Consider the following 57,671-nt stretch of genomic DNA (forward strand, 5'->3'; position numbering starts at 1 on the left):
CCGGCGGTCTTTAACGCGACATCGTGTTAAAACCAACCCGACACGCCTACTGTCACAAGGCCAAACCCCGGTCATAAACACCACGTTTGGTTCCTATAGCCCCCTGTCGCCCGTCGCCTATGTCGCCCGTCGTCCCGCGTCTACGTCGCCCCGCGTCTACGTCGCCCCGCGCCTATGTCGCCCCGCACCTACTTCCCCTACTTCGCCGGACAGGCGAGCTGATAAAGCGCCCAGTCCTTGGCGTGCGGGCCGTATGTGGTGAGGTCGAGCCCCGAAACCGGCTTCAACGCCCCCGCCTTCACGTAGGCGTCGATCAGCTTCTCGTCATGGAACTGGTAGAACTGCGCGCGGTACGTGAACATCTGCAGGCTCGGCGCCTGCGGGCCCATCGTGAGGAAGTACACGGGTTTGCCGGGCGTCACCGAGCATGGCGAGGCGAGCATCGTCGCCGGGGCGCCGGACGCAAAGTCGAGCTCCACCTGCTTGAAGATCGCGCCGTTGAGCGTGTCCTGCGGGTTGTAGACCGGGTACAGCATGTTCGCGTCGAGCAGCGCCGTACCGTACATCGAACCGTTGAGCGGGTCGGAGATGATGAGCGCGTCGGTGCCGACCTTGTCCACCACGCGGGTGAGCGCGTCGAGCTTGTCGCCGGTCAGCTGTTCGGTCGGGTCGACCTTGTCGAGCCGGGCCGCGTCGGTCAGCGCCGCGCGCATCTCCGTCTTGACCGGGCTGTCCGCCTGGGCGGCGACCATCGCGACGGCCAGCAGCACGGCGCCCGCCGCCGCGACGCCGCGCGTCAGGCGGTTCCGGCGTCGCGTCTTCGCCGCGCCGGAACCGGCCTCGCGCGCGTCGGCGGCCTCGTCTTGCGTACCGGCGTCGGTCGCGGTCGTGTCCGTCGTTTCGGTTTCGGTTCCGGCGCCTGCCGCCGCTCCGTCCGACCCGTCGATTGTGGTCGTATCGGCATCCGGCGCGATGATCGCGGCGGCCACCTTGGCTTCGGCATCGTCCGCATCGTCCGCGCCGATCCGCGCGTCGAGCCGCGCGGCGGCGAACGCGATGAGCGGGAGGATGACGTAGGGCAGGAACGTCATCGTGCGCACTTCGTTGCGGTACCAGACCGCGGTGACGATGTTCGGGATCGCGCCGGTGAACGTCGCGCTGCATTCGAAGACGAACAGGACGAACAGGAACGACAGGATCAGCGACAACGCGATCGTGCCGGTACGACAGTCGTCGTCGACGATGTGCCCGTGCCCGCGTCCGCGACCGTGCCCGCGCCACCAGCGCGCCACCGCGACGCCCGCGACCGCGATCGATCCGATGAGCAGGATCATCATCGCCCAGCCGGCCACGGTCGGGATGTTGAACGAGATCAGCCCGTTCGCCGGGTCGCCGGAGACCATGCCGTCGGTGAACGCGTAGGTGAGCGACGTGCGCAGCGACATGTCCGGCTTGTGCGTGTGGAACCAGCGTTCCGGATGGAAGTATTTGTCCGATTTGATGAACGTGAACGCGTAGACGAAGAACGCGACCGCGCCCACGGCGAGCGCCGCGAACACGCCGGCGATCAGCCTCCACGGCATGCGCACCAGCACGAACGGCAGCATGATGAGGATGTACGTGAAGATCAGCTTCGGCTGCGTGGCCGCCACGAGGAATCCGGCCAGCGCGGTCAGGGCGAGCGTGCGCAGCAGCCGCGCGCGCAGCGCCGCCGGCAGCCGCCGCTTCGCGCCCTTGCCCGCGTTGCCCAGGCCGGCGCCGCCCGCCGCGCGCGCATCCGCCCGCGCCGCGAACACGTCCACCAGCGCGTCCAGCAGGTGCAGCGTGGCGAGCAGCAGGAACGGCAGCAGGTTGCTGCCCAATCCGTAGGCGAGCAGCGGCCCCGCGTACAGCATCTGGTACGGGTTCGTGCCCGACGAGACCGCGAGGATCGGCATGACGAGGTTCAACGCGCATCGTGTGCCGAGCGACGCGTCGCGCAGGAAATAGCCGCACAGCAGCGTCATGCCGAGCGGCCACAGGAGCCCGGCGCCGAGGATCCACACGCAGTTCACCGCGACGACGACCGCCAGGTTCCCGGTGAGCGCGGGGATGCCGAGCGCCCCGCCGACCTTCACGATCAGCGCGGCGAGCGTGTGGAACAGCGGCGGGTAGAAGCCGTCATGCGGCTGCAGTGTGAGCAGCACGCTCGGCCCGCGGTTGAGCAGTTTGCGGATGAAGTAGTAGTGCGACGGCGCGTCGATGCCCTGGATCGGCTTGTCCCACACGGCCGTCGGGAACCACGCGAGCACGATGCAGAACGCGGCGACCACGCCCAGCAGTCCCGCCACGGCCGGCGCCCATCGGATGATGCGGTCGCGCCGTTGAATCCGCTGGTGAATCATCGAAATCTGAGCCATGGAAACCAATCCCCGATCGTCGTCGGAACCGTCGTTCAACCGCGCAACAGTCTATCGCAGCAACCGCATCACACGCAGCAGCGGCTGGCGCGTGAACCGGTCCACCATCGTCACCACGAGCACGAACGCCGCCGAGAACGCGACGCCGAACGCGATTGCGCCGGCGACGCCCGCGCCGCCGTGCGCGGCGAGCGACGTCATGAACGCCGTGCACGCGTCATGCCACAGGCCGTTCATCAGCGACTGCGCGATGTAGAAGCCGAGGATGCCGGACGCGAGGCTGGCCGCGAAACGCACGGCCGGACGCGGCCGCGCCGGACCGTCGCCGTCCGCGCGACCGGCGTCGCGACGCGCGTCGCCGCCGGTCGCCGCCGCCATCAGCGCGAACCATGCGGCAAGGAACGAGACGAGCGACGTCGATTTGAACGACATCGCCATCAGCAGCCCGCGCGCGCCGGTCACGGCGAACGCGGCCTCGAGCGCCGCCGTCACGGTGACGACCACGACGAGCGCGCGCCGCCAGAACCGCGGCGACGGCGCGCGGCCCGCACGCACGTCCATGCCGAGGATGCCGGCGAACAGGAACGTCGCCAGATACGTGACGGCGCTCATCAGCTTGCGCCAGTCGGTCAGTCCGCGGCCGCCCTCCGGCGCGCTGAACGCGATGTACGCGTTCAGCGCGAACACGGCCACGAGCGCGAGCGCGGCCAGCGCGTGGCGGGTTCGCGCGTCCATGCGCGCGAACAGCCACGCCGCGGCCGGCGCGACGACGACGAACACGAGATACAGCCAGACAAATTCGAGACCCATGCCCCACCATCCCGCGGTGCCGAAGCCGGCGACCGGCGTGAACAGGTTGATCACGGCGCATACGGCGACGTAGAACAGCACGGACAGGACGATGATCGCGGCACGTCGCGCCGTCGCCGCGGCCTGCGCGCGCAGCGGCTTCGTCGCCGCGGACGGGACGAGATAGAACCCGGAGATCATGTAGAAGATATGGTTGCCGCATGCGCCGAGCAGCGCGGTCATGCCGAGCACCCACATCGCCGCCGGACTCGCCGCGACCGGCTGCAGTTCCGCCGGCAGCCGGTCGATCGGCGTGGACGCGGCGACCACGGTGAACCACGGCTGGAACGTGTGGAACACGGCGATGCCGACGATTGCGGCGACGCGCAGCATCTCCACGCGCATGTTGCGCGCGCGGCGAGGGCGCGGGGATGCGGAGGATTGCGAGATCCCCCGCGTGGTCATCTGGACGGATTCGTCATCGGTCATTCACACGATTCTACGGTCGGCCGCCCACCGGGTCAGCTCGGTGCGGTTCGACAGCTGGAGCTTGCGCAGCACGGCGCTCATATGCGTCTCCACGGTCTTCACGGAGATGAACAGCTCGGCGGCGACCTCCTTGTACGTGTAGCCGCGCGCGATCAGGCGCATCACGTCCTGTTCGCGGCGGGAGAGCCGGTCGAGCTCCTCGTCGTGCGGCGGGTAGCCGGCGGCGTTCGCACCGAAGCCCGACCCCGCGGCATCCGTTCCGGCCGCGCCGGCACCCGCACCGCCGCCGAACCCGCCGGCCGGCCCCGCGCCCTGGAACGCGGACAGCACGAATCCGGCGAGCTTCGGCGAGAACACCGCGTAGCCCTCGTGCACCTGCTTGATCGACGAGATGAGGTCCGCGCCGGTGATCGTCTTGGTCACGTAGCCGCGCGCGCCGGCGCGGATCACCGCGCCCACGTCCTGCGGCGCGTCGGACACCGACAGCGCGAGGAATGCCGAATCGGGGGAGTACGCCTTCGACTTGAGCAGGATCTCCGCGCCTCCGCCGCCCGCGCCGCCCGGCACATGCACGTCGAGCAGCACCACGTCCGGCTTGGTCCGCGCGATCATCGCGATCGAACCGTCCACGTCCGCGCCCTGGCCGACGATGTCGAATTCGGTGCGCAGCGTGGCGGTCACGCCCGCGCGGAACATCTCATGGTCGTCGACCACCGCCACGCGGATCCGCGCGTCTCCGCCCGCGGTCGTCGTGCCCGTCGTCGCGTCGTCCTGTCCGGTCATCGTTCCTCCTTCTCCGTCGCGTGCGCGCCGCCGGTCGCGCCGTCGCCTCCCGGCACGGCCGCGACCGGCATGCGCATGCGCACTTCCGTGCCCCACCCGGGCCGCGACACGATCTCCACTGTACCGCCGCGGCGACGCACGCGGCCGACGATCGACTCGCGGATGCCGAGACGGTCCGGTGGGATCGCGTCCACGTCGAAACCGTCGCCGTGGTCGCGCACGTACACCTCGACCGCCCGCGCGCCCGCCTCGCAGTAGACGGACACCGGCTCGCCGCCGTGCGTGACCGCGTTGACGAGCGCCTGCCGCGTCGCGTCGAGCAGCGCGTCCGTCGTGGCGCTTGGACGCGCGTCGCCGACGGTCACGACGTCGATCGGACGGCCGTGACCGTCCTCCACCTCGGCGGCGATCGCCTTCACACCGGCGCTCACCGAACGATCCGACGTGACGCGCTCCTGGTACAGCCACGCGCGCAGCTCGCGCTCCTGCGCGCGGGCGAGCGTGAACACCATGTCCGGTTCCGCGCTGTGCAGCTGGATGAGGGCGAGCGTCTGCAGCACGCCGTCATGCAGGTGGGCGGTCATGTCGGCGCGCTCTTCCTCGCGCTCCTTCATCGCGCGCTCGGCGGTCAGCGTGCGCAGCGTCGCGCCCGCCCACGGCAGGATCGCGAGCACGACGCCGACGAGCATGAGAAAACCGGCGACGATGATGCGGCGGGGGAACGGTGTGCCCGAATACATGACGGTCGTCACGTACGCCACATAGGCGAGGAAGATGAGGATAAGGCCGGCGACCATCGTCGGGATGCGTCCCTGCTTCGCATCGAACCGCGACCACGCGGCGATGAGCCCGCACGCGGCGAGCAGCAGCGGCATGATGAGGTCGGCATGGTCCGTACCGCCCAACGCGACGCTCATCGCGACGAGCGCGAGACCGACGCACGCGACGAGCGTCGGCAGCGGGATGCGGCGGATCGCGGCGGCCACGTTCTCCGTCGAACCATGCATCGCCTCGGCGGCCGATTCGGCGCGCGTGCGGCCGGTTGCCGTGTCGCGGTTGCCGGCGGCGAGCGGTGCGCTCGCGACCGGCGTGGCCTGCGCCTGGGCGGCCGCCGCGGCCGCGGCGAACGGATCGCCCACGGGAACGAACATCCACAGGAACAGGTAGGCGGCGACGCCCGCGCCCCACAGGAACGTGAGCGCGACGAACGCGAGCCGCACCCAGACGACGGGCACGCCCAGATGCAGGGCGACGCCCCGGCAGACGCCGGCGAGCATGCGGCCGCGGGTCGGGCGCATGAGTGGGAGCTTCGCCGGGCGCAGCGGCGGGAGATTCGGTGAGGTCATGCTTCCATTGTGCCCGCTTCGGGGTGCGGAATCAGGATTCCTAGCCGGGGTTCAGGGAAGAATCAGGGGTTTCCCCGACGGCTGTGCAAGCGCACGGCTGCTGTAATGGAGGCATGAACGAAAACAACAAGATTCTTCCCAAGGTGTTCGCCTGGTTCCGCGCCTCCGGCGTGGTGCGCGGCGACGACCGTTGGATCGGCGGCGTGTGCAGCGGCATCGCCGCCCGCCTCGGATGGAGCCCGACGCTCGTGCGGGCCCTGATGATCGTCTTCACCTTCCTGTTCGGCTTCGGTATGGCCCTGTACGCGTTCGCGTGGCTGATGCTGCCGGATGCGCGCGACGGGCGCATCCTCGCCGAGGAGCTCGTCGCCGGCAGGTGGGATTGGAACTGTCTGGGCGCGTTCGTGATGCTCGGCGTCACCGTGCTCATCGTCGGCACCGGATGGGTGGCGATCGCCGTCGCCGCCGTCGCGTTGTGGGCCATCTGCCAGAGCGGCATGCGCCAGCAGCACGGCTACGGGTACGGCTATCGCAAGGAAGGGCCGAACGGGCCGTACACGCCGGTGCCGCCGCGCGGGTATCCGGGCGGACCTGCGGCCGGTGGCGCGTACCCGGGCGGGCCTGGACCCGCGTATCCGGGAGGATATGCGTACCCCGGCGGTCCCGCGGCCGGTCCCGCGGCTGGTCCCGTCCCCGGTACGGTGAACGGCCAGGTGCCTCCCCAAGGCGCGTCGCACGCCCCCTTTCCGGCGGACTCCGGTAGGCCGGTGAATCCGGGGCCGGTGCCGGCGGGTACCGGTCCGGTCTATGCCGCGCCGGCGATGGCCGCTCCCGTCGCACCTGTCGCGCCTCCCGCTCCCGTCGCTCCTGCGCCGCGCCGCGTGCGCCGCAAGCCGGCCGGGCCGCTGCTCGTCCTGCTCGTCATGGGATTGTCGCTCGTCTCCGGCGCGGCCGTGATGCTCGCCATGGAGCACGGGTATGCCGACAGCCACACCGGCGAAAGCATCGTCAACGCGGTCACGATGATGACCGTGTGGATCTCCGCCGTGTGCATCGCGATGGGCGTGCTGCTTGTCATCCTCGGTGCTGTGGGGCGCCGCTCCGGCGGACTTATCCCGCTCGCGCTCATCGCCGGATTCGTCGCCTGCTGCATGATCGTCGCGACCGGCGTCGCCGGCTACTCGACCTACGACATCAACAACGTCCGCAACGGCTACACCGAGGTGCGACTGGGAGCCGGATCGAGCGCCGGATCCGAGAACGCATACGGGATGGTCGCCGTGCAGGCGCGTCTCGACGAGAACGCCGAGCACGACTACTGGTCCGCCACCAGCGGCCTCAACGCGAACATGAACTACTGGGTCGCCGATTCCAGTCCGCAGAACTTCCGCCGGCTCGAGCAAGGCGTCCACTTCCAAGGCGTCGACTACGACCTGAGCGTCGCGAACATCGACCTGAGCGAATACGGCAACTGGAACTACGGCGGCAATCAGGTGAACAAGTACAAGGTCGGCTGCCCGGCCGGGCAGATCGACCTGTCCGTGCGCAACGCGCACGTGTACGTGACGCTGCCCGACGGGTGCCCGTACGCGTTCGGCTCCGGCGGATTCGTCTTCATGCAGTCCGATTCGATGGGCGGCTACAGCCAGGTCGTGCGCAACAACGGCGCGACGACGCTGGAGGTCCCGTTCCTCGAGCGCATGGCCGGAGTCCGCGACAACCACGACGACAGCATGATGAACTCGGACGGCTACCAGCCGGACAACTACGACTGGCAGGGCAACGGCAAGACCGACGAAAGCTCGTTCCTCATCAACTTCACCTCCGGCGTCTCCGGCAAGGTGACCGTGCGCTACGCCTCCGAGACCGTGCTGCCCGGCTACGCCGACTTCGTCAAGCAGATCTCGAAGGGCGACGTCGCCTCGCTCGACCTCACGACCCGCGAACACTACGCCGTGCAGAACGGCACCACGACCGCCTCCAGCGATAACGGTTCCGGTGCGGCCGGCAAGAAGGAGCATTCCGATGACTGACGACAAGACTCTGGACACGACCACGAACATCCGGACGATGGACACGCAGGCCATGCCCGCGGGGCAGGCTGCCGAGCAGGCCGAGGAACAGGCCGCCGCGGACAAGGGATTCGACGACTCGCGCAACCACTCCCTGCAGGACATCGTCGACACGCAGGCCATGCCCGCGCCCGCCGGCGCCAAGCCGGACGTCGCCCCGCCCACCGAACAGGTCCTCGACAAGCCGATCCCCGCCGCCGACCAGACCGCCGACACCGCCGTCCTCGCCGAGACTGAGGCGACGGACGAGATCGCAGCGACGGCTGAGACTGCGGCGACGGCGAAATCCGATGCGACGGCGAAGGACGACTCGGCCGCGAAGGATGACGCCACGCAGCCGGTCTCCACGCCGTTCGTCGACCTCAACACCCCGCTCACCCGCCTGATGGGCGTCTCCGACGACGAGCCGGAACCCGAAACGAAGCCCGGATCGACACCTGAACCGACACCGTCGGATTCCACGGTGCCGTCGGCTCCTACGCAGCCTGCGGCCCCCGCGCAACCCACAGCCGCCGCGCCCGCGACGATCACCCCGACCGGGCCGAGCGTGCCGACCATCCTGTTCGGCGTGATCGGCATCCTTGTCGGCGCGTTCGGAGTGCTGCTCGGCCTGCGGCTGCCCGACGTCACCACTTGGATGGTTGCCATCGACCCGCAGACCTTGACCGCCCTGTTCTTCGGTGGCGTCGGCGTGGTCCTCATCCTCGTCGCCATCATCTGGGCCATCGCCAAAGCCGTAACCGGTCGCAACAAGCAGTAGCGCTGGTTTGGCCCCCCTCAGCCGCGCTTCGCGCGCCAGCTCCCCCTCAAGGGGGCGCAGGATAGCGAAACGACCCATGGCGCTCGGCTCCTTGCGCCCCCTTCAGGGGGAGCTGTCAGCCGTAGGCTGACTGAGGGGGTATATCCCCGCTCCATGAAGGCGTGTCCTGCGGGGGAGGGAACTAGAGTGACGCACAGTGAAACCGGTGCAATCCGCGCCGGTGCAACCATGAGGTATCGCGGAGCAGCCAGTAGAGGATCAGAGGAAAGGAGCGGGCGATGGACGCGTGGCGCACGGTGTGGAGGATCGCCGGCACCGCTGTCGTCCTGATCGCCGTCCTCGCCGCGCTCGGCATGCTGATGATGCCGCAGTGGCGGCCCGAACCCTACACCGACCACATCACGGTCGCATCCGCGGACACATCCATCATCGCGAATCCTTCCGCCATCCCCGCCGACAACGTCACCGCCGCCGCGAACCCTGCCGCACCCAATCCATCCCCGTCATCCTTCCTCGCCGACCACCAGGGCGCCTACCGCACGCGCACACGCGAACTCACCATCCACCTGGATGACGGCGACAGCGTGCCCGCCATCCTGCGCGAACCGGTCGACGCGTCCGGCAGGCGGCCCGCGTGCCTGTTCATCCACGGCTCCGGCACCGGCACGGCCGACGACTTCGGCGACATCGCCAACGCGATGGCCTCCGCCGGCATCGTCACACTCGTCCCCGCCAAACGCACCGCCGACTACACGCCGCTCCACCGCGACTACCCACGGTTCGCGCGCGACTATACGACCGCGCTCGACCTGCTCGAACTCATCCCCGGCGTCGACGCCGCGAAAACCGGACTGTACGCCGAATCCGAAGGCACGTGGATCTCCATGCTCATGACGTCGCAACGCCGCGACATCGCCTTCAGCATCCTCGCCTCCGCACCTGTCTACAAAGGCCGCGAACAGATGGCGATGGCCGTGAGCGCCTACGCGCGGCAGGCCGGCGCGCCACAGCCGATCGTCAAGGACGTCGCCAAACTCCTCTCCCTCGACTTCGCGCCGTTTGACCTGCGCTACGCCGACTTCGACGCCGACGCGGTGCGCGGCTCGCTCACCATGCCCGTGCTCGTCGACTACGGCGTCTACGACACCGCCATGCCGATCGAACAGGGCGCGCGCACCATCATCCACGACGCCGCGCGCCACGGCAACCGCAACGTGACCGTCCGCTACTACGCCGCCAACCATCAGATGCGCGCCGGCCGAGGCCTCTTCACCGCCGGCCTCCCGCTCGCCGACGGCTACACGCGCGACCTCGCCGACTGGGTGAACGGCGTCGCGGCGGGAACGCCGGCCGACGGCTGGACCACGCCGCGGATCGCCGGCGCGACACCGCACCAGCAGTACGTCGCGCCGCGCGACACATCGTCCGGCATCATCGGCTCGCTCGGCGTGCTCGTCGCGCTTACCGCCGCCTCGGTGCTCTGCTTCGCGGCCGTCATCGTCATGACGATCGGCTTCGGCTGCTTCGAGATCGCGCGTCGCCGCCGGCTCGCCGCACTGCGCGCGCAAGGCGCGGCGAACGTGGCCGGCGGCCTGCGAGGCAGGTTCCCCGCAATCGGACGGCGACGGGCGAACGAATCGCGCGCGCGTGACGGACGCGACTGGCGTGACGGACGTGACGGCCGCGGAATCCGGGACGGCCGCAGGACGGACGCCGCGCGGTCGTGGCCCGGCACGAGCCGTGCGTACGTGCGCAACGTCGGGTACTCGCGCGCATTGCGGCGGATCCTCGGCTGGGGAATCGCCGCGACGACGCTGACGCTCGTCGTGCTCGCCGCATATCTCTCCTACGTGGGCGTGAGCGCGCTGACCGTGAGCCGCGACTCGACGCTCATGGAGGCCGGATTCATCGCGCTGCGGGTCGGCGGCGTGATCTGCGCCGTGATGTGCGCATGGCTCATCGTGCGGCTGTGGGACGCGTGGCGCGTCCGCCGCGCCTACCTCGCGCACGGCCTCTACCCGACGGCAGGACTCCACTCCACGTGGCTCGTCGGCCGCTGGCACTGGCTCGCCGCGTTCCTCGCGCTCGCCGGCATGCTGCTCGCATTGGTCGTCATGGCGTTCTGGGGGCTGTTCACCCCGTGACGCCGGCGGGGCGTCCTTCGGTGCCTCTCGCGTCGCCCCGATTCGGGACGGCTGGCTTGTCTTTGGGGCCGATTGGACGGGATGGACCTGTTTGGACGCGTTCAGGCCGGCTCGGATGCGGCTATCTTCATCGAGAGGGGTACATCTCGCTCCGTCACGAAGGGCAACTGGCTTGAGAGGGGTACCGAGTGTGGTTGTTACGGGGTATTCGTGGCGGAACGACGTTGGTTATTGCCCGGATACGCCATTCGAGATACCCCTCGTAACGCGGATAGGTGTCTGCGGTAGGACGCGTGTACCCCCTGCAACGCAGATAGACCTTTGCGGGGTGATGCCTGGACGCACTGCCGCGCGCTCGCGATGGGTCGGGGCCAGCTGGCTCGCGGTGGGTGATTCATGCCGAGGCCTGCGCGGCCTCCGCCTCGTCGAGGCCCGAGAATCCGCCGAGCCGCACGGTGTGCAGCAGCGTCTCCTCGGTGATGTTCGCGATATGTTCGCCGCCGTCCGCCGCACTGGCCCCCTCTGACGAGGGGGCTGTCGGCGAAGCCGACTGGGGGAGAGACCCCGCCAGGGGCCAGTCACGGCCGCTGTCCGCCGCGCGTCCCGCGATCATCGCCTCGTACAGCGCGAACGTGCGGTCCGAATATGTGCCGAGCTCGCCGCGCAGATACGTCTCGAACGAAGTCGCCATGGGCGTGTCCTCGCTGGTAGTGAGCACGCGCATCGCCTCGCCGAGCTTCGGGTAGCGTGCGCGGAAGTCGCGCGCCCACGCGACCTGCGTCGCGATGACCCGCTCCTGCCGCGCGACGCGTCCCCCGGATAGCCGCGGAATGTACGGTTCGATGTTCCGCGCGTACTCGTCCGGTGCGGTCGAGACCATCATGCGCCCGTATTTCTCGGTGACGAGATTGCGTCCGATGCGGTCCGCCTCGACGAGGTCGTCCGCATAGGATTCGAGCAGCGGCCGGTCCCACGTGAGGAACTGGGCGAGGCGCATCTGGTGGAACACCGGCCAGTTGCCTTGGCATGCGGCGCGTCCGCCCTCGTTGTTCGTGCGTTGGAACTGGTCCCACTCCAATCGCACGATCCGCTCGCGCAGCACGGTGGTTTCGGTGGTGTCGGTTTCGGTGGTGTCGTTCGATTCGCTCATCGCTGATGCTCCTTACAGACCTTACAGACTATGCAGGCATGCGGCGCTGGATTCGATATGCTCCTCGACGTACGGCCGTTGCCATTCGAGGAAGGTCTCATCCGAGCGGGTGAGCCCGTCGCGTCTGAGCTCCTTGACGATGGATGCCGCCACCTCCTCGACGAGGCGTTCGATGGACTCGGCCGCCGGCGCGGAGCCCTTGCCGCCTTCGCCGAAGCCCGCGCCGCCGTAGCAGGCGGCGGAAGCGAGACGCATCACCGATTCCAGATTGCCGCACACGTCGCCGAGGCGTGCGAACATGCCGCCGGACAGTTTGCGCAGCGCGGCGAACCGCCACTTGTAGTACGGCAGGTAGCCGGCGACCATCGGCTTGTTGACGAGGAACACGAGCGAAGCGGCCGCATCCACGAACTCGGCGATCGCAAGCCAGGCGGCCGCGCCGTCGCCGCGCTTGAGATTGCGCGGCAGATTGTATTGCCCCGCCTGCGCGATCATGCCGAGCCGCTTGGAAATCAGCGCGAGACGCACGTCCTCCGGCATGTCCTTGAACCCCTGACGTGCCTGCGAGAACGCGCCGATCGGGTCGGCGAACACCTGGCCGTTCGTCGCGGCGGCGAGCGTCGCCTCGTCGAGCATCAGCCACTCGTGCGGCGCATCGGCCGCCGGGGCCTCGCGGTATCCGGTGATCGACTCGAAGAAATCGCCGATGCGGAACACGCCGTCACGCCGGAACGCGCCCTGCGCGCGCGGCGTGAGCGGCGAGGATTCGGCCGGATTGACCGTCGCGTCGGTGGTGGTGGCATCGTCGATGGTGGCGTTTGCCGTGTCCGTCGGCTCGTCCGCGGCGGCGGACGGACGCACGTAGCCACGGAAGTCGCGGGGGAGCGCATCGTAGTCGGCCTGCAATCGCGCGCCGATCGCCGCGTAGTCGTCGTCGGTGAGCCACAGGCAGAATCGCGGGCCGAAATCGTGGTCGTGCGAATACGTGTCGTCGAAGCCGTAACATTCCGATCCGTGCCCGACGAGACCGGCGGCGATGCGGTCCGCATACTCCGGGTATTTCGCCCGCACCATCGGACGCCCGATCTCCTCCCAGTACGCTTTCGCGAGTTTGAGGCCGGAGATGGGTGATTGCGACTCAGTATGTGGTGTGGTCGACGTTGCGGTTTGCGCCGTGATTGGCGTTGCGGTCGGCGTTGCGGTGGCTGCGTGGTCTCTTCCCCAGTCGCCTCCGGCGACAGCCCCCTCGTCAGAGGGGGCCACATCCCCGCTCCCGCCGGCGGAAGGCAGGGAAGAGGCTCCGTCTTGTTCCGCCTTGGCCCCCTCTGACGAGGGGGCTCCCGGCGTAGCCGGGTGGGGGAGAGACTCCGCCCCCGCCTTCGCCGCGGCCTCGTTGAGGTTCGCTTCGGTGATCCGGTAGTAGTCCGTGTCCGTGCCGTAACATTCCGCGATCACGGCGAGTGCGTGACGGTAGTACGCGACCGCGTCCGCGTACCGTTCCTGCGTGTACCGTACCTGCGCGAGTCCGGCCAGCGCGGACGCGTAGTGCGCCGAATGTTCGAGATGCCCGGCCGCGTAGATCTCCAGCGCCTTCGACGCGTGCCGGTCCGCCTCCTCCAGTTTGTGCTCCTCCAGCAGCACGAGCGCGAGATTCGTGTGTGACGAGGCCACGTCGATGTCCGCGTCCGGGTTCACGCTCGACGATTCGATGATGCGCAGCGCCTCGCGCAGTTCGGCTTCCGCCTTGTCGATGCGGCCGGTCTCGCTGTACAGCATCGACAGATTGTTGTGCAGCGCGGCGAGCCGCCGGTCGGTCGGATCGTAGTTGCGTTCCGCGCATGCCAGCGCCTGCCGGTACAGGTCCTCCGACTGGTCGTAATGTTTCGCGGCGCGCATCGCGGTCGCGCAGTTGATGAGCGTCGTCGCCCACGCTTCGGTGCCTTCGAGCCCCATGTGCAGGGCGAGCTCGATGGCCCGCTGCACAATCCACTGGTTCTCCTCGTGCCGGCCCTGCGACCGGTAGAAGCCCATCGTCTCGTTGAGCACGGTGAGCAGTCCCGCCTCGTCGCCCGCGTTCTCCGCGTCGATTGCCGCCTGTTCGAGGTACGGCCCGGCCTTCTCCGCCGCGTCGTGCGCCGCGAAGATCGCGTCCAGACCCTTGAGGAACCCGTTCACGTCGAACGGGCGGGCGGCGGTGTCCTCGTCGCGCGCGTCATCGGATGCGTTGCCGCCTTCGTTCTGTGTGTTCTGCGTGTTCTGTGTGTTCTGCGTGTTGTCCTGCGGTGCGTCGAAATCGTGCGCGTGCTTCGCCGCCATCTGCTCCAGCGCCGCCTCCAGATCCGTGTTCATCGCGGCATTGTCTGCAAACGATTCCATCCCGTCGATCGCGTCGGCGTCCACTGCATCATCGGCCATCGATTTGTTCCCTCCATCGCGAATGTCGTCCATCACTGACTTCCAGCGTACTGTGACCGTTCCCGCCGCACGCTGTGAGTGTCGTTACACCGGGAGATTCCGGGCGGTCTTGCCATCCTACGGCGATACCGTTGCCGTCCTACCGCGATACCGTTGCCGTCTTGCCATGATGCGCCGCCGTGGTGTCCCGTTGTCGGGAAACAAGGCCATTGCTCCCGAATCGGGGACGCAAGAACGGGAAGAGCCCCGTATCTGCGGGGCTCTCCGGGAGATCGTGGTCCGGGCCTTGGAAGGTCCCGGCCAGCGGATTCGATTTCCGATTCAGTTTCGATGGAAACCGAATCACCGAAACCAGTGTCAGCGCTGCTGACGGCGACGCGCGGCGACGGTCACGCCGCCGGCGGTGGCCAGCAGCACGACCACCGCGGCGACGACCGCCACGGACGCGCCGGTGTTGGACAGGCCATTGCCCTTGGCGGTGTTGCCCTTGGCGGCGCCGTTCGCGCCGGTGCCGCCGTTGCCCTTGCCGGGCGTCGGGTTCTGCGGCGTATTGTCGCCTTGGCCGCCTTGGCCGCCTTGGCCGCCCTGGCCACCGGGCTGGCCGCCTTGGCCACCGTTGGCGTGCGCCTTCTTGGCGGCGTCGATCTCGTCCTGCGTGTAGAGCAGCTGCGGGTTCACCGAAGCGACCGCGGTGCCGAACTTCGCCTGCTCATCGGCGGTCAGCGTCTTCGTCACCGTGAACTCGGAGGGCTTCGCCGAGCCGAGCTCGTTGACGCCGAAGTCCACGCCGTTGACGTACAGGCCGAGTGCGAGCGGCTTCGGGCCGTTCGCGTACACCGGCAGGGCGAACGTGAGCTTCGCGGTGTTCCCTTCGACGGACGAGGCCGTCAGCTCCACGCCGGCGGGCGACTCGTCGCCCTTGACGCCCGGATGGGCGCCCAGGTAGTCGATGAGCCCCTGCACGTCGACCGTGCCGGTCAGGCGCGGCGCGCCCTGCGCGGTGAATCCGGTGAACCCGTCGCCGCCGGAAAGCAGGAACGAGTTGGCGGCCACGGTGACCGTGTCGTCGTCCTTGATCGGCTTGCCGTCGACGAACACGTCGGTGACGGTCGCGACCGGCGCCTTGGTGTTCGCGTCGGGCGCGAGCGTGTAGACGAACGTCACGTTCGACGAGATGCCGAGGCGCGTCACGCTGGACTTGCCGTCCTTGATCTGCCACTGCTGGGCGAGCACCGTCTTGAGCTGCTTGCCGGTCAGGTCGACCACGCTGTTGTCGTTGCCGAACGGGAGCATGCTGTACGCCTCCTTGACGGTGATCTGCTTGTTGCCGTCAAGATCGAGGTTGTCGGTGCGCAGGCCGCCCGGGTTAATGAAGCCGATGGTCGCGTTCTTGCCGACTTCCGTCTTCTTCGCGGATTCGAGCGCCGCATCCGCGTTCAGCGTGCCGAGCTGGGTCTCGGCCGACCAGTCGCCCTTCGCGAAGTCCGCGGACTTGTCGATGGTGCCGATGACCTGCTCGCCGGCCGCGGCGGAATCCGCCTGGGCCTGCTTGTAGACCTTCGCGGCCGGACCGTTGTCGTCGCCCTCGAAGCCCTTGGACGGCGCGGTGCCGTCCTTGTTCGTCACGTACGTGACGGCGTACTGCGAGGCGTTCTGCACGGTGACCTTCGCATCCTTGCCGGAGCCGTCGATGTAGAGGTCCTGCGCGGCCGCGTCACGGCCGTAGCTGCCGGCCTCGATGATCGGCGCGCCGGACTTCGTGGTGGCGCCGGACTCGTTGCGATGGCTGTGGCCCGCGTAGACGAGGTCCACGTTCGCGTCGAACCCGTCGCCGTCGGAGGCGAGCGTGTCGCCGTCCTCGTGGACGAGCGCCACGACCGCGTCCGCCTCGCCGTTGGACTCGTCGCCGTCGGACAGCTGGTCGGCGACCTTGTTGACCGCCTGGACCGGGTCGGTCACGGTCACGCCCTGCATGACGCTGGGGGAGACCACGTTCTTGAGGTCGGCGGTGATGGCGCCGACGAACGCGACCTTCTTGCCGTTGATCGTCTTGATCGTGTACGGCTTGAGACGATCGGAGGTGAGCTTGCCGCCGGAGATGTTCGCGGCCACCCAGTCGACGCCGTACTGCGGGGCGGCGATGCGGTCGTTGAAGTCGCCCGTGCCCTTGTCGAGCTCGTGGTTGCCCAGCGCGCTCACGCTCAGACCCCACGCCTTCGCCATCTCAAGGGTCGGCTTGTCCTGGAAGTAGGAGGATTCGAATGGGGAGGCGCCCACGAGGTCGCCGCTGGAGACGAACACGCTGTTGCCCGGGTTGTGGTCGACGGCGAGCTTCTTGTACGCCGCCTCGATCCACTGGCCGGTCTCGATGTGGCCGTGGAAGTCGGTGATGTCGAACACGGTCACCTGCTTGGCGTCCTTGCCCGGCTGGTCGGGCTTGTCGGAACCGGAGCCGCCGTTGCCGTCGGAATCCGGGTGGCCGCCGTTGTCGGCGTACTGTTCGCCGATCACGCTCGGCGCGCTCGCGCCCGGCTCGACCTTGACGACGTCGCCGTTCTCGTTCAGCGTGACCTTCGCGCTCAGTGCGGCGGCCAGGTTGAGGCGCTGCCAGCCGTCGGACGTGGAGTCGAGCGGGTAGCCGCCGTCGATCGCGGTCTTCGTGAGGATCGCCTCACGCTGGTCGCGGTGCAGCTTCGGGTACGCGATCTTCAGCAGGTCGGCGGAGCCTTCCGGTGCCTTGAACTCGGTGCCGGCGGTGGTCTTCGCGAAGCCGTAGGTCAGTCGGTTCGTGTAGACACGCAGCGCGGAGGCGCGGTCGGTGACCGGCTCCTTGCTCACCACGTCGACGAACGCGTTCGTGTAGCCGTTCGAGGCGTTCGCGCCGAGGTTGCCGACGCACTCACTCACGGTCGCGTAGTCGGAGTCCTGCTTGGTGGCGTGTCCGTCCGCCACGCACTTGGCGGCGAGATACGACTGCAGCTGGTCGGAGGCCGGCTTCACGTACTTGTCGTAGTAGGTGCTCCAGTAGTAGCCGTTCGCGACCTCGCCGTCGATGCGGCCGCCCATGATGTCGAGCGGGTAGTGCACGCCGAGCACGATGCGGTTGTTGCCCGCCTCGGACGTGCGGGCGAGGATCTCAGGCGCGAGCTGCGGGAACATGCCGGCCAGCGCGACGCCCCACGAGTAGGCGCCGGTCGTGTGGCCGGACGGGAACGAGCCGGATCCGGCGAGGCCGTCGTATTCGGCGGAGTGCGTGTCGCCCTGCGCGTCGGTCCAGTCGGGCACGCGCTTGATGCCGGCGGAGATGTCGGTGATCTCGTTCCTGCCGCCGTCGGTGCGGTCCTCGAACGGACGCGGGTGCTGGAAATGCTTCTTCGCGGTCGAGGTGGAGATCGTGTCGTACTTGAAGATGTCGGACACCTTGTTCAGGCTGCCGTCGGCGAGTCCGTCGGAGAAGTACTTGCCGAGGACCGGTCCGAGCGAGTCGGGCAGCGTCTCGGCGGCGCTCATGTCGGCGTCGACGAGCGCGCGCTGCTGCTGCGGCGTAGCGGTCTTGCCGTCGCCGCCTTCCGCCGCCGCGTTGTTGATCTTCTGGACGAAATCGTCGTCGTGGTCGAGCACGGTCTTGTTCAGGACCTTGCCGCCGGCGTTTTCGGTGGCCGGCTGCCAGTATGCATCGTATTCGCCGAGCAGCTGGACGAGATTCGGCTTGACGGCGGCGCGCGTGGCACCGTCGGAGTAGACGGTCGCGTCGTCGCCGGCTGCGGCGGCGTCGTAGCGGCCTTCGCTGGTGGCCGCGTACTTCGCGGCGTCGAACGCGGCCGTCGCGCCGGCGACGTCGCTCGCGTTCGTCGCGGTCTCGCCCGCGGCGGCGGTCGCGACGCCGACGCCGGACAGCGTCGCCGCGGCGACCATCGCGGCGAACAGTCTCGTCGCGATATGCGTGTTCCTCTTCACTTGCTTCACTATGATGATTCCCTTCGTCATGTCCGTCGGGTTCCGTGCGGTCATGGAGCCCGATTCATCCGGACACGGCCCACGCTACGGCCGCGACATGGCCGGGGTGGGCGACGGGGAAGAACGGGAGGTGAACTTCCGTGAAGTGTGAGCAAGCGCACGCCGTCCACGCGCGGTGCGCGGGCGGCGTGACGTGTGTGAGTGGCGTGCGCGACGGCCGCTCTCACACGTGGACTTCGCGCAGACGGTGGATGGCGTCGGTGTCGGTCTCGTAGCGCCACGAGTAGATGGCGAGCAGGGCGACGCCGAGGATGCCGAGCTGCAGGCCGGCGAGACCGGTGAACCGGTAGTTCATCGCCAACGCGTTGAGCGTCATGCCGCCGACCGCGGAACCGACGGCGTTGCCGAAGTTGAACGCGATCTGCGCGGCGGCGCCGGCGATGAGCTCGCCGCCGCCCTGACCGGCTTCGGCCATGAGCAGCAGCTGGGGCGCGTTGACGAAGAACAGGCCGAACGCGATCCAGAAGGTGAGGATGGTGGTCGAGACGTGGTTGCCCGGCACGACGAGCACCATGAGCAGACCGAGGCAGGAGACCGACTGGCCGAGCGCGGCGGTGCCGGCGTGACGCCAGTGGTCGGTGACCCATCCGCCGGCCAGTCCGCCGAGGACCATGCCGAAACCGGCGAGCATCATGAACATCGGGACCAGGGAGGACTGCCAGCCGCCGGACTTCTGCAGCCACGGGGAGACATAGCTCCACCAGCAGAACACGCCCGCGTTGCCGGTGAAGATGGCCGCGATGATGAACCACGGGCCGGGCTTGGCGAGGAAGCGGAACTGCCCCTTGATGCCGGTGTCCTTGACCGGTGCGACGGCCGGGACCCAGGCGGCCACGAGGACGACCGTCATCGCGGCCCATGCGGCGAGGAAGCCGAACGTGAGACGCCACGAGAGGAATTCGGCCAGCAGCGTGCCGGCTGGCACGCCGAGCATGTTCGCGATGGTCTGTCCGGCCACCATCAGCGAGACGGATTGCGCCTCCTTGCCCTTGTCGGCCAGCGTCTTGGCGACGAATGTGGCGGTGCCGAAGAACGCGCCGTGCGGGAGCCCTGCGATGAAGCGCGTGACGAGCAGCATGGGCGCGTTGACGGCGAACGCGGAGAGCAGGTTGCCGGCGAACGCGATGACCATGAACAGGATGATGAGCCGCTTCGGCGGGGTCTTGCGGCCGACGACGAGCATCAGCGTGCCGAAGCACACGCCGAGCGCGTAGGAGGAGATGTAGTGGCCGGCGGTCGGGATATCCACGTTGGTGGCGGCCGCGGCCTGCGGCAGGATGCCCATCATCACGAATTCGGCGGCGCCGAGGATGAACGACCCGGCTGCCAGCGCGAGCAGACTTCTCTTCATGATTCCCCTTGGTGTACGAATAAGTTTGATAAACACGTTTTCTGAATACGTTTGCATCAAACGTTATACGCAACGCTACTCCTCACCCCATACCGGATTTGCGTATTTGGAGCGGCGGGCCTTCGGGGGCAGTGACAGTCAGGGAGGGAACCATGGCCAAAGAGAATAAAAAAGGAACCGCTGATTTCTCAGCGGTTCCTCAGTTGTCGGGCTGGCGGGATTTGAACCCGCGGCCTCTTCGTCCCGAACGAAGCGCGCTACCAAGCTGCGCTACAGCCCGTTTGGCAACGGGTGATATATTACATGTTTGGGCGAGCGATGCAAACGTCGGCGTGTCGCGCCGTTTTCCGCGCTTTTCCCTGCGCCCCCTTCGGGGGAGCTGGCGCGCGGAGTGCGACTGAGGGGGTGTTGCGTACGGATTGCCCCGCTCCCATCCCTGCGCCCCCTTCAGGGGGAGCTGGCGCGCGGAGCGCGACTGAGGGGGTGATTCCGTGCGACCCCGTCGCTCCCAATCCGTTCATTCCCCTCCCTATTTCCCGCCGTGTATCGCCTTCTCGCTAGACTGTGTGCCTATGTGTGAAACCCAAGAATCCCAAGCGAACGAGGACGAGAACGTCGAGAACGCCGTCCCCCAGATGACCACGGTGGAACGTGCGGAGATGCTGCTCAAGCAGGATGAGACCATCCGCGAGAAGATCAAGGGCGGCGCCACCCTGGACGAGGCCGTCGACCCGTCCAACAAGGAGTTCGGCCCGCTGGCCCACCCCGAGCAGGTGCAGATGCGCGTCGCCAAGCGCGCGATGATGCTCGAGTCCGGCGTCAACCCGTACCCGGTCCACCTCGATGTGACCGACACCATCGAATCCGTGCGCGCCAAGTACGACGGCAAGCTCGAGCCCGGCCAGGAGACCGAGGACATGGTGGGCATCGCCGGCCGCGTCCTGTTCATCCGCAACGCGGGCGGCCTCAACTTCGTGCAGCTCTCCGCCGGCGACGGCACGAAGATCCAGGGCATGATCTCCAAGAAGGAGATCGGCGCCGACTCCCTCAAGCAGTTCAAGCAGCTCGTCGACCTCGGCGACCACCTGTACTTGAAGGGCCGCGTCATCTCCTCGAAGACCGGCGAGCTCTCCGTCTTCGCCACCGAGTGGGCGATCGCCGCCAAGGCGCTCCAGCCGCTGCCCGCCCTCCACAAGGAGCTCAACGAGGACACCCGCACCCGCAAGCCGTACATCGGCATGATCGCGGACGAGAAGATCCGCAACATGGTGCGCAACCGTTCCAAGGCGGTCGCCTCGCTGCGCCACACGTTCGCGAACCACGACTTCATCGAGGTCGAGACTCCGATGCTGCAGACCGTGCACGGCGGCGCCGCGGCCCGCCCGTTCACCACGCACATGAACGCGTTCGACCTGGACCTCTACCTGCGCATCGCGCCGGAACTGTTCCTCAAGCGCTGCCTCGTCGGCGGCATCGACCGCGTGTTCGAGATCAACCGCGACTTCCGCAACGAGGGCGTCGACGCCACGCACGCCCCCGAGTTCACGATGGTCGAGGCCTACCAGGCGTACGGCACGTACAACACGATCGGCCAGCTCGTCAAGGAGCTCGTGCAGAAGACCGCGATGGACGTGTACGGCTCGCACAAGGTGACGCTGCTCGACGGCACCGAATACGACTTCGGCGGCGAATGGCGCACGATCAGCATGTACGACTCCCTGTCCGAGGCGCTCGGCGAGGAGATCGTCCCGAACGGCGGTCCCGAGCATCCGGGCACCTCCGTCGAACATCTCGGCGCCATCGCCGACAAGCTCGGCGTCGAGCGCGACGAGGTCGAGAACCACGGCAAGCTCGTCGAGCACCTGTGGGAGCACTTCTACGAGGACAAGCTCTACGAGCCGACCTTCGTGCGCGATTTCCCGGTCGAGACCTCCCCGCTCGTCAAGGGCCACCGCTCCAAGCCGGGCGTGGTCGAGAAGTGGGACCTCTACGTGCGCGGCTTCGAGCTGGCCACCGGCTACTCCGAGCTCAACGACCCGATCGTGCAGCGCGAGCGTTTCGTCGCCCAGGCGAAGGACGCGCTCGCCGGCGACGAGGAGGCGTGCGACATCGACGAGGACTTCCTCGAGGCGCTCGGCGTCGGCATGCCGCCGGCCGGCGGCATGGGCATGGGCATCGACCGACTGCTCATCGCCCTGACCGGCGCGACGATCCGCGAGACGATCACCTTCCCGCTCGTCAAGCCCCTCGTCGCCTGATAGCATCACTTTCGGCCCCCTCGTCAGAGGGGGCCAATTCATAGATGGGGGAAACATCATGAATCGGGAATCATCGAACAGCGCGCACGCATCACTGCGCCTCTGGCTGTCCGGCATCCGTCCGAAGACGCTGCCCGCGTCGATCGCGCCGGTGCTGGTCGGCGCGGCCTGCGCGTGGCAGATGCTCGGTTCGTCCGCCCGCAGCTGCATTTCGACCGACGAGGGCGTCTGGGCCGATATGGAGATGGCCAAAGGCCCGTGCTTCGACCCTTGGTACGCCTACGACGATGCGCTCGTCCGGTTCATCGGCATGACGCTGCTGTGCGTCGGCGTCGCCCTGTTCCTCCAGATCGCCGTCAACTTCGCGAACGACTACTCCGACGGCGTCCGCGGCACGGACGCGTCGCGCGGCGGCAGCGAGGCGGCGAGCGGCAAGCCGCGCCGCCTCGTCGCGTCCGGTCTGGTGCCGCCGAAACGCGTGCTCGCCGCGGCCGGCTGCGCCGCAGCGCTCGCCTGCGTGTGCGGTCTCGCCGTCGCCGTGCTGTCCGGGCAGTACTGGCTGATCGGCGTCGGCGCGTTGTGCGTCATCGCCGGGTGGTTCTATACCGGCGGCCGTCACCCCTACGGGTACGCGGGACTCGGCGAGCCGTTCGTGTTCGTGTTCTTCGGCCTCGTCGCCACGCTCGGCACGCAATTCGCGGTCGCGTGGAGTTTCGACGGTTTCGGCATGCCCGGCACGTGGCGGATCGCGTTCGAGACGCCGCTCACGGTGCCCGGTCCGATGGCCGCCGCCGGTTGGACCGTGGGTGCGATGCTGTGGACCGGCGACTACGGCGTCGACGGGACGGGGATCACCGCCGCCGTCTGCTGCGGCGTCAACGCGATGATGTTGCTCATGGTCAACAATCTGCGTGACATCGACGATGACCGCGTGCACGGCAAACGCACGTTGGCCGTGCGATTGGGTGCGAGGGGCGCGAGGATTCTGCTCGTCGTATGCGCGGCGGGGGAGTGGATCCTGTCGATGATCCTGTATCTGGGCCCGTGCATCGGCGCCTCCGACTGGGTGTCGTACGTTGCGACCGGGCATATCGGGCGTATGCGGGGGTTGGGATTGCTGTTCCTGACGGTCGTGGCCGTACTGGGGGCGGCGTTCCTCGCCGGCGTGGTGACGAACGTGTTCCGTGGCCGGTACGGCGCCGCGCTGCGGTTCGCCGGCATCAACGCGCTCTGGTTCGCCGTCGCGTTCGCCCTGCTCATGTTCCCCGCCGCCATCGCTCCCGACGGGAGCATCACCGCCGTCACCTGATCGGTGGGCCTTCGTATCCGTTACCCCCTCAGTCCGGCAAAGCCGGACAGCTCCCCCTGAAAGGGGGAGCAGAAAAAGGTCCGCGTTCGCGGGGTCCTCTCTCTTGCGCCCCCTTCAGGGGGAGCTGGCGGCCGGAGGCCGACTGAGGGGGTGTCCGCCCGACCATCCGCGCGATTGTTTACCCAAACGTTGCCGAGAAACGTGGGATTATTGTTCGTGTCTGGGCCGGACTGGCGGTAGACTGGCCGTATGTCTTACAAACTGGTACTGCTCCGTCACGGACAGAGCGCATGGAACAAAACCAATCAGTTCACCGGCTGGGTCGACGTCCCGCTGACCGAGCAGGGTGAAGCCGAAGCCAAGCGTGGCGGCGAGCTGCTCAAGGAGAAGAACGTCCTCCCGGACATCGTGTTCACCTCCCTGCTGCGTCGCGCCATCAACACCGCCAACATCGCGCTGGACGCCGCGGATCGCCTGTGGATCCCGGTCGAGCGCAACTGGCGTCTCAACGAGCGTCACTACGGCGCTCTGCAGGGCAAGAACAAGACGGAGATCCGTCAGGAGTACGGCGACGAGAAGTTCATGCTGTGGCGCCGCTCCTACGCGACCCCGCCGCCCGAGATCGATCCGAACGACGAGTACGCGCAGAACCACGATCCGCGCTACACCGGCGATCCGGTTCCGGAAGCCGAGTGCCTGGCCGATGTCGTCAAGCGCGTCGAGCCGTACTTCAAGTCCGCCATCGAGCCTGAGCTCAAGGCCGGCAAGACCGTCCTGATCGCCGCCCACGGCAACTCGCTGCGTGCCATCGTCAAGATGCTCGACAACCTGTCCGAGGAGGAGATCGCCAAGGTCAACATCCCGACCGCCATCCCGCTGCTGTACGAGCTGGACGAGGACTTCAAGCCGATCAAGCCGCGTGGCGAGTACCTGGACCCGGAGGCCGCCGCCGCCGGTGCCGCCGCCGTCGCCGCCCAGGGCCAGAAGTGAGCCCGACGATTCGTCACTGAATCACGGTAACGAGAGGGGACGCTCCGAGAAGGAGCGTCCCCTTTTCGTGTATGGCGATACCCCCTCAGTCGCGCTTCGCGCGCCAGTTCCCCCTGAAAGGGGGCGCATATGACGTGGCCTGCGCCCCCTTTCAGGGGGAACTGTCCGGCTTCGCCGGACTGAGGGGGTGCTGAACCAGCCATCCGCATATAACAAAACGACGCAAGACCAATCAAGGCCATTGCGCCGTTCCGGGTCCTCCCTAGGGAGGAAATTCGTTATCCGTCCGGACAGCCGGACGGAACCTTACTCGATTGAGCCTTCCTCGTCACGGCTTGGCTCCTTCGACGGATCGAAACCGGAGACGATGAACACGACGCGACGCGCGGCGGAGACCGCGTGGTCGCCGAGGCGCTCGAGGAAGCGGCCGAGCAGCACGACGTCGATGAGCTGCTGACGGCTGATTTCCACGCTTTCGTCAAGCGCGAACTCGAAAGTCTTGTGGTGCAGGGCGTCGAGCTTGTCATCGTTGGCGATGATGCGCTCGGCGGTCTTGGCGTCGCGGTCGGCGAGCATGCTCACCACGTCGTCGGAGGTCTCGTCCAGGAAGTCCTGCATCTGCTGGAACGTCTCCTTCGCGCCTTCCGGCAGCGCGGAGGCGGGGTAGGCGCGGCGCGCGGTCTCGGCCACGTGCTTGGCGAGATCGCCCATGCGCTCGAACGTGGTGGCCAGACGCATCGTGGAGACCACGACGCGCAGATCGGTGGCGACCGGGTTCTGCTTGGCCAGCAGTTTCACGCACTGGTCGACGACGCTCTCCTCGAGGGCGTCCAGCTCGATGTCACCGTCGATCACGGTCTGGGCGGCCTCCACGTCCTGCTTGAGCAGGGCGTCGCCGGCGCCGCGGATGGACTTGCGCACACCCTGCGCCATGCGGTCAAGGTCGTCGGCCACGGCCTTGAGCTCTTCATTAAAGATAACGCGCATTGTCTTCAGCCTTTCATCTTTCTTCGGCCATGGACGGGCGACGGTCAGGCGTAGCCCGTACCTCACGGCAACCTCTCCCATTTTATGCGAGTACTCCCGCTTTCGCGACAACGTAGCGCAATCGCCATCTGCTGTTGGCTGCATGTTCACCACTACGTTCACCGGATATTCAACTACACGGCATGTCGCCGCTTCCGACACGCCCGGTGTGGGAGAATGGAGCGCATGTATGATTCCCCGGTGCCGTCGATCATCGTGTCGTCGGTCTTCGGCGTGATGGGTCTCGCCATCGCGCTCGCCGTCCTGTTGTTCATCATCGACCATGTCGAACCGATCGTGGAGCGTCTGCTGGGAGGTGCGTCGTTCACGGAATGGCTCGGCAACCTCATCGGGCGCAAGACGCGCGGTCTGCGCAAACGCCGCGACGCCGCGGACGGCGACGACGATCTCGACGCGTCGACGGAGGCGCTGCTGTCGATTCTGCCGAGCGCGTCGCTGATCGTCGACCGCGACGGCGACGTGGTGCGCGCGAACCCGCAATCGTACCGTCTCGGCATCGTCCAGGACGACAGCATCGTCAACGAGAAGGTGGTGGAGACGGTGCGCGAGGTGTTCGCCACCGGCGGCAGGCGCCGTTTCGACCTGGAGACGGAAACGCCGGAACGGTTCGTCGCGTCGGGCGACGACGACGCGACGAACCGCTCCGGTGCGGGCGTCGCGCCGGGCGCGCGGCCCGGCGTGCGGCGCCCGAACTGGCTGAAGGTGACGGTCGGGCGCGTGGGGGAGCGATACGTCGTCGTCCTCATCGACGACGTGAGCGAGACGGTGCGGTTCGCGCAGATCCGCGACTCGTTCATCATCAACGTGTCCGAGCAGCTGCTCGGGCCGACCGAGGCGCTGTCGCGTCTCGCCGACGATCTCGAGCACGACGGCGAGGACGGGAAGGGGCTCGACCGCGCCCGCATCGAGGCGGACGCGCGCGAGGTGCGCACGACCAGCAACCATCTCAACCACATGGTCTCCGACCTGCTGCTGCTCATCAAGGCGCAGGAGCCGATCGTGCCGTCCGCCGCGAACCGTCTCAACGTGATGGACGAGGTGCGTGCGGTGAAGGCGTCGCTCGCGCGTGAAATCGCCGATTTCGGCGTGGACGTGAACGTGGAGGGCGACGATTCGCTCGTCGTCAACGGCGATTCCGGACAGATCCGCACGGCCCTGACCAAGCTCGTCGAGAACGCGATCGAGTATTCGCCGTCAGGCGGGTACGTGGGCGTGTCCGTGGAGGCGGACGAAATGCGCCGCCACGCGGTGATCCGCGTGATCGACCAGGGCAAGGGCATTCCGAAGCGGGAGCAGTCGCGCATCTTCGAACGGTTCTACCGCGGCGCCGACCAGAGCGCGCGCACCGCCGACGGCGTGGGATTGGGATTGTCGATCGTCAAGCATGTGGCGCTCACCCACCACGGCACCGTCGCCGTATGGTCCGCGCCCGGCCAGGGCAGCACGTTCACCCTCACCCTGCCCGTCGCCCGCTGAGGCGTTATTGGCCGAGACGCCGGTAGTCCCAGCGGTCGAAATGCTCCCAGATGAGCATGAGCACGCCGACGACGACGCCAGCCGCGCAGATGATCAGCGGCGTGGCGACGTCGAATCCGAGCGCGTCGAGGACGAAGCATGCGATCAACGCCACGGACCACAGGCCGGTGCCGATGAGGAACACGGTGCGCAGATCCACGCGCACCGGCTTGGGCGCCGGCCTGCGCACCGCGGGGTCGAGTATCGGGGCGAATCGCAATTTCACAGCGACCACCTTACCGCACGCCGCCGAGCATGCGCCGCGTGCGGTTCCGCCCCGGGTTCCGCCCCGGTCGCGCGGTTCCGGCCCGATCCGGCTACAGGTGTTCGACAACGTAGTCGATGCATCCGGTGAGCGCGGCGACGTCCGACGGTTCGACCGACGGGAACACGCCGACGCGCAGCTGGTTGCGTCCCAGCTTGCGGTATCCGGACGTGTCGACGATGCCGTTCTCGCGCAGCGCGGCCACGACGTCGGAGGCGGCGATCGCGTCGTCCAGGTCGATGGTGACGACCGAGTGGGAGCGTGCGCCCTCGTCGGAGACGAACGGCTTCGCGTAGTCGGAGCGTTCCGCCCAGGAGTACAGCAGCGACGCGGACTTGGCGCAGCGCGCGGCCGCCCAGTCCATGCCGCCGTTGTCGTTGAGCCAGCGCACCTGGTTCTCCATCATGATGAGCGTGGCGACGGCGGGCGTGTTGAGCGTTTGGTCCTTGCGCGAGTTCTTCAGCGCCTTCGTGAGCGACAGGAACGGCGGCACCCAGCGGCTCGCGCCGGGAAGACTCACGTTCGCCTCGACGCGTGCGGCGCGTTCGACGGCGGCGGGGGAGAGGACCGCGACCCACAGGCCGCCGTCCGAGCCGAACGCCTTCTGCGGGGAGAAGTAGTAGGCGTCGGTCTGGCTGACGTCGACGGGCAGCGCGCCGGCGGCCGACGTGCCGTCGACCAGCGTGATCGCGCCCTGCTCGACGCTGCCTTCGACGCGGCGCACCGGGGCGGCGACGCCGGTGGAGGTCTCGTTGTGCGCCCAGCAGTAGGCGTCCACGTCCTCGGTGGGCTCCGGCAGACGGTACGTGCCCGGCTCTCCCTTATAGATGACCGGATCCTCGAGGAACGGCGCGGCCGCGGCGGAGGCGGCGAATTTCGCGCTGAACGATCCGTACGTGCCGAACGCGGCCTGGCGGGTGATGAGCGAGGCGCAGGCGATCTCCCAGAAGCAGCTGGCGCCGCCGTTGCCGAGCGCGATCTCGTAGCCGTCCGGCACGTGGAAGAAGGATTCGAGGCCTTCGCGAATCGAGCCGACGAGCTGGCGCACCGGGGTCTGACGGTGGGAGGTGCCCAGCAGCGTGGTGGCGCCGGCGTCGAGCGCGGCGACCTGTTCGGGGCGGATCTTGCTGGGCCCGGAGCCGAATCGGCCGTCCTCGGGCAGCATGTCGGAGGGGATGTTCACTGTATTGGCCATGCGCACCACCCTAGCCAATCCTTCGGTGCTCAGGTCGCGTGCTCCATATATCGACCGCGCGGCGGCCGATGGGCGGACGCGCGGAAGATGAGGGGGAGGCGAGGGAGGGAAGGACTCGAACCGGTTCGACACCCCTAGGGGATTTGCCTGAGGGTGGGGGTCGTTGTAGGGTGGCGAATTGTGACGGTGAAGGGTGCCGTCTGCAGAGGTGCCCTCCCAACCCACCAAGGAGCTGATACTGTATGAGGCATGCGGCACATAAGGCGGCCGGAACTTCCGCCAAGGGCAACGGATCGAACAGCCTGATGGGTCTGTTCTCCGGTTCCCGCGGCACCCACACGCGTGGCACCGTGATCGCCATGCAGATGGCGGGGAACAACGGCGCCGTGCTCGGTCTCGACGAAGCGGTGGCCGATAAGCTCAACGAACTCGCGCCGATGTCGCGCCGCGCCATCCGCGAGGCGGCCCGTGCGGCCGAACGTCGCAACTTCATCGTCGGCTCCGCGTCCCTCGCGGCCCTGGCCGGCACCGCGGCCACTGCGGTCGCCTTCGCCAGCCCCGCCGACGAAGGCCTGTCCGTCGCCGAGGACGCCGCGACGACCACCACGCAGATTCAGGCGGTCAAGGGCGCGGCCTCCCGTTCCGACGTGCGCACCCCGCTCACCGGCACCGGCGACACGGTCTCCAGCACCGTGGCCGGCAGCGACGCCACGCAGCAGTCCGACGCCGACGCGCAGACCCAGCAGACCTCCAACGAGGGCACCTGGTCGCTCGGCGACGCCAGCACCTCGATCGACCTCAAGCAGATGTCCAAGTCCCTCGCGAACAACGAGAACGTCGCCAAGCTCATGGACGAGGATTCCAACCTGCTGCCCGCCGGCTTCGACCCGAACCACGCCACCGGCGACGTCGGCAACGCCTATGAATTCAGCCAGTGCACCTGGTGGGTGTACGTGCGCCGCCATGAGCTCGGCCTGCCGGTCGGCTCGCACATGGGCAACGGCAACATGTGGGCAAACTCCGCGCGCGCCCTCGGCTACTGGGTCGACAACACGCCGCGCCACGTGGGCGACATCATGGTCTTCCGCGCCGGCCAGGAGGGCACCGACTCCACGTACGGCCACGTCGCCATCGTCGAGAAGATCAACGCCGACGGCTCCATCGTCACGTCCGAGTGCGGCTCCGTGATGAACGGCAAGACCTACTCGAAGACCTACACGAACGTCTCCGACTTCGAGTACATCCACTACTGATACGTCTGACTACTACTGATACGTCTGACCACTGATACGTCCGGTCTCCGATGCATCCGATGCATCGCCGGAGATTCCGCTTACCGATTCGCTTTCCGCTCCCCGGGCACCCCGGGTGCTACCGTAAGGTTCCGATGAAGAATTTGAAGCAAACCGTAATCGCATTCACCGCGGCCGTCGCAGCCTGCGCGACGTTCATCGCCGTCGCTCCGGCCGCCACCGCCGCCGACCAGACCTCCGGTGTGGTCACCTCCGAGCGCTCGTTCCCGAAGACCACGACCGCCCGCAAGAACCTGCTCAAGGAATCCACCTCCACCGATGTGGAGTCCGATTCCAACTGGGGCGGCATCGAGTCCCTGAACGTGCCGCAGACCAAGTCCCAGGCCGAAAAGGACGCCGAGGCCAAGGCCGAAGCCGAGAAGAAGGCCGCCGAAGAGGCCGCCCAGGCCGCGGCCACCGCGCAGGCCCAGGCCGCCAGCCGTTCCGCCAGCCGCGACGCCTCCGTCGACACCTCCAGCCTGCCGACGCCGACCGGCAACGCGCAGGGTGTCATCTCGCTCGCCCTGGCCATCGCCGCCGACGACCGTTATGTCTACGGCGGATGCAACCCGCCGTACAACATGGACTGCTCCTGCTTCGTGCAGTACGTCTTCGCCCAGAACGGCATCTCTCTGCCGCGCACTTCCGGCGCGCAGGCCACCGTCGGCACCCCTGTGGCGAGCCTCGCCGAAGCCCAGCCGGGCGATATCCTCGCCAACGCGAACCACTCCGGCATCTACCTCGGCAACGGCATGATCGTCGACGCCGAGACCTATGCGGACGGCATCCGCACCAACGCCGTCGCCTACGTGTTCGCCGGTGCCAGCTACTCCATCCGCCGAGTCCTGTAATACCGACACCCGGCGGTTCGGTTACGGATCGCTTCCCGTTCTTGAGACAACGCGCCTCCCCTTTCCGGGGACGGCGCGTTTTCCGTTTTCCGGTCCGTTTCCACGCGACACGAGTGAACTATTTCACGAAGATGAGCCACGATATGCGTCCATGACGGGGTATTGTGGAACGCACAGGGGGCGATGTCGCCACGGCATGACGGCATCGCGTATAACTCAAGGAGGTCGTCATGATCAACGACAAGGCCATACTCGTCGGCGTTGACGGGTCGAATGCCAGCTACAAGGCCGCCTGGTGGGCGGCGAACTATGCCAAGCATGCGGGACTGACGCTGCAGATCGTCTGCGCATACTCCCTGCCCAGCTATGCGGCCGTCAGCTTCGACGCCACGTACACCGCGATGGGCGACGACAACGCGGCCCATTCCGACGCGCAGGAGATTCTGTCCAAGGCGAAGGCCATCGCCGACGAGCAGGGCGTCCAGGCGGCCACACTGATCGTGACCGGCGACCCGGCGTCCGTGTTCGTCGAACTGTCGCGCAACTACAACCTCATCGTCATCGGCAACCGCGGCAAGGGCGGCCTCGCCGAGCGCCTGCTCGGCACCACGTCCTCCTCGCTGCCCGCCTACGCGTACTGCCCGATCGTCGTCGTGCCCTACACCGACGACGACGGCAACCTCATGCACCTCAACAACACGATCACCAAGGTGGCGGTCGGCTCCGACGAATCCAAGTGGGGTCTGAAGGCGCTCGACATCGCCGCCTCCTTCGCGCACGCGTGGGGTGCCGAGCTCGACGTCATCTCCGCGGCGGCGCAGGTCAAGGGCGCCGACGACGAGGTGTACGCCTCCTTCATGGACGATCTGGAGACGCGCGTCAAGCCGCTCGAGGAGCAGTACCCGGATTTGAAGATCGAGAAGCGCATCGTGCCCGGCTCCGCCGTGGACGCGCTCACCAAGGCCAGCTACGACCATGACGTCGTCGTCGTGGGCTCCCGCGGACGCGGCGGCTTCACCGGCCTGCTGCTCGGCTCCACCAGCCAGGGCCTGCTGCAGCACTCGGTCGGCCCCGTCTACGTCGTGCCGCGCAAGTACGTGGAGGCCGCCGAAAGCCGCCTCGACACCGTGCCGAGCTCGCCGGCCGAAGTGCCGACGAAGCCGCTCGACGACATCAGCGGCGTCAAGGAGGTCCCGGTCGAGCCGGCCAAGCCCGAGGTCGTCCAGCAGATCGAAAAGACCATCGACCCCGAACACTGATCCGATTGAGGTCGGCCGTAGGCCGTCCGTGATTGCGGCCGGGCTGTCCGCTCCTTCTTTGGCCCCCTCTGACGAGGGGGCTGTCCGCGTAAGCGGACTGGGGGAGAGATACCGGGAACCGTTACGTTCCAGCTATCTCTCCCCCAGTCTCATTGCGTTCGACAGCCCCCTCGTCAGAGGGGGCCGATTGCGTGCGATTGGTTTACTTCTTGATCGTCACTTCCATGCGGACGGGGGTCTCCTGCACGTAGGTGTGCTTGACCGTGCAGCCCTTGTCGATGTGACGGGTGATGCGCTCCTTGAGCTTGGCCGCGTCCTCGTCGCTCAGATCGGAGCCGGTGGCGTCCACGACGACCTGCTCGTCGAAGTTGATGTACGCGTCGTTGTCCGCGTCATAGGTGCCGCCGACGACGATCTTCGCGCCCTTGCCCTCGCCCAGCGTATGCTCGATCGCGAACTGGCTGGACAGCGCCGCGCAGCCCGCCAGCGCGATCTTCATCAGATCGCCCGGCGTGAACTGGCCGCGGTCCTTGCCGAACTTGATGTGCGCGCCGTCTTCGCTGAACGCGTCCCACGAACCGTCCTTGTTGCGTTCCACCCACAGTCGCTTGGCCATGATGACTCCTCGTCTATCCGTGCGGCGCGCCTGTCGCGTCGCGACCATCTCCAATCTAGCCGAAAACCGCCGCCTTCGCCGCAAATCGCCATCCGCCGAAGCGAACCCCCCTCAGCCGGCTTCGCCGCCAGCTCCCCCTAAAGGGGGAGCAAAGAGATGATATGCGCCCTTTCCGGGGAGCAGGAAGACGGCATGCGCCCCCTTCAGGGGGAGCTGGCCGGCCGGAGGCCGGACTGAGGGGGGCACGGGCTGACCGAGGGGGTCACGCTACACTGGTGCCCATGGCTTTGACCCCGGAACAACTCGCTGACATCCGCACCCGCATTCCCGCCCGTCCCGAGACGGACGTGCCCACCCCGTACGAGGATCTCGTGCGCACGATCCTCACCGAGGGCACGCTCAAGTCGGACCGCACCGGTACGGGCACGATCTCCCTGTTCGGCCGCCAGATCCGCTTCGACCTGTCCGACGGCACGTTCCCGCTGCTCACCACGAAGACAGTGTTCTTCAAGGGCCTCGCCTACGAGCTGCTGTGGTTCCTCAAAGGCTCCTCGAACGTGCGCTGGCTGCAGGAGCGCGGCGTGCACATCTGGGACGAGTGGGCGGACGAGAACGGCGACCTCGGTCCGGTCTACGGCGTGCAGTGGCGCAGCTGGCCGGCCCCGACCCCGGACGACCCGAACCGCACGATCGACCAGATCGCCAACGTGATGGACCTCATCAAGCATCACCCGGATTCGCGCCGCATGATCGTCTCCGCGTGGAACCCGGCCGAGGTCGAGCACATGGCCCTGCCGCCCTGCCACGCCCTCTTCCAGTTCTACGTGGCCGACGGCAAGCTCAGCTGCCAGCTCTACCAGCGCAGCTGCGACATGTTCCTCGGCGTGCCGTTCAACATCGCCTCCTACTCGCTGCTCACCCTGATGATGGCGCAGCAGGCGGGCCTCGAGCCCGGCGAGTTCGTGTGGACCGGCGGCGACTGCCACGTGTACGACAACCACATCGAGCAGGTCCTCGAACAGCTGTCGCGCGAGCCTTACCCGTACCCGAAGATCGCGATCGACAAGGCCGACTCGATCTTCGACTACGAATACGAGGACTTCCATATCCTCGACTACCGTCACCACCCCACCATCAAGGCGCCCGTCGCCGTCTGACATTACACTTCTGTTCCAGTCCAATCCCACTCAAGGAGTCCGAAATGGAGCATGACAGTAGCCGAAGCGGCTATCACGAACCCGAGCCCGGGGATGCCGGGCTCGACGAGACCGAGGACTGGGGCGACGATTTCCCCAAGACGTTCTCGGTGAACCTCATCTGGGCCGAAGCCCGCGACAAGGAAGGTCGTACGGGGGCCATCGGTCTGGAGGGCGGCATGCCGTGGCATCTCGCCGAGGATATGAAGCATTTCAAGGAGCTCACCGTCTCGCACCCGGTGATCATGGGTCGTCGCACTTGGGAGTCGCTGGACCTGCGTTACAGGCCCCTGCCCAACCGCGACAACATCGTCGTCTCCCATGACCACCAGTACCGTGCACCCGGCGCGACCGTGGTCGACAGTCTGGAGGACGCGCTCGACCTGGCCCGCCAGGAGGCGATTCCGGACGACGGTCTCGACCGTTCCGAGATCTGGGTGATCGGCGGTGCGCAGCTGTTCGAGGAGGCCCTGCCGCAGGCGAACAAGGTGTTCGTCACCCTGCTCGACGCGGCCGTGGACGCCGACACGTACGCGCCCGACATCGCCGCGCTCGCGGACGACGACCACGCCGGCTGGCAGGTCGCCGACCGTTCGCCGTGGCTGAAGCCGAAGAAGCCGGAATCCGGTATCGCCCGGTACCGTTTCATCAAGTATGTGCGTTCCCGTTAGCCGAAAGAGAAGTATGACCGACGAGAAGAAGTACACCGTCATGACCGTGTGCACCGGCAACATCTGCCGGTCGCCGATGGGCGAGATCATCCTGCGCCACTATTTCGACGAGCGCGGCCTGTCCGGTCGCGTGGACGTCGAGTCCAGCGGCGTCTCCGATGAGGAGTGGAGCCACCCGATCGACCCGCGCGCCGTGCATGTGCTGCGCGAGCGCGGCTATGGCGACGAGATCCCGCGCGACCATTTCGCGCATCGGATCAGCCGTGACGAGATCAACCGCACCGACCTGTTCCTGCCGATGACCGCCTCGCACATGCGCGCCCTGCTGCGCATGCTGCCGCCGGCGAAGCGCGCCGAGGTGCACATGTACCGCAGCTTCGACCCGAATCTGCCGAAGCCGCCGGCCGGCCGTGAAAGCGAGATCGACCTGGTCGATCCGTGGTACGGCGGTCCCCACGAGTTCGAGGTCGCCATCGACCAGATCGAGGAAGTCGCCCCCTACATCGTCGACTGGGTGGCCCAGCGCCTCACCGCCGCCGAACACTAACCCCCGTTCCCGCGCATATCCCGCGCACTCTCCCATGGTGCGGTAACACACAATCTCCATAACGGCGGAATCAAGCCGTTTTCGGCGACCGCACCATGGGGGTTTTACCGCACCATGGGATGGAGTGCGTGAGTGCGAGGGGGTGAGGTGTGGTGATACACCGGTTGACCAAGAGTCGGTTTCCATGCTATCCTGCGATGTTGTATGGTACACAGCTGTACCACTTGACGAGGGAGAGAGCCCGTCAGGTGTCGTAGAAGGATCGACAGGCCAATGAACGGAACACACCAGCAGAATCGTCCCGATGCCGGGCATCACGGTATCGGGCATCACAGTACCGGGCAACATGGTACCGGGCAGCACGCGCAACCGCGCACGGGGCATCGTGTCGCCAACATCGTCGGCATCACCCATCGCATCGTCGCCGGCATCGTCGCCCGCGTCACCCGCCGTGCGCGCGCCGCGGTGGCCGGCGTCGCCGCCGCGGCCATCGCGCTCGCGATGATCGCGACCGGCACGGCGGTCACCGCCACCGCCGACGTGACCAACACCTCGGCCGACGCGACCGTCCGCCCGGTGAGCAACATGGGCTTCGAATCGGGGCTGGACGGCTGGACCGCCAAAGGCGACGTCGCGACCGTCACCGGCGGCGCCTCGGAAGGCGACCGGTACGCGGACCTGCCCGCGGGCGCATCCATCACCTGAACCATCACCGGCATCCCGCAGGGCAGCTACTCGCTCAACCTGAACGTGAAGGGCGCGGCTGGCGGCAACACCGCCAACCTCACCGTCTCCGGCACGGGCGGCCCCGACTCCGTGCTGAAGCTCGACGCCTATCTCAAGACGGGCCAGTGGACCGCCACATCGCACCGCAACGTGCTCGTCTACAACGGGCGGATGACCGTCACCATCACCGCCGGAACGAACGCCCTCGCCGTCGACGGCCTCAACCTCCAACTCGACTCCGACGACGCCAACGCGCTCGCCAACTGGGACTTCGAACAGGGGACGGACGGCTGGACCACCACCGGCGACGTCGCCGTGGACGGCGCCAACGCCGACACCGGATCCAAGGCGCTCCGCCTCGCCGCCGGAGCCGCCGTGGCGCAGACCGTCACGGTCAAGCCGAACACGAAATACGTGCTCACCGCGCGCACTAAGGTCGACCGCCAGGACACGTTCTCCACCGAGACGCACAACAACTGGCGCGGTCAGGACGGTCTGCTCGTCAACCGCGAATCGACCGGCGACCGCATCAATATCGGCGTCAGGGGCGCCGACGGCACGGTGCTGCGGCAGGCGCCGTCCGGCACCACCGGATACTCGCTCGTCAGCGTCGTGTTCACCACCGGCGCGACCGGCGAGATCACCGTATACGCGAACACCGTGCACGACGAGGCCTATACGAAATCCGTCACGCTGCACCGGACCGACGGGACGTATGTGGAGGACCCGTGGACCGGCAACGGCCAGGACCACGCGTGGGTGGACGACGTCGACCTGTTCGAGATGCACGACGCCGGCGTCGCCAAGGGCGCGGACGTCTCGTTCCTGCCGCTCATCGAGGACAACGGCGGCAAGTATTTCGCCAACGGCGTCCAGCAGGATTGCCTGAACATCCTCGCCAATCACGGCGTCAACTCGATCACGAACATGATCTTCGTGCAGGCCGGCAACGACACCTACTATCCGAAGAGCCTGGCCAAGGTCTACCAGAGCTTCGACGACGCGAACGGCGATCCGATGCCCTACCGCATGCCCCAGGGCGGCTACTTCGACAAGGAACATTCCGCCGAACTCGGCGTGCGCGCCACCGAACTCGGCATGAGCTACCTGCCAAGCTTCCACTACTCGGACTCGTGGATCAGCGCCGCGAAGGCCTACACGCCGCTCGAATGGCTCAACAAGGCGTACGACGGCACGCTTTCCGAATCCGACCTGAGCCACATGAAGGCCATCGTGTACCACTACGTGCATGATTTCATGACCGAACTGGTGGACCGGCACGTGAACCTCGCCGGCGTGAAGACCGGCAACGAGCAGGACGGCGGCCTCATCCGCCCGATCGGCCAGGGCGCCACCAGCGTGGGCCATGCGGCCATCGTCGCCGCCTCCTACGACGCGATCAAGGACGTGGCCCCCGGCATCCCCACCTACGTGCACACCAACAACGGCTACGACGTGGACTACGCGTTCAACATGTTTGAGGGGCTGTCCGCCAACGGCGCCGAATACGACGGCGAGGCGCACTCCCTGTACGGCGGCCGCTCCAGCGGCAACATCATCAAGTTCGCGAACGCGATGAACGCGAGCGGGGAACACCGTTGGCGCGACTACGTGAACGTGGAGGCCGGCTACAGCTTCACCCGCTACAAAGCCACGTTCGACCAGCAGACCAGCCAGATGACCCAGGCCGCCTACGCGGGCAGCCCGAACGGCCAGTACAACTGGCTGCTCGACTACATGCAGGCGCCGCTCGACACCCCCGATCCGTACGGGCGCACGCGCGGCTTTTACTACTGGGAGACCGACTGGATCCCCACGCCGGGCGCGGCCAGCACCGAAGGCGGCTCCGCGGACGTCAACCAGCGCATCATGTTCAACAACGGCGACCCGGCCATCAAGGAGATGGGCAGCACCGAGGCCGGCAAGGCCGGCGACATGATGGATTCCATGTACGCGTACCTCATCCGCGGCGTCGCCAAGACGAAGACCGCGGACGTCGTCACGCCGCTGGGCAACGACAACGGCATCGCCGACGGCCGCTACGAGGTCGCCCCCGCCAAGCCCACCGCCATCGGATTCGAGGACGCGGACCTCACGCTCACCGCGGGCGGTATGTCCCGGCGGCTCAGGCCTACCGTCCAGCCCACCGACGCCGTGCTGTCCGACAGCGCGATCACGTACACGTCCAGCGATCCGGATGTCGCGACCGTCTCCGCGCAGGGCTTCGTGACCGGTGTGAAGGCCGGTACCGCGACGATCACCGCGCGTGTGGGCGGCGTGGATGGCGTGGATGGCGAAGGCGGCGTGTCCGCCACCGCGCGCGTCACCGTCAAGGCCCCGACGCAGGCCGCCGACGGCGACCTCGCCGTGACCGTCGGCGGCAAGCGGGTGCACGACGGCGACGTCATCGCCGCCAAGGCGCTCGACTCGGTGGACATGACCGCCACGTTGCCCAAGACCGTGAGCGACCAGCATGCCGTGTTCACCTCCTCCGACACCGGCGTCGCCACGTTCTTCGGCGAGACCTGGCAGACCGCCAAAGGCCGCATGGAACAGCGCACCGACGACGGTTCCGTCGTGCAGCTCGACGTGAAGCAGGCCGGCCGGACCGTCGTCACCGTCGCCTCCGCCGACGGCAAGGCGACGCTCACGTTCACCGTGGACGCCACCAAGACGCCCGTCGCCTCGGTCACGCTCGACAAGACCGACCCGATCACGCTCAGCCACGGCCGTTCCACGCAGCTCACGGCCACCGTGAACCCGAAGGACGCCACCCTGTACAAGGTCACGTGGAGCTCGTCGAATCCGGACGCGGTCAGCGTCGACCAGACCGGCAAGGTCACCGCCGTCGGCCGGGGCGACGCCGTCGTCACCGTCACCTCCGACGACAATCCCGCCGCCTCGGCCAGCGTGACCGTCCACGCCGTACCCGTGCAGGTGGAGGGCGTCTCGCTCGGCCGCGACAGACTCACCATCCAGAAGGGAAGCGTGAAGCGGCTCGACGTGCTCGTCACGCCGTCCGACGCCGACGACAAGTCCGTCACGTGGACGTCCGCGGACCCCGCCGTCGCCGGCGTGGACGCGGACGGCAACGTGACCGGCAACGCGATCGGCGAGACCACCGTCACCGTCACCACGGTGAACGGCGGGTACAGCGCGAGCGTCGCCGTCAAGGTGCAGAAGGACGCGATCGCGGCCACCGGCGTCACGCTCGACCGGCATGAGGTGTGGATCAAGTCCGATACGCTCGGCGCGCAGGGCGGCGACGGCGCGACGGTGCGGCTCAACGCCGCCGTCACGCCCGACGACGCCACCGAAACCGACGTCGACTGGAGTTCCGGCGACGAATCCGTGGCGACCGTCGACGCGTTCGGCACCGTCACCGCGCTGAAGCCCGGCGTCGCCGTCATCACCGCCGCCACCAAGGACGGACGATTCAGCGACAAGGCGACCGTGTACGTGCCGACCATCTCCGAAAGCTTCGACGGCATCGACGTCGGCGGCAACGGCGGATTCGGCAAGTACGCCAACTACGCCGGCCAGCTGGGCGCGAAGGTCGTCGACGGCGACGCGGACGGCGGTTCCGGTTCCGGCCACGTGCTCGAGATTTCCGGCGGCGGCTCCGGCGGCCGCGCCACGGCCAGGACCTTCGCCCCGGCCGTCGCCAACGGCAAGGTCGTGTTCGACGTCGACTGGAACGTGGGCGCGCCCGCCGGCTCCAAAGGCGCGTTCCTCACGCTCGTGGACGGTTCCGACAACCGCTATCTGAGCCTGCAGACCAACGCGGACGCCGAACTCGTCTACAACACCGGCGGACGATCGTCCACCAAGGACACGAACAGCGCCCTGACCGGCACCACCGCCGTCGGCGACGGATTCAATCGGAACAACGCATGGTACAACGTGCACGTCGCGCTCGACTTCACCGCACGGAAGATCACGTTCACCATCACGTCCAAAACCGACGCGAAACTCACCGCCACCCACACCGTGCCGTTCGCCGACGGCGTCGACTACGACGGCACCCTCGCCGGCATCCAACTGTGGGGCACCCGCGGCACGGGCACGCTGAACTGGACCACCCGACTCGACAACCTCGCCGTCTACGCGGCCGAACCCTCCGCCAGCGCGGTCAAGGTCGACGCGACCAGCGTCAGACTCGTCCCCATCAAGGGCACGCTGAGCGCCACGCACCGGATCGCCGCGTCCGTGGAACCCGCCGGCTACAGCCAGGACGTGACCTACACCTCGCTCGACCCGGACACGGTCGCCGTGAACGATGACGGCGTGATCGCGCCCGTCGCCTACTACGACGACCTCGACGCGATCGTGCCCGCCAAGGGCACGGTGCGCGTCGCCTCGAAGCAATCGCCGAATGTGTACACGGACATCGCCGTGGACATCACCAAGACGCCGGGAGCCTCCGAGTTCTTCACCGTCACCGACGCGACGACGGGCGACGACCTGACCGGCGGCAAGACGACGCTCGACGCCGGCGGCACGCTGCGCCTCGCCGCGCGCAGCACCGGCGGCGACGGCGACGTGCTGCTCAAATCCGTCGCATGGACGTCCAACGCGCCCAAGGTCGCCACGGTGGGCGAGACCAGCGGCGTCGTCACCGCGCTCGCCGGCGGCACCGCCGTCATCCACGTGACCGCCATGCTGTACAACAGCGACACGCCGCTGGAAGCCGACGTGACCGTCACCGTGAACGGCGACGCGCCGGTCGCCGCCGACGCGATCGCCGTGACGAAGACGCCCGCGAAGACCTCCTACGTGATCGGCGACCGACTCGACACGACCGGACTCGAAGTCAGCGAAACGGCGGGCGGCAAGACCGTCGGCACGCTGGACGCGAGCCGGTACGAGCTGAGCGGCTTCGACGCCGACCTGCCCGGCGAGAAGACCGTCACCGTCACCTCCAAGAGCGACGACACGGCCGGCAAGACCGCCACGTTCGCCGTGACCGTGAACGACCCGGACCTGCCGAGCGGGAACCTCCTCGCCAACGGCGGTTTCGAAGACGGATTCGACTCTTGGACCGCCACGTGGAACAAGCCGCAGGGCTCGGTCGGCGTCAAGACCCAGAAGAAGGAATCCGACCTGCACGAAGGCAACAAGAGCCTCAACGCGTGGAACGCCGCCGCCATGGACTTCACTGTGGAACAGCAGGTGACCGGACTGGCCGAAGGCTGGTACGTGTTCTCCGGCTGGCTCACCGGCGACAGCGGCAAGAACGACGACATCCGCCTGTACGCGAAGGATGCGGGCGGTGCGGAGCTCGACGCGGCGGGGGAGAAGCTGCCGGGGGCGGGGTCGGCCGGTGCCGACGGTTCGGCTGGTGCCGGTGCCGCCGGCTATAAGTGGCTGAATCCGACGCTCAAGCCGGTGCACGTGGGCGCGGACGGCGTCATCACCGTCGGCTTCAGCGTCAAACAGGACGCGGGCGGCTGGGCCGTGCTCGACGACTTCAGCCTCGTGCGCGTCGCCGCCCCGGATTCCGCCGTCACCGGTCTCACGCTGGTCTCCGGTCCGTCCAAGACCGCATACGCCAAAGGCGAGGCGCTCGACACGGACGGTCTTGCCGTGCGCCGCCTCCTCGACGGCGGCACCACCGCGCCGTTGAACGAGACAGATGGCGAACTCGCGTTCACCGGCTACGACGCCTCCGCGCCCGGCCGCCAGACAGTCACCGTCTCCATGACCGTCGGCGGCGACACGTCCCACGTCGTCTCCACGACGTTCGACGTGACCGTCAAGGACGATGTGGAGCCGGAGCCGGATCCCGACCCGGAACCCACGCCGGATCCGGACAAGCCGGATAAGCCGGACAAGCCGGGGAACGGCTCGGACGGAGATGGCGGTGACGGCGGTAACAACGGTGGCAACGGTAACGGGAACGGCGGTTCCGATGGTTCCGGCGATAGCAGCGATACCGGTGGAAACAACGGCAACGGTTCCGGCGGCGATACCGATTCCAACGGTTCCGGTGACTCCGCCGGTTCCGGCTCTGGTGCTGGTTCTGGCTCTGGTACTGGCACCGCGCAGCGTCCGACCGGACAGTCGCCCGCGCAGACCAACGCCTCCGCCAAGTCGCCGCTCCCGGCGACCGGCACAGCCGTGGCCAGAGCGCTCGCGGTGACCATCCTCGCGCTCGCCGTCTGCGCCGTCGCCCTGGCCCTGCGCCGCCACCACATCCGCCGCTGACACGTGTTGTCGGTTCATTGACGGATTGACCTACCCCTACCTTCCCATTTCCCATGGTGCGGTAACACAAACTCTCCACAACGGCGGAATCAAGCCGTTTTGGGTGACCGCACCATGGGAGTTTTACTGCACCATGGGATGTGTGAGGGGCGCAGGGGAGTGTGGCGCAGTCGTTGGCGCGCAGTATTGCTTTCTCACCGCAGTCGGCGGCCGGCGCACCAGGTGTGACGGACGGTCCAGTCCGTCGCGTCGATCAGGTTGAAATCGGCGGCGTAGCCGGGGGAGAGCAGGCCGAGCGGCGCGCCGGTGATGGGATTGGGCCGGTCGAAGCCGAACGCGCGCGCCGGGGTGAGCGTGGAGGCCTCGACGACGTCGACCGGGCCGAGACCGAGCGCAACGACCGCGCGCCGGACGGCGGCTTCCATCGTGAGCGTGGAGCCGGCGATCGCGCCGCCGTCGGCGAGGCGCGCTCGGCTGGCGACCACGCTCACGTCGAGGCCGCCGAGACGGTACACGCCGTCCGGGCAGCCGGTGGCGGCCATCGCGTCGGTGACGAGCGCGATCCGGTGCGGCGCGAGCGTGAAGCCGAATCGCACCATCGGATCGTCCACGTGGAAGCCGTCATTGATGAGTTCGATGATGACGCGCGGGTTCTCGATCGCGGCCGGAATCGGACCGGGATCGCGGTGATGCAGACCGTTCATCGCGTTGAACATATGCGTCATGATGCCGGCGCCCGCGGCGAAGGCGGCTTCGGCGGTCGTGTAGTCGGCGTCGGTGTGGCCGATTGCGGGGACGACGCCGGCGGCGTGCAACCTGCTGATGGCGTCGAGGGCGTGCGGGAGTTCCGGGGCGATGGTGATCTGGCGGATACAGCCGGGGTGGTTCGCGGCGGAGGAGGCGGGTGCGCTGGGGCTGGTGGTGCTGGGGTCGGCGGCGTCGGTAGCGTCGGTACTGGCGGTGCTGGCGGTGCCGCGGTCGCCACCAGCCGCGTCGAGCAGTGCGTCGATGAGTTCGGGCGTCGGGTTCCGTAGGTGTTCCAGCGCGTGCGCGCCCTTGCGTTCCGGCGCGAGGAACGGGCCTTCCAGATGGCAGCCGAGGATGTCCGGTCGTCCGGAGCCCATTGCGGTGCGCACGATGCGGATGTTGCGTAGAATCACGTCCATCGGATTGGTGACGAGCGACAGCACCTGGCGCGTCGTGCCGTGCATCGCGTGACCGGCGCGCGCCGTGTCGATGCCGTCCGGCCCGTCGTCGAACGACGCTCCCCACGCGCCATGGGAGTGGATGTCCACGAATCCGGGCGTGAGGATCAGCCCGTCCGCGTCGATGATCGCGTCCGGCTCGGGGGAGTCCGGGGCGATGCCGACCGCGCGGCAGGCGCATCGGAACGCTGCTGTTCCGGAACCATCCGAATCGTCGTCATTCGAACCGCATGCCGCGATTACGCCGTGCGCATCCGCGACCACCCAATAGCCGCGCCGCTCGCCACGAGCATCCACTTTGTGCGCGCCGCGGATTGCGACCGGTCTCGACGTGTCCCTCAATGCCGCCGTCACCCGCGCGACGGTCTCCCGTCTGGTCTCGTCCGCCAAGTCCCTCATGTCTCCTCATGATAGATGCGACCTCGCTGCGACCGTGGCGCGGTTGCGCTGTAACCGTGGTGCGGCTACGTTACGGCCGCCATCGTGTAACCGTGGCGCAAATCGCGGTGCAAACCGCGTTCCCCCGGCGGCGGGTGCCCTCGTCGGCGGATGCCTCGGCGACAGATGCCTTCGGCGCAAGAAATCCCGGAAATCCGCCCTATCATCCGGGATTATTCGCACTGAGGCGGCGTCAACGCAAGAAATCCCGGAAACTCCTCCCATTTCCCGGGATTTCTTGTGCTGTGACGACGTCAGTGCAAGGAATCCCGGGCGGCGCGGTTCTTTTCCGGGATTTCTTGCGCTGGGACGGAATCAGTGCAACTTTTCCCGGATGACACGGTTCTTTGACCCCTTTGAGTCCTTATAGGGCGGCATTGGCCTAGATCCCCTGATGGTTCATTTCTGGGGGCCACCCGCGTGTGTCGCCCGTGTGGCCGGAAACGAAAAAATCCTTGGAAACTCGCGGTTTCCAAGGATTCCTGTGTGAGTACCCCCAGAGAGAGTCGAACTCTCGTTGTCAGATTGAAAGTCTGGTGTCCTAACCGTTAGACGATGGGGGCGTGACAACTTGCATAACGATACGCAAGTCGTCGGTGCTGCGCAAATCCGGCGTGTCGGCGTGTCGCGTGGCGGGCGTCTCACACCTTGCGGTAGGTGAAGTCGTGGATCACGCGGCCGGCGGCGAGGCCCTTCTTCTCGAAGTTGGTGAGCACGCGGCCGTCGTATCGCTCCGACTCGGTGAAGTCGGCGTGCGGCATGTCGGCCGCGAGGTCGGCGTTGCCTTTGCCCACGTGGCCGGTCGGCAGGCTCACGGTCACGTCGCCCGCGTTCTGCCAGCCGTCGAGCCCGTCCATCACCTCGTGCACGTGCAGCGCGTAGTCCTCGATGTCGGTGGCGATGCGCCACACGCCGCCGTCCGCCAGCACGCGGCGCACCTCGCCGGCCAGCTCCGGCTGTACGATGCGGCGCTTGTGGTGCTTCTTCTTCGGCCACGGGTCGGGGAAGAACGTCCAGACCTCGGCGGCCACGCCGTCGGCGGCCGCCTTGAACAGCTCCGGCGCGTTCACCTGTGCCACGCGGATGTTCTTCAGTCCGCGCTTGCCGGCGAGCAGCAGCGTGTGCGCGACGCCGGGATCGTAGACCTCGAGCGCGAGGAAGTTCGTGTCCGGATTCGCCTTGGCGGCCGCGACGATGTTCTCGCCCTGGCCGGAGCCGATCTCGATGACGAGCGGATTCGCATCGCCCCACGTGCCGCGCACGTAGTCCGCGTCGAACGCGAATCCGTCGCGCACGTCGAGCGAGCCCTCGCCGGCGTTGATGTCGAGCAGATAGTCGCCGGCGTAGTTGTCCCACGCGCGCTGGAGTCGCGCGTCGAGGCGGCCGGAGCGGCGCACGAACGAGAGCACGCGGTGCATCGGGTGCGTCGGCGCGGCCGCGGCCTGCGGCGTCGCGGCCGTCGCCTCCGTCGTTCCGTTCACGGCGTCCGTGTCCGTGATGTCGCCGTTGGTGATGTCGCCGTTCGCGGCGTGGTCGTCCGTCATGTGCGTTCCTTCCGGTGTCGTCTTGCGTTGTTCCATTATTCACCATGATTCCGTATGGTTGGACCGTGCCGATTCGTGGAAACGCGTGTGTTCGTTCGTGTGCCGTGTTATACTCAAATTGTTCGAAAATATAACAAATGTGAGCAGAAGCGAACAGCGGCTCGCGCAGTCGAACCGCACGCCGCAAGGCTCTACAAGGCAATCGAAAGGCCAGATATGACAGTTCTCGTCACTGGTGGGTGCGGCTACATCGGCGCCCATGTCGTCCACGCTCTGCATGAGGCCGGTGAGAAGGTCGTCGTCGTCGACGATCTGAGCTACGGCAAGCCCACCCGCATCGAAGGCTCCCGCCTCTACGGCATGGACATCTCCGCGCCGGGCGCCGGCGAGCGTCTCGCCGAGATCCTCGACGCCGAAGACGTCGAGGCCGTCATCCACTTCGCCGCCCGCAAGCAGGTCGGCGAGTCCGTCGAGAAGCCGCTGTGGTACTACCAGCAGAACATCGGCGGCATGCTCAACGTGCTCACCGGCATGACCAAGTCCAAGAAGGCGAAGAAGCTCGTCTTCTCCTCCTCCGCCGCCACCTACGGCGTCCCGCCGGTCGACGTGGTCCCCGAGGACGTCGTCCCGATGCTCCCGATCAACCCGTACGGCCAGACCAAGCTGTTCGGCGAGTGGATGGCCCGCGCCTGCGAAGGCACCTACGGCATCCGCTTCTGCGCGCTGCGCTACTTCAACGTGGCCGGCTGCGGCCCCGTCGAGCTTGAGGATCCGGCCATCCTCAACCTCATCCCGATGCTGCTCGACCGCCTGAAGAAGGGCAAGGCCCCGCTGATCTTCGGCGACGACTACCCGACCCCGGACGGCACCTGCGTGCGCGACTACATCCACGTCTCCGACCTGGCCGACGCGCACCTCGCCGCCCTCAAGTACCTCGACCGCGACGAGCGCAAGTACGACGCCTTCAACGTCGGCACCGGCGAAGGCACCTCCGTGCGCCAGATCGTCGACGAGCTCAAGAAGGTCACCGGCCTTCCGTTCGAGGAGCACGTCCAGGGCCGTCGCGCCGGCGATCCGCCGCACCTCATCGGCTCCCCGAAGCGCATCAACGAGGAGATGGGCTGGCACGCCAAGTACAACGTGGAGGACATCGTCGAATCCGCGTGGCGTGCATGGCAGGCCAACCCGGAGCACCACATCGACGTCGAGAACTGGAAGCAGACCGACTGAGTCGCATGTGGCCGTATCGCGCCATCGTGTGGGGCGTGTCCGTTCGTCGGGCGCGCCCCACACGCGTTTCCGGGGCGGTTGCGTGTGCATTCGCCTGCGTGGGCGTCGTGTGCGGGTGGTTGAAATCGTTGCAATATAAGGCGACACGCCGTGATTTGCGCGATGCTTCGTTTCGAGTAATATATTCACTCGTTGCCTCACGGAAACGCGAGAAACAACGGCCGCGTAGCTCAGTTGGTTAGAGCGCCGCCCTGTCACGGCGGAGGTCGCCGGTTCAAGTCCGGTCGTGGTCGCTAGGATGATTAGGAGTCCGGTTTCGGGTTCATTGATTATCCAATGGCTCTGTAGCTCAGTTGGTAGAGCGAGCGACTGAAAATCGCTAGGTCAACGGATCGACGCCGTTCGGAGCCACCACGGAAACCCCGCAAGCACTGCTTGCGGGGTTTCGTTTATTTCTGTCTGAGGTTCCAGGGGTAGGCCTGGAATCCCCCTCAGTCGCGCTGCACGCGACAGCTCCCCCTGAAGGGGGAGCAAGGGGTTGGGGATGCGGGGAGCTTGATGACCGACGGGCGCTGCGGCGCGCCTGATTCCACATAGTGACCATATCGCGGTCGCTCGTCCGAAACGTGAACCGCATGGTGGTCGCTTGAACCGCCCCGCGTTTCAATGGTGGGCATGAGTGATACGAACAACGACGACGAACATATCGACTTCTATGTGGCGGGGCCGTTCTTCGACCCGGAACAGGCCCACAGCATGGAACGTCTCGAAGGCGTGCTGGAAAGCCACGGCAAGACGCTGTTCAAGCCGCGCTTCGCCAGTCAGATCGAGGAGGTCGGGCCGGAAGGCTGCTTCGCCGACGACATCAGGGGCATCGACGCCGCGGACGCCGTCATCGCGAACCTCATGGACGAGGACGCGGGCACGATGTTCGAAATCGGATACGCCTACGCATCGGGCAAGCCGGTGTACGGCTACCGTGACGAGCTGACGCCGATGGACCGCGTGAACCTGATGGTCGCGCAGGCCGTCAAGGCCGTGTTCAACGGCCCCGAGGATCTGGCGAAATACCTCGAGACCGGAGAACACGAGGAAGTGGACTACATCCAGTTCTGACGGGGCCGTTCTCTCCCTCAGTCAGCCTGCGGCTGACAGCTCCCTCATCAGAGGGAGCCAAGGGGAGGCCGAAGGTCACGCCTTCCACCAGGGGCGCAGCGGGTACCACTTGCCGTCCGGGTGGCCGGCGCGGTCCGGCCGCACGGCGAGGAACTGGTGGATCTGGATGCCGTCGAGCTCGAAGTTGAGCGCGCAGGCCGCCATGTACAGGCCCCACACCTTCGCCCGCTCGAAGCCGACCTGCTTCACCGCGTCCTCCCAATGCTCGGAGAGATTGCGGTTCCAATGGTGCAGCGTCAGCGCGTAGTGCTGGCGCAGGTTCTCCTGATGCACCACGTTGAACCCGGCGTCGTGGATGCACGATTCGATGAATCCGGGCGCGCCCAAGTCGCCGTCGGGGAAGATGTAGCGGTCGAGGAACTCGTCGGTGCCCGGCTTGCCGTCCGGCTTGTCGTGGCTGATGGTGATCTGATGGTTGAGCAGGCGTCCCATCGGCTTCAGGAGCTTGAACATCTCCTCGAAGTAGCTGCGGTAGTTCTTCACGCCCACATGCTCCATCATGCCGATCGAGCTGATGCCGTCGAAGTCGCGTTCGGGCACCTCGCGGTAGTCCTGCACGCGCACCTCGGCGAGGTCGGACAGGCCTTCGCGCTCGATCCATTCGTTCGCGTACGCCGCCTGCTCCTTGGAGAGCGTGACGCCGAGCGCCTTGATGCCGCGGCGTGCGGCCGCGATGACCATCGAGCCCCAGCCGCAGCCGATGTCGAGCAGACGCTGGCCGGGCTCCAGTCCGAGCTTGTCGAGGATCAGGCGCAGCTTGTTGGCCTGCGCGTCCTCGAGGCTCATGTCCTCGTTCTCGAACACCGCGCAGGTGTACGTCATCGAAGGCCCGAGGAAGTCCGCGTAGAACTCGTTGGACATGTCGTAGTGGAAGCTCACCGTCTTGGAATCGGCCTTCTCGGTGTGGGGGAGCAGCCCCTCTTTGATGCGGGCGAACTTGCTCGGCCCCTCGGTGGCCGGCACCGGCGGCCGCCTGAATCCGTGGCTCAGGATCCCGGCCGTCACGCGCGCCATCGAGACCGGCGTGATCGGCTTGACGTATTTCGCCATCGACACCATCGCGCGCATCGCCGGGTACGGGTCGGCGTAGTCGATGCCCTCCACGTCGAAGTCGCCGAGCACGTACGCGCGCACGACGCCGATCTCGTTCGGGTGTGCGAGCAGCTGGTACATGCAGTTCGGGCTGGCGATGCGCACCTTGAGCGCCGCATCGGCCGCGCCGAAATGCGAACCGTCGAACGCGTCCACCCTCACGGGCGCGTCGTCCCTCAGGAACAGTCCCACCATCTCGCCGACCGTCATCGATTTCCCGTTCGCCATGATTCACCTCCGGTACCGTGGCGGGAGATGGCGTCTCCCGCACGCGCGCTTGCGTCCGCGTGCACGCATAGTCGTGTGTCCGCGCGTCCTCGTGTGTCATTGCCGCACCATTCGAACCCCATGATGCAGCGCCCATGATAGTCCCGTGCGATGTGGCGGAAACGCCGGGGGAATGCATGGTTTCCGACGATGATGAGGAATCGTGCCCGGCAATGGTTGGGAACGCTCCCATCGGCGAGTACACTGGATGTCGTCGGGCGGTGCAGCGATGTACCGACCCACGGTAGTAAGGCAAAGACACAGCTTAAAGGAGAGCCTTATGGTCTATCGCATGATTTTCAACCAGACCGCGTACTTCGGTCGTGGCGCGATCAAGGAGATCCCGACCGTCGCGAAGCAGCACGGCTTCACGAAGGCGTTCATCGTCACCGATCCGGTCCTGCTCGAGACCGGCACCGCCGAGAAGGTCACCAAGGTCCTCGACGAGGCCGGCCTGCCGTACGAGGTGTTCTCCAACGTCAAGCCGAACCCGCCGGTCGAGTGCATCAAGGACGGCGTCGAGAAGTTCGCCGCCTCCGGCGCCGACTTCCTGATCGGCCTGGGCGGTGGTTCCCCGCAGGACACCTGCAAGGGCATCGGCATCATCACCGCCAACCCGGAGTTCTCCGACGTGCTGTCGCTCGAGGGCGTCGCCGACACGAAGAACCCGTCCGTGCCGATCTTCGGCGTGCCGACCACCGCCGGCACCGCCTCCGAGACCACCATCAACTACGTGATCACCGATACGGCCAACAAGCGCAAGTTCGTGGCCGTCGACCCGCACGACATCCCGATCGTCGCGTTCGTCGACCCGGATCTGACCGATTCGATGCCGCGCGGCCTCAAGGTCGCCACCGGCCTCGACGCCCTGACCCACGCGATCGAGGGCTACATCACGCCGGGCGCGTGGTCGCTGTCCGATTGCCTGTCGATGCAGACGATCCGCATGATCGCGAAGAACCTCGCCAAGTCCGCCGACGGCGACGTGCCGGCCGGCGAGCAGATGGCGTACGCCTCGTACATCACCGGCATGGCCTACTCGAACGTCGGCCTCGGCCTGGTGCACGGCATGGCCCACCCGCTGGGCGGCCGCCTGGGCGTCGCGCACGGCGTCGCCAACGGCATCCTGCTGGCCCCGGTCATGGAGTACAACAAAGACTACACGGGCGAGAAGTACCGCGACATCGCCGATGCGTTCGGCATCGAGGACGCCTACACGGGCGACCTCGAGAAGGTGCGCGAGGAGGCCGTGCAGGCCGTCCACAAGCTCACCGTGGATCTGAAGAACCCGACCAAGATCTCCGAGGTCGGCGCCACCGAGGCGGATCTCGCCCCGCTCGCCCATGACGCGTTCAACGACGTGTGCACCCCGGGCAACCCGCGCAAGGCCACCGAAGAGGAGATCCTCGCCATCTACAAGTCCCTGATGTGATGCGGCGCATAGGCCCCCTCTGACGAGGGGGCTCCCGGCGCAGCCGGGTGGGGGAGAGACAGCGGCCGCAGGCCGCGGGGAAACGGAATCGGCCTTCGGCCGATGCAATGTTCCCGCGGCCTGCGGCCGCTCTGCTTCTCTCCCTCCGTCATCGCTTCGCGATGACACCTCCCTCGTCAGAGGGAGGCAACACGGCTGGCCTCATATCGGCTCGCCTGTCGGCTCGCACATCGTCTGCAAACGCCTCAGGCGTTTGCTTCACGGCGATGCCCCGTCAGAGGGAGGGCCGGGACTACTCGTGCTTCTCGTCCCACTCCTCGTCGGTGGGGGTCTCGTCGTAGAGTTCGCGACCCTCCTTCTCGGCGAGCTCCATCTGCTCGTTGATCCACGCGGCTTCGGCCGGGTTGATGTCGGCCGAGTCGAGCACCTTCTGCCACACCGGGTAGAACAGGTGCATCGCCGGGTAGAGCGCGGTGAACAGGATCTCCGGCTTGTGCTTGCGCCAATGCTGCGGATGCGCGTCGAACGTGTTGCGGAACCGCTTCATGTAATTGCGGAACGACGAGAGCGACGTGTCCATGCGGCGCGCGCTCATGCCGGCGATCATGCGCGGCGAGTACACGGTCTTCAGGCCCTTGCCCATCAGATGCAGGGAGATGTCGATGTCCTCGTGCATCACGTCCGCCTTGTCGCGGCACACCTCGCCGGAGATCGCGCGCCAGGCGGAGGCGCGCAGCGCCATGTTCGAGCCGAACAGCAGCGGCTGGCCGCCGTCCGCCTTGTAGATGCGCCTGCGCAGCGAATTGTCGCCCTTCAATCCGAAATGGCGCGACGGCATGTCGTAGTACATGACCGGTCCGGTCGCGCCCATCGCCTCGGGGTCTTCGGTGAAGATGCCGGAGACGACCTCCACCCAGTCGGGCTTGATCATGCAGTCCGCGTCGAAACGGCCGAGCACGTCGCCGGTGGCATGGTCGAGGCCGTAGTCGCGCGTGGGGATGAGCCCCTGTTCGGCGTCCTGATGCATGAGCTTGATCGGCGCCTCGGGATGCTCCTTGATGAACCGTTCGACGATCTCGCAGGTGTTGTCGGTGGAACGGTTGTCCACGACGATGACTTCGTAGGGCATCACGGTCTGCCGGATCGTGTTGAGCAGGCAGTCGGCGATGCGTTCGGCCTCGTTCCAGGCCGGGATGACGATCGAGACGTTCAGCATGAAGCCCAAGGATAATGTCGCGGGCGTACACGGGCGGCGGCCGACGCGGCCATACACGCCGCCCGAAAGCGAACATCGGGTGAACGGTTCCGCCTATCGCACCCGACGCTACAATGGGGAGCCATGAATCAAAGCGTGCGTGACCATACCTCAGACGAGGACGCCGAACAGCGGTGGGATTTCGGTACCCTCTTCCCGTCGAAGGGGGACCCGCGCAAGCCTCCGGAATGGTTCAGCCGCGCGCTGCTCTACGTGGCCATCGCCGTCATCGCGTTCAACTTCTGCTTCCAGTCGTGGGGCAAGATCTCCTATCTCGTGCTCGACATCGTCATCTCGTTCTTCCTGGCGCTCGCCATCGAGCCGATGGTCGTCGCGCTCGTCAAGCACGGGTGGAAGCGCTCCGTCGCCTCGCTGGCCGGCCTGCTCACGGTGGCGCTCGTCATCGGCGTGCTGTTCTCCCTGTTCGGCAGCATGTTCCTCCAGCAGATGATCGCCATGATCTACGGCATCCCGGCCACCTACGAGCAGATCCGCTCGTTCGTCGTCGACCAGTTCTCGGTCGACATCCCGGACATGAACAATCTGGGCGCCGAACTGATGAAATCCGATCTGCTCAAGAGCTTCCAGACCTCGTGGGTGAGCGATTTCGCCGGCACCGCGATCAGCACGGTCGGCGGCCTGTTCTCGTTCCTGCTGCAGCTGCTCACCGTCGTGATGACCACCTACTACATCTCCGCCGCCGGCCCGAAGCTGCGCCGCTCGTTCTGCCAGTGGATGGCCCCCGGCATGCAGAAGCGGTTCCTGCTCGTGTGGACGGTCGCGCAGGACCAGATTTCCTCGTTCCTGTTCTCCCGTTCGATTCTCGCCCTGATCAACGCCACGTGCACGGCGATCTTCCTCGAAGTGCTCAACGTGCCCTACTGGCTGCCGCTCGCCCTGTTCTGCGGCGTGGTCTCCCAGTTCATCCCGACGGTCGGCACGTACATCGGCGGCGCGCTGCCCGTCCTGTTCGCCTGGGGCAACCGCGGGTGGACGTACGCGGTCGCGGTGCTCGTGTTCATCATTGTGTACCAGCAGATTGAGAACCTGATTCTCTCGCCGGTCATCTCCCGCCGCACGATGGACATCAACGAGGCGGTCGCGTTCCTCGCCGTGCTCGCGTTCGGCTCGCTGTTCGGCGCGCTCGGCGCGTTCCTCGCGCTGCCGGTCACCGCTTCGCTGCAGACCATCTTCCGCGTGTACACGCGCCGGTACGATCTGGTCGATTCGCCGTTGATGAACGATCCGGTGGGGCGTAAGTCGAAGGTGGTCGAGGCGTCCGAGGCGTTCAACGAGCACGTGCTGCACCCGATCGGCGAGCATATGCCGCGCGCCGCGAAGGGATCGACGAGCCGCGTGCCGATGAACGACGAGATCCGTCGCCTCCAGGAGCAGATCTACGCGATTCCGCACGACGGCGAGGACGGCGGCGACGGTCACGCGCGCACCGCCGACGAGGACGACTCCGCCACCGTGGCGATTCCGCAGGGCGTGCTGAAACCCGATGAACCCGATACCCCCGACAACCCCCGTGCGAGGTGGCGCTGATGGTCCTGCTCACCGTACTCGATATCCTGCTCGTCATCGTCGGCGGCGCCGGCATGGTCTACCAGGGGGCGTGCATCCTCATCTCCCTGTTCTCCAAGCCGGTCCGCTTCCCGGACGCCCCGATGGACAAACGCTACGCGGTGCTGATCTCCGCGCGCAACGAGTCGAAGGTCATCGGCAACCTCATCGACTGCATCCACGGGCAGACGTACCCGCGCGAGCTCATCGACATCTGGCTCGTCGCCGACAACTGCACCGACGACACGGCCGACGTGGTGCGCGCGATGGGATGCCACGTGGTCGAACGCCACAACGACAAGCTCATCGGCAAGGGCTACGCCCTGACCTACCTGCTCGACCACATGGTCGACGAGGGGCTGTCCGACACGTACGACGCGTACTTCGTGTTCGACGCGGACAACAAGCTCGACAAGCACTACTTCGAGGAGATGAACAAGGCGTTCCAGTCGGGCTTCCGCATCCTCACCTCCTACCGCAACTCGGTGAACCTCAACGACAACTGGGTCTCCTCCGGTTCGGCGCTGTGGTTCATCCGCGAATCGCGCTTCCTCAACAACTCGCGCATGCTGTTCGGCTCCAGCTGCCACGTGGGCGGCACCGGATTCATGTTCTCCAAGGAGGTCATGAAACGCAACAAGGGCTGGAAGTTCCACCTGCTCACCGAGGACCTCGAGTTCACGATGGACTCGGTGCTGCACGGCGACCGCGTCGGCTACTGCGGCACCGCCGTCCTCTACGACGAGCAGCCGGTCACGTTCGCGCAGAGCTGGCGTCAGCGCCTGCGCTGGAGCAAGGGCTTCCTGCAGGTGTTCCGGTACTACGGTCCGTCGCTGATCCGCCGCGCGGTGCGCGAACGCGACTTCTCCGCCGTCGACTTCACGCTGCTGCTGTGCCCGTTCACCGTGCTCGGCGTGGCCCGCGTGATCCTCGGCGCGCTGTTCGCCGCGTTCGGGTTCGTCTCGTGGTCGAGTCAGCTGGGCGCGCTCACCGGATGGGTGAACGGCATCGTCCTGTCCGTCCTCGGCATGATGGCGCTCGCCGGCCTGACGATCGTGGCCGAGCGCGGCCAGATCGGCGCGACCAACAAGGAGCTGTTCGCCTACGTGCTCGCGTTCCCGATCTACATACTCTCCTACGTCCCCATCTCCTTCCAGGCCATCTTCTCCAAAGCCCAATGGAAACCGATCCAGCACAAAGGCTGAGCCGTTAAGAAAACAGTCCGGTGGACTGTTTTTAGGCTCAGCCGAGCGGCGGCAGCCGCGAGGTGATGATGAGTCCGGCCGTAGGCCGGTCCATAATTGCTAATAAAAGGTGAGGTATGAACACGAACCCAGTCCGCAAGTCCCATCGCGTCGCCGTGTGCGCGACCTGCGTCGCGCTCACGCTCGCCGCGTGCGTCGGCTACACGGCCGCCGACGTGGCCGACGTCGCGCCGGGCCTGCTCACCTTCGCGCCCGTCGAGACGCGCACGTACCCCGACCCCGCCGCGACCGTCGCCGCCGGCACGGTCGTCGGCGACGTGGCCGTCGGCGCGACGATCGACAAGACGAAGGCCGAGGCGCTCATCAGGACGCTCGGCGAGGCGGACGGTGTCGGCGACGACTATTCGGTCGTGATCGCCGATGCGAAGGGGAACGTGGTCGCCGAGCATGAGGCGTCGACGCCGCGCCAGCCGGCGTCGACGACGAAGACGCTCACCGCGTTCGCCGCCGCAAGCACGCTGGAGATGGGGTCGACGCTCGACACCACGACCTACCTCACCCACGGATCCGACGATCCCACCGTCGTGCTCAAGGGCGGCGGCGACATGCTGCTCGGCGCGGGGGAGAGCGACGACACCCACGTCAACGGCCGCGCCGGTCTCGCGACGCTCGCGCGCGAGACCGCGGCCGCGTTGAAGGCGAAGGGCGTGACCTCGGTCGCGCTCGTCGCCGACGACACGTTGTTCGGCGACGACCGCACGCCGGACGGCATCGAGGAGAACAACGACGAGAACCGCTACTACACGCCGATCTCGTCGATGGCGATCGACGGAGGACGCGACTGGAGCGGCCTCAACGAGGAGGACGCCGACGATTTCGAGGAGTATCCGATGCTCTCCCAGGACACGGCGGCGGACGTGGCGGACACGTTCGAGACGCTCCTCGCCGGCGACGGCATCCAGGTCTCCGAATCGTCCGCCGCGACCGAATCGTCCGACCTGTCCGGCGCCACGCGTCTCGCCAAGGTGAGCTCGGCGCCGCTCAACGAGGTCATGGCGTTCATGATGCGCCATTCCGACAACACGCTCGCCGAGCTGTTCGCCCGTCTCACCGCGCTGAAGCTCGGCACCGGCGATTCGATCGACGGCGACGTCAAGGCCGTCACGAAGGTGCTCGCCGAACAGGGCGTCTCCACCGACGGCCTGCACATGACCAGCTGCTCCGGCCTCGCGCCCGGCACGACGCTCACCGTGAAGACGCTCGCCCAGGTGCAGTCGAAGTACGTCGATCCGGACGGCGGCGCGGCGGCCGCGTCCGAGGGCCTGGCGCTGCCCGGGCTCGTCGGCACCGTGAGGAACCGCATCGCCGATGATTCCGCGCTCGGGCTGCTGCGCGTGAAGACCGGTGCGCTGGGCGACGTGCGCGCGCTCGCCGGCAACGTGTCGCGCGTCGGCGGCGGCGTGCTCACGTTCGCGGCGATCGTCAACGATCCCGATGACGGCGCGGCCGCGAACAGCGCGCTCGACACGTTCGCCGCCTCCCTGACGAAACTCTGAATTCTCCCAGTTACCGCCAAGAAACACGTCACTCTCGTGTGCCAAGATGGGGTGCATGCGAATCGCTGACGTACAAGAAGACATCGACCACGAGCTGGTCAGTGCAGAGAAGATCCACGCCATCATCGAGCATGCCGCGGCGCAGGCGAGCGAGGACTACCAGGGGAAGGACCCGCTGCTCGTCGCCGTGCTCAAGGGGGCGGTGAACACGCTTGCCGCGTTCTCGCAGGCGCTCTCCATCCCCTGCCAGATCGACTTCATGAGCCTGTCCAGCTACGGTTCGGGCACCGTCTCCAGCGGCACCGTGACGATCCGCCAGGATCTGTCGACCGATGTTCGCGGTCGGCACATTCTCATCGTCGAGGATATCGTTGACTCAGGTCGTACGCTGGCTTGGCTGGTCGAGGAGCTGAAGCGGCGCGGGGCCGCCTCGGTGGAGATCTTCGCCCTGCTGGAGAAGCCCGCCCGCCGCGAGGTGGACGTGGACGTGAAGTACAAGGGGCTGGAGATCCCGGACGAATTCGTCGTCGGATTCGGCCTGGACTATGACGAGCGGTACCGCAATCTCGACTCGATCGCCGTGCTCAAGCCGGCAGTGTATCAAGGAGAACAGGCATGAGTTTCCCCCAGGGGCCCGGGCAGCCGAACAACGGCGGCAACGGCAACCCGTTCAACAATCCGTTCCGCCGCAACAACGATAACGGCAACAACGGCAACAAGCCGAACCGCAAGGGCGACAAGAACGGCGGCGACAAGCCGTTCTGGCAGTCCCCGTGGCTGTGGGGCGCCGTCGTGGTCGTGCTCGTCGCCATGATGTTCCAGATGTTCGCCGGCACCGGCGCGCAGACCATCGACACCAAGGACGGCCTGCAGCTGCTCAACGGCGGCCAGGTGACCTACGCGAAGATCGTCGACAACAAGCAGAAGGTCACGCTTGAACTCAAGAGCGACTTCAACAAGCAGGACCCGGACACCGGCAAGAACCACAACTACGGCGACAAGGTCCAGTTCTACTACACGTTCGCGCAGGGGCAGGATATCCTCAAGGCCGTCCAGAAGGCCGACCCGTCGAAGGGCTGGAGCGCCGACATCGAGCAGACCAGCATGATGAGCTACCTCATCACCTCGATCCTGCCGTTCGTGATCTTCTTCGCGCTGTTCTGGTGGCTGATGAGCCGCATGGGCGGCGCCTCCGGCATGCTCGGCATGGGCGGCAAGAAGAACAACGGCAAGCTGCTCGAAGGCCAGACCCCGACCACGAAGTTCTCCGACGTGGCCGGCGAGGACGAGGCGCTCGCCGAGGTCGAGGAGATCAAGGACTTCCTCAAGGACCCGTCCAAGTACAAGGCGCTCGGCGCGCGCATCCCGCGCGGCGTGCTCCTGTACGGCCCTCCCGGCACCGGCAAGACGCTGCTCGCGCGCGCCATCGCCGGTGAGGCGGGCGTGCCGTTCTACGCGATGGCCGGCTCCGACTTCGTCGAGATGTTCGTCGGTCTCGGCGCCTCCCGTGTGCGCGACCTGTTCGACGAGGCGAAGAAGAACGCCCCGGCGATCATCTTCATCGACGAGATCGACGCCGTCGGCCGCAAGCGCGGCTCCGGCATGTCCGGCGGGCACGACGAGCGCGAGCAGACGCTCAACCAGCTGCTCGTCGAGATGGACGGCTTCGACAACGACACGAACCTCATCATCATCGCCGCGACGAACCGTCCCGACGTGCTCGACCCGGCCCTGCTGCGCCCGGGCCGCTTCGACCGCCAGGTGGGCGTCGCCGCGCCGGACCTCGAAGGCCGCGAGGCGATTCTCAAGGTGCATGCGAAGGGCAAGCCGTTCGTCCCCGACGTCGACCTGCACATGGTCGCCGTGCGCACGCCGGGCTTCACCGGCGCCGACCTGGCCAACGTGCTCAACGAGGCGGCCCTGCTGTGCGCCCGCGCCGGCGCCCAGCTCATCGACAACCGCGCCATCGACGAGGCCATCGACCGCGTCCAGGCCGGTCCGAAGCGCAAGTCGAAGGGCATGGCCCTCGACGAGCTGCGCAACACC

39 protein-coding genes and 4 tRNA genes (1 of these 43 running past the window's edge) are annotated in these 57,671 nt (G+C 67.1%); 25 read left to right on the plus strand and 18 right to left on the minus strand.

All coding sequences use genetic code 11. The features are described from left to right. Nucleotides 1-197 precede the first annotated feature (197 nt). Genes AC1AYX_RS08530 through AC1AYX_RS08545 form a run of 4 tightly spaced genes read right to left on the minus strand, consistent with a single transcriptional unit; the run spans nucleotide 198 to nucleotide 5,806 of the window. Entirely contained in the window at nucleotides 198-2,399 is a 2,202-nt protein-coding gene (locus tag AC1AYX_RS08530) for a DUF6541 family protein (protein ID WP_476503077.1), read from the minus strand. Nucleotides 2,400-2,450: 51 nt separating this feature from the next. Continuing rightward, complete coding sequence (locus AC1AYX_RS08535) at nucleotides 2,451-3,677, minus strand: acyltransferase family protein (protein ID WP_476503078.1); 1,227 nt, start codon at nucleotides 3,675-3,677, stop codon at nucleotides 2,451-2,453. After that, nucleotides 3,678-4,460 (minus strand): LuxR C-terminal-related transcriptional regulator, encoded by a 783-nt coding sequence (locus tag AC1AYX_RS08540; RefSeq protein WP_476503079.1) that lies wholly within the window; start codon nucleotides 4,458-4,460, stop codon nucleotides 3,678-3,680. It abuts the gene before it with no gap. Next, nucleotides 4,457-5,806, minus strand: a complete 1,350-nt coding sequence (locus AC1AYX_RS08545; protein WP_476503080.1) for an ATP-binding protein — start codon at nucleotides 5,804-5,806, stop codon at nucleotides 4,457-4,459. The genes AC1AYX_RS08540 and AC1AYX_RS08545 overlap by 4 nt, the downstream gene beginning before the upstream one ends. A 113-nt stretch (nucleotides 5,807-5,919) precedes the next feature. On the opposite strand from AC1AYX_RS08545, the gene AC1AYX_RS08550 reads away from it, so the two are divergent. The 3 genes from AC1AYX_RS08550 to AC1AYX_RS08560 all read left to right on the plus strand — a co-directional run bounded on the left by AC1AYX_RS08550 (nucleotide 5,920) and on the right by AC1AYX_RS08560 (nucleotide 10,782). After that, nucleotides 5,920-7,839: a PspC domain-containing protein gene (locus AC1AYX_RS08550; RefSeq protein ID WP_476503081.1), complete on the plus strand. Its 1,920-nt coding sequence runs from the start codon at nucleotides 5,920-5,922 to the stop codon at nucleotides 7,837-7,839. Next, complete coding sequence (locus tag AC1AYX_RS08555; RefSeq protein ID WP_476503082.1) at nucleotides 7,832-8,638, plus strand: hypothetical protein; 807 nt, start codon at nucleotides 7,832-7,834, stop codon at nucleotides 8,636-8,638. The genes AC1AYX_RS08550 and AC1AYX_RS08555 overlap by 8 nt, the downstream gene beginning before the upstream one ends. 278 nt (nucleotides 8,639-8,916) lie before the next feature. Beyond that, complete coding sequence (locus AC1AYX_RS08560) at nucleotides 8,917-10,782, plus strand: alpha/beta hydrolase family protein (protein ID WP_476503083.1); 1,866 nt, start codon at nucleotides 8,917-8,919, stop codon at nucleotides 10,780-10,782. A 394-nt stretch (nucleotides 10,783-11,176) separates the two neighbouring features. On the opposite strand, the gene AC1AYX_RS08565 is transcribed toward AC1AYX_RS08560, so the two are convergent. The 5 genes from AC1AYX_RS08565 to AC1AYX_RS08585 form a co-directional block, all read right to left on the minus strand. Then, a complete protein-coding gene (locus tag AC1AYX_RS08565; RefSeq protein ID WP_476503084.1) occupies nucleotides 11,177-11,932 on the minus strand; it encodes a DUF4125 family protein in 756 nt (251 codons plus the stop codon). Nucleotides 11,933-11,953: 21 nt separating this feature from the next. Then, the gene (locus tag AC1AYX_RS08570) at nucleotides 11,954-14,281 is read right to left on the minus strand and encodes a DUF4037 domain-containing protein (protein ID WP_476503126.1); all 2,328 of its coding nucleotides are present in this window, start codon (nucleotides 14,279-14,281) and stop codon (nucleotides 11,954-11,956) included. 423 nt (nucleotides 14,282-14,704) lie between these two features. Then, a complete protein-coding gene (locus AC1AYX_RS08575; RefSeq protein ID WP_476503085.1) occupies nucleotides 14,705-18,313 on the minus strand; it encodes a 5'-nucleotidase C-terminal domain-containing protein in 3,609 nt (1,202 codons plus the stop codon). A gap of 214 nt (nucleotides 18,314-18,527) precedes the next feature. Then, a complete protein-coding gene (locus AC1AYX_RS08580; protein WP_476503086.1) occupies nucleotides 18,528-19,715 on the minus strand; it encodes an MFS transporter in 1,188 nt (395 codons plus the stop codon). A 206-nt stretch (nucleotides 19,716-19,921) separates the two neighbouring features. Next, a tRNA-Pro gene (locus AC1AYX_RS08585) sits at nucleotides 19,922-19,995 on the minus strand. A gap of 292 nt (nucleotides 19,996-20,287) precedes the next feature. Here AC1AYX_RS08585 and lysS point away from each other — a divergent pair. The 3 genes from lysS (at nucleotide 20,288) to AC1AYX_RS08600 (ending at nucleotide 24,272) form a co-directional block, all read left to right on the plus strand. Then, nucleotides 20,288-21,973, plus strand: a complete 1,686-nt coding sequence (gene lysS, locus AC1AYX_RS08590; protein ID WP_476503087.1) for a lysine--tRNA ligase — start codon at nucleotides 20,288-20,290, stop codon at nucleotides 21,971-21,973. Nucleotides 21,974-22,217: 244 nt separating this feature from the next. Beyond that, nucleotides 22,218-23,282: a 1,4-dihydroxy-2-naphthoate octaprenyltransferase gene (menA, locus tag AC1AYX_RS08595; RefSeq protein ID WP_476503127.1), complete on the plus strand. Its 1,065-nt coding sequence runs from the start codon at nucleotides 22,218-22,220 to the stop codon at nucleotides 23,280-23,282. A 249-nt stretch (nucleotides 23,283-23,531) separates the two neighbouring features. Continuing rightward, nucleotides 23,532-24,272, plus strand: a complete 741-nt coding sequence (locus tag AC1AYX_RS08600; protein ID WP_034525883.1) for a phosphoglyceromutase — start codon at nucleotides 23,532-23,534, stop codon at nucleotides 24,270-24,272. Nucleotides 24,273-24,578: 306 nt separating this feature from the next. On the opposite strand, the gene phoU is transcribed toward AC1AYX_RS08600, so the two are convergent. Continuing rightward, nucleotides 24,579-25,259, minus strand: a complete 681-nt coding sequence (phoU, locus tag AC1AYX_RS08605) for a phosphate signaling complex protein PhoU (RefSeq protein ID WP_034525951.1) — start codon at nucleotides 25,257-25,259, stop codon at nucleotides 24,579-24,581. Between the two features lie 225 nt (nucleotides 25,260-25,484). Here phoU and AC1AYX_RS08610 point away from each other — a divergent pair, with 225 nt between their 5' ends. Next, on the plus strand, nucleotides 25,485-26,795 hold the full coding sequence (locus tag AC1AYX_RS08610) for a sensor histidine kinase (protein ID WP_476503088.1): 1,311 nt from the start codon (nucleotides 25,485-25,487) through the stop codon (nucleotides 26,793-26,795). Nucleotides 26,796-26,799: 4 nt separating this feature from the next. Here the strand turns inward: AC1AYX_RS08610 and AC1AYX_RS08615 are convergent, their stop codons facing one another. Both AC1AYX_RS08615 and serC read right to left on the minus strand, forming a co-directional pair. After that, nucleotides 26,800-27,054 (minus strand): DUF2530 domain-containing protein, encoded by a 255-nt coding sequence (locus AC1AYX_RS08615; RefSeq protein WP_476503128.1) that lies wholly within the window; start codon nucleotides 27,052-27,054, stop codon nucleotides 26,800-26,802. 97 nt (nucleotides 27,055-27,151) lie between these two features. Further along, nucleotides 27,152-28,294, minus strand: a complete 1,143-nt coding sequence (gene serC, locus AC1AYX_RS08620; RefSeq protein ID WP_476503089.1) for a phosphoserine transaminase — start codon at nucleotides 28,292-28,294, stop codon at nucleotides 27,152-27,154. Between the two features lie 242 nt (nucleotides 28,295-28,536). On the opposite strand from serC, the gene AC1AYX_RS08625 reads away from it, so the two are divergent. The 3 genes from AC1AYX_RS08625 to AC1AYX_RS08635 all read left to right on the plus strand — a co-directional run bounded on the left by AC1AYX_RS08625 (nucleotide 28,537) and on the right by AC1AYX_RS08635 (nucleotide 31,696). Next, nucleotides 28,537-29,547, plus strand: a complete 1,011-nt coding sequence (locus AC1AYX_RS08625; RefSeq protein ID WP_476503090.1) for a CHAP domain-containing protein — start codon at nucleotides 28,537-28,539, stop codon at nucleotides 29,545-29,547. Nucleotides 29,548-29,681: 134 nt separating this feature from the next. Then, entirely contained in the window at nucleotides 29,682-30,437 is a 756-nt protein-coding gene (locus AC1AYX_RS08630; RefSeq protein ID WP_476503091.1) for a C40 family peptidase, read from the plus strand. 230 nt (nucleotides 30,438-30,667) lie between these two features. Beyond that, on the plus strand, nucleotides 30,668-31,696 hold the full coding sequence (locus tag AC1AYX_RS08635; RefSeq protein ID WP_476503092.1) for a universal stress protein: 1,029 nt from the start codon (nucleotides 30,668-30,670) through the stop codon (nucleotides 31,694-31,696). Nucleotides 31,697-31,898: 202 nt separating this feature from the next. Here AC1AYX_RS08635 and AC1AYX_RS08640 read toward each other — a convergent pair whose 3' ends face one another. Beyond that, nucleotides 31,899-32,312: an OsmC family protein gene (locus AC1AYX_RS08640; protein WP_034525863.1), complete on the minus strand. Its 414-nt coding sequence runs from the start codon at nucleotides 32,310-32,312 to the stop codon at nucleotides 31,899-31,901. 281 nt (nucleotides 32,313-32,593) lie between these two features. Between AC1AYX_RS08640 and AC1AYX_RS08645 the strand changes: the two genes are divergently transcribed. The 5 genes from AC1AYX_RS08645 (at nucleotide 32,594) to AC1AYX_RS08665 (ending at nucleotide 41,659) form a co-directional block, all read left to right on the plus strand. Next, entirely contained in the window at nucleotides 32,594-33,469 is an 876-nt protein-coding gene (locus tag AC1AYX_RS08645) for a thymidylate synthase (RefSeq protein WP_476503093.1), read from the plus strand. A gap of 44 nt (nucleotides 33,470-33,513) precedes the next feature. Further along, nucleotides 33,514-34,179, plus strand: coding sequence for a dihydrofolate reductase (locus tag AC1AYX_RS08650; RefSeq protein ID WP_476503094.1), 666 nt, complete (start codon nucleotides 33,514-33,516; stop codon nucleotides 34,177-34,179). A 13-nt stretch (nucleotides 34,180-34,192) separates the two neighbouring features. Continuing rightward, entirely contained in the window at nucleotides 34,193-34,726 is a 534-nt protein-coding gene (locus tag AC1AYX_RS08655) for a low molecular weight protein-tyrosine-phosphatase (RefSeq protein WP_476503095.1), read from the plus strand. A gap of 273 nt (nucleotides 34,727-34,999) precedes the next feature. Beyond that, nucleotides 35,000-35,431, plus strand: coding sequence for a hypothetical protein (locus AC1AYX_RS08660; protein WP_476503096.1), 432 nt, complete (start codon nucleotides 35,000-35,002; stop codon nucleotides 35,429-35,431). Between the two features lie 45 nt (nucleotides 35,432-35,476). Then, complete coding sequence (locus AC1AYX_RS08665; RefSeq protein WP_476503097.1) at nucleotides 35,477-41,659, plus strand: Ig-like domain-containing protein; 6,183 nt, start codon at nucleotides 35,477-35,479, stop codon at nucleotides 41,657-41,659. A 194-nt stretch (nucleotides 41,660-41,853) separates the two neighbouring features. On the opposite strand, the gene nagA is transcribed toward AC1AYX_RS08665, so the two are convergent. The 3 genes from nagA to trmB all read right to left on the minus strand — a co-directional run bounded on the left by nagA (nucleotide 41,854) and on the right by trmB (nucleotide 44,720). After that, entirely contained in the window at nucleotides 41,854-43,263 is a 1,410-nt protein-coding gene (nagA, locus tag AC1AYX_RS08670; protein ID WP_476503098.1) for an N-acetylglucosamine-6-phosphate deacetylase, read from the minus strand. A 530-nt stretch (nucleotides 43,264-43,793) separates the two neighbouring features. Then, nucleotides 43,794-43,865: transfer RNA gene (locus AC1AYX_RS08675), tRNA-Glu, on the minus strand. Between the two features lie 78 nt (nucleotides 43,866-43,943). After that, nucleotides 43,944-44,720, minus strand: coding sequence for a tRNA (guanosine(46)-N7)-methyltransferase TrmB (trmB, locus tag AC1AYX_RS08680; RefSeq protein ID WP_476503129.1), 777 nt, complete (start codon nucleotides 44,718-44,720; stop codon nucleotides 43,944-43,946). A 342-nt stretch (nucleotides 44,721-45,062) separates the two neighbouring features. Here trmB and galE point away from each other — a divergent pair, with 342 nt between their 5' ends. The 4 genes from galE (at nucleotide 45,063) to AC1AYX_RS08700 (ending at nucleotide 47,192) form a co-directional block, all read left to right on the plus strand. Next, nucleotides 45,063-46,076 carry a UDP-glucose 4-epimerase GalE gene (galE, locus tag AC1AYX_RS08685; protein ID WP_476503099.1) on the plus strand — a complete coding sequence of 338 codons (1,014 nt, stop codon included), beginning with the start codon at nucleotides 45,063-45,065 and terminating at the stop codon, nucleotides 46,074-46,076. A 219-nt stretch (nucleotides 46,077-46,295) separates the two neighbouring features. Next, nucleotides 46,296-46,369: transfer RNA gene (locus AC1AYX_RS08690), tRNA-Asp, on the plus strand. Nucleotides 46,370-46,414: 45 nt separating this feature from the next. Continuing rightward, a tRNA-Phe gene (locus tag AC1AYX_RS08695) sits at nucleotides 46,415-46,490 on the plus strand. A 261-nt stretch (nucleotides 46,491-46,751) separates the two neighbouring features. Further along, nucleotides 46,752-47,192 carry a nucleoside 2-deoxyribosyltransferase gene (locus tag AC1AYX_RS08700; protein WP_476503100.1) on the plus strand — a complete coding sequence of 147 codons (441 nt, stop codon included), beginning with the start codon at nucleotides 46,752-46,754 and terminating at the stop codon, nucleotides 47,190-47,192. A 75-nt stretch (nucleotides 47,193-47,267) separates the two neighbouring features. On the opposite strand, the gene AC1AYX_RS08705 is transcribed toward AC1AYX_RS08700, so the two are convergent. Then, entirely contained in the window at nucleotides 47,268-48,572 is a 1,305-nt protein-coding gene (locus AC1AYX_RS08705; protein WP_476503101.1) for a class I SAM-dependent methyltransferase, read from the minus strand. A 319-nt stretch (nucleotides 48,573-48,891) separates the two neighbouring features. Between AC1AYX_RS08705 and fucO the strand changes: the two genes are divergently transcribed. Then, the gene (gene fucO, locus AC1AYX_RS08710) at nucleotides 48,892-50,043 is read left to right on the plus strand and encodes a lactaldehyde reductase (RefSeq protein WP_476503102.1); all 1,152 of its coding nucleotides are present in this window, start codon (nucleotides 48,892-48,894) and stop codon (nucleotides 50,041-50,043) included. A gap of 292 nt (nucleotides 50,044-50,335) precedes the next feature. On the opposite strand, the gene AC1AYX_RS08715 is transcribed toward fucO, so the two are convergent. Continuing rightward, nucleotides 50,336-51,259, minus strand: a complete 924-nt coding sequence (locus AC1AYX_RS08715; protein ID WP_476503103.1) for a glycosyltransferase family 2 protein — start codon at nucleotides 51,257-51,259, stop codon at nucleotides 50,336-50,338. 123 nt (nucleotides 51,260-51,382) lie between these two features. On the opposite strand from AC1AYX_RS08715, the gene AC1AYX_RS08720 reads away from it, so the two are divergent. The 5 genes from AC1AYX_RS08720 to ftsH all read left to right on the plus strand — a co-directional run. Beyond that, a complete protein-coding gene (locus AC1AYX_RS08720; RefSeq protein ID WP_476503104.1) occupies nucleotides 51,383-52,846 on the plus strand; it encodes an AI-2E family transporter in 1,464 nt (487 codons plus the stop codon). Next, nucleotides 52,846-54,069 carry a glycosyltransferase family 2 protein gene (locus AC1AYX_RS08725; RefSeq protein WP_476503105.1) on the plus strand — a complete coding sequence of 408 codons (1,224 nt, stop codon included), beginning with the start codon at nucleotides 52,846-52,848 and terminating at the stop codon, nucleotides 54,067-54,069. Before AC1AYX_RS08720 ends, AC1AYX_RS08725 begins: the two co-directional genes overlap by 1 nt. Nucleotides 54,070-54,185: 116 nt before the next feature. Further along, nucleotides 54,186-55,625, plus strand: coding sequence for a D-alanyl-D-alanine carboxypeptidase/D-alanyl-D-alanine-endopeptidase (locus AC1AYX_RS08730; protein WP_476503106.1), 1,440 nt, complete (start codon nucleotides 54,186-54,188; stop codon nucleotides 55,623-55,625). Nucleotides 55,626-55,680: 55 nt separating this feature from the next. Further along, nucleotides 55,681-56,244 (plus strand): hypoxanthine phosphoribosyltransferase, encoded by a 564-nt coding sequence (gene hpt, locus AC1AYX_RS08735; RefSeq protein WP_476503107.1) that lies wholly within the window; start codon nucleotides 55,681-55,683, stop codon nucleotides 56,242-56,244. Beyond that, nucleotides 56,241-57,671: the 5' portion of an ATP-dependent zinc metalloprotease FtsH gene (gene ftsH / locus AC1AYX_RS08740; RefSeq protein ID WP_476503108.1), read on the plus strand. It continues 666 nt past the right edge of the window; 1,431 of the gene's 2,097 nt are visible here — the first part of the coding sequence; the start codon lies at nucleotides 56,241-56,243; its stop codon lies beyond the right edge, outside the window. Before hpt ends, ftsH begins: the two co-directional genes overlap by 4 nt.

Source organism: Bifidobacterium sp. LH_419 (assembly GCF_056356955.1).

What these genes read in the sequence shown, in the direction of transcription:
- AC1AYX_RS08530 (WP_476503077.1), bottom strand. Translation starts at nt 2,399, where the DNA reads ATGGCTCAGATTTCGATGATTCACCAGCGGATTCAACGGCGCGACCGC.
- AC1AYX_RS08535 (WP_476503078.1), bottom strand. Translation starts at nt 3,677, where the DNA reads ATGACCGATGACGAATCCGTCCAGATGACCACGCGGGGGATCTCGCAA.
- AC1AYX_RS08540 (WP_476503079.1), bottom strand. Translation starts at nt 4,460, where the DNA reads ATGACCGGACAGGACGACGCGACGACGGGCACGACGACCGCGGGCGGA.
- AC1AYX_RS08545 (WP_476503080.1), bottom strand. Translation starts at nt 5,806, where the DNA reads ATGACCTCACCGAATCTCCCGCCGCTGCGCCCGGCGAAGCTCCCACTC.
- AC1AYX_RS08550 (WP_476503081.1), top strand. Translation starts at nt 5,920, where the DNA reads ATGAACGAAAACAACAAGATTCTTCCCAAGGTGTTCGCCTGGTTCCGC.
- AC1AYX_RS08555 (WP_476503082.1), top strand. Translation starts at nt 7,832, where the DNA reads ATGACTGACGACAAGACTCTGGACACGACCACGAACATCCGGACGATG.
- AC1AYX_RS08560 (WP_476503083.1), top strand. Translation starts at nt 8,917, where the DNA reads ATGGACGCGTGGCGCACGGTGTGGAGGATCGCCGGCACCGCTGTCGTC.
- AC1AYX_RS08565 (WP_476503084.1), bottom strand. Translation starts at nt 11,932, where the DNA reads ATGAGCGAATCGAACGACACCACCGAAACCGACACCACCGAAACCACC.
- AC1AYX_RS08570 (WP_476503126.1), bottom strand. Translation starts at nt 14,281, where the DNA reads ATGAACACGGATCTGGAGGCGGCGCTGGAGCAGATGGCGGCGAAGCAC.
- AC1AYX_RS08580 (WP_476503086.1), bottom strand. Translation starts at nt 19,715, where the DNA reads ATGAAGAGAAGTCTGCTCGCGCTGGCAGCCGGGTCGTTCATCCTCGGC.
- lysS (WP_476503087.1), top strand. Translation starts at nt 20,288, where the DNA reads ATGTGTGAAACCCAAGAATCCCAAGCGAACGAGGACGAGAACGTCGAG.
- menA (WP_476503127.1), top strand. Translation starts at nt 22,218, where the DNA reads ATGGCCAAAGGCCCGTGCTTCGACCCTTGGTACGCCTACGACGATGCG.
- AC1AYX_RS08600 (WP_034525883.1), top strand. Translation starts at nt 23,532, where the DNA reads ATGTCTTACAAACTGGTACTGCTCCGTCACGGACAGAGCGCATGGAAC.
- phoU (WP_034525951.1), bottom strand. Translation starts at nt 25,259, where the DNA reads ATGCGCGTTATCTTTAATGAAGAGCTCAAGGCCGTGGCCGACGACCTT.
- AC1AYX_RS08610 (WP_476503088.1), top strand. Translation starts at nt 25,485, where the DNA reads ATGTATGATTCCCCGGTGCCGTCGATCATCGTGTCGTCGGTCTTCGGC.
- serC (WP_476503089.1), bottom strand. Translation starts at nt 28,294, where the DNA reads ATGGCCAATACAGTGAACATCCCCTCCGACATGCTGCCCGAGGACGGC.
- AC1AYX_RS08625 (WP_476503090.1), top strand. Translation starts at nt 28,537, where the DNA reads ATGAGGCATGCGGCACATAAGGCGGCCGGAACTTCCGCCAAGGGCAAC.
- AC1AYX_RS08630 (WP_476503091.1), top strand. Translation starts at nt 29,682, where the DNA reads ATGAAGAATTTGAAGCAAACCGTAATCGCATTCACCGCGGCCGTCGCA.
- AC1AYX_RS08635 (WP_476503092.1), top strand. Translation starts at nt 30,668, where the DNA reads ATGATCAACGACAAGGCCATACTCGTCGGCGTTGACGGGTCGAATGCC.
- AC1AYX_RS08640 (WP_034525863.1), bottom strand. Translation starts at nt 32,312, where the DNA reads ATGGCCAAGCGACTGTGGGTGGAACGCAACAAGGACGGTTCGTGGGAC.
- AC1AYX_RS08645 (WP_476503093.1), top strand. Translation starts at nt 32,594, where the DNA reads ATGGCTTTGACCCCGGAACAACTCGCTGACATCCGCACCCGCATTCCC.
- AC1AYX_RS08650 (WP_476503094.1), top strand. Translation starts at nt 33,514, where the DNA reads ATGGAGCATGACAGTAGCCGAAGCGGCTATCACGAACCCGAGCCCGGG.
- AC1AYX_RS08655 (WP_476503095.1), top strand. Translation starts at nt 34,193, where the DNA reads ATGACCGACGAGAAGAAGTACACCGTCATGACCGTGTGCACCGGCAAC.
- AC1AYX_RS08660 (WP_476503096.1), top strand. Translation starts at nt 35,000, where the DNA reads ATGAACGGAACACACCAGCAGAATCGTCCCGATGCCGGGCATCACGGT.
- nagA (WP_476503098.1), bottom strand. Translation starts at nt 43,263, where the DNA reads ATGAGGGACTTGGCGGACGAGACCAGACGGGAGACCGTCGCGCGGGTG.
- trmB (WP_476503129.1), bottom strand. Translation starts at nt 44,720, where the DNA reads ATGCACCGCGTGCTCTCGTTCGTGCGCCGCTCCGGCCGCCTCGACGCG.
- galE (WP_476503099.1), top strand. Translation starts at nt 45,063, where the DNA reads ATGACAGTTCTCGTCACTGGTGGGTGCGGCTACATCGGCGCCCATGTC.
- AC1AYX_RS08700 (WP_476503100.1), top strand. Translation starts at nt 46,752, where the DNA reads ATGAGTGATACGAACAACGACGACGAACATATCGACTTCTATGTGGCG.
- AC1AYX_RS08705 (WP_476503101.1), bottom strand. Translation starts at nt 48,572, where the DNA reads ATGGCGAACGGGAAATCGATGACGGTCGGCGAGATGGTGGGACTGTTC.
- fucO (WP_476503102.1), top strand. Translation starts at nt 48,892, where the DNA reads ATGGTCTATCGCATGATTTTCAACCAGACCGCGTACTTCGGTCGTGGC.
- AC1AYX_RS08715 (WP_476503103.1), bottom strand. Translation starts at nt 51,259, where the DNA reads ATGCTGAACGTCTCGATCGTCATCCCGGCCTGGAACGAGGCCGAACGC.
- AC1AYX_RS08720 (WP_476503104.1), top strand. Translation starts at nt 51,383, where the DNA reads ATGAATCAAAGCGTGCGTGACCATACCTCAGACGAGGACGCCGAACAG.
- AC1AYX_RS08725 (WP_476503105.1), top strand. Translation starts at nt 52,846, where the DNA reads ATGGTCCTGCTCACCGTACTCGATATCCTGCTCGTCATCGTCGGCGGC.
- AC1AYX_RS08730 (WP_476503106.1), top strand. Translation starts at nt 54,186, where the DNA reads ATGAACACGAACCCAGTCCGCAAGTCCCATCGCGTCGCCGTGTGCGCG.
- hpt (WP_476503107.1), top strand. Translation starts at nt 55,681, where the DNA reads ATGCGAATCGCTGACGTACAAGAAGACATCGACCACGAGCTGGTCAGT.